Source organism: Gluconobacter sp. P1C6_b (genome assembly GCF_018811945.1).
In the GTDB taxonomy this organism is placed as follows: domain Bacteria; phylum Pseudomonadota; class Alphaproteobacteria; order Acetobacterales; family Acetobacteraceae; genus Gluconobacter.
Genome location: NZ_JACRVU010000011.1, coordinates 1 through 57,671, shown reverse-complemented (window position 1 = coordinate 57,671; position 57,671 = coordinate 1). Strand labels below are relative to the sequence as shown.

46 protein-coding genes and 1 pseudogene (1 of these 47 running past the window's edge) are annotated in these 57,671 nt (G+C 58.7%); 28 read left to right on the top strand and 19 right to left on the bottom strand.

Features of this window, described 5'->3' with window-relative positions:
* The 3 genes from hydA to nagA form a co-directional block, all read left to right on the top strand.
* Nucleotides 1–45, top strand: partial view of a dihydropyrimidinase gene (gene hydA / locus KP701_RS09380; protein WP_215746958.1) — the end only. 1,344 nt of this gene lie to the left of the window's left edge; 45 of the gene's 1,389 nt are visible here — the last part of the coding sequence; its start codon lies beyond the left edge, outside the window; the stop codon is at nt 43–45.
* A 469-nt stretch (nt 46–514) separates the two neighbouring features.
* Complete coding sequence (locus tag KP701_RS16275; protein WP_252345515.1) at nt 515–706, top strand: hypothetical protein; 192 nt, start codon at nt 515–517, stop codon at nt 704–706.
* Nucleotides 703–1,812 carry an N-acetylglucosamine-6-phosphate deacetylase gene (nagA, locus tag KP701_RS09370; protein WP_215746957.1) on the top strand — a complete coding sequence of 370 codons (1,110 nt, stop codon included), beginning with the start codon at nt 703–705 and terminating at the stop codon, nt 1,810–1,812. Before KP701_RS16275 ends, nagA begins: the two co-directional genes overlap by 4 nt.
* 151 nt (nt 1,813–1,963) lie before the next feature.
* On the opposite strand, the gene KP701_RS09365 is transcribed toward nagA, so the two are convergent.
* Complete coding sequence (locus tag KP701_RS09365; RefSeq protein ID WP_215746956.1) at nt 1,964–3,115, bottom strand: ROK family transcriptional regulator; 1,152 nt, start codon at nt 3,113–3,115, stop codon at nt 1,964–1,966.
* Nucleotides 3,116–3,461: 346 nt separating this feature from the next.
* On the opposite strand from KP701_RS09365, the gene KP701_RS09360 reads away from it, so the two are divergent.
* The 6 genes from KP701_RS09360 to nagB all read left to right on the top strand — a co-directional run bounded on the left by KP701_RS09360 (nt 3,462) and on the right by nagB (nt 11,769).
* On the top strand, nt 3,462–5,684 hold the full coding sequence (locus KP701_RS09360; protein ID WP_215746955.1) for a TonB-dependent receptor: 2,223 nt from the start codon (nt 3,462–3,464) through the stop codon (nt 5,682–5,684).
* Between the two features lie 61 nt (nt 5,685–5,745).
* Nucleotides 5,746–6,951 (top strand): acyltransferase family protein, encoded by a 1,206-nt coding sequence (locus KP701_RS09355; RefSeq protein ID WP_215746954.1) that lies wholly within the window; start codon nt 5,746–5,748, stop codon nt 6,949–6,951.
* Nucleotides 6,952–6,980: 29 nt separating this feature from the next.
* Nucleotides 6,981–8,528 (top strand): hypothetical protein, encoded by a 1,548-nt coding sequence (locus KP701_RS09350; protein ID WP_215746953.1) that lies wholly within the window; start codon nt 6,981–6,983, stop codon nt 8,526–8,528.
* 76 nt (nt 8,529–8,604) lie between these two features.
* Nucleotides 8,605–9,621 carry an N-acetylglucosamine kinase gene (locus KP701_RS09345; protein ID WP_215746952.1) on the top strand — a complete coding sequence of 339 codons (1,017 nt, stop codon included), beginning with the start codon at nt 8,605–8,607 and terminating at the stop codon, nt 9,619–9,621.
* Entirely contained in the window at nt 9,618–10,907 is a 1,290-nt protein-coding gene (gene gluP / locus KP701_RS09340) for a glucose/galactose MFS transporter (protein ID WP_215746951.1), read from the top strand. The genes KP701_RS09345 and gluP overlap by 4 nt, the downstream gene beginning before the upstream one ends.
* A gap of 118 nt (nt 10,908–11,025) precedes the next feature.
* Nucleotides 11,026–11,769: a glucosamine-6-phosphate deaminase gene (gene nagB, locus KP701_RS09335; protein ID WP_215746950.1), complete on the top strand. Its 744-nt coding sequence runs from the start codon at nt 11,026–11,028 to the stop codon at nt 11,767–11,769.
* Nucleotides 11,770–11,851: 82 nt separating this feature from the next.
* Here the strand turns inward: nagB and KP701_RS16270 are convergent, their stop codons facing one another.
* Nucleotides 11,852–12,115, bottom strand: a complete 264-nt coding sequence (locus KP701_RS16270; RefSeq protein ID WP_371818940.1) for a transposase — start codon at nt 12,113–12,115, stop codon at nt 11,852–11,854.
* On the opposite strand from KP701_RS16270, the gene KP701_RS09325 reads away from it, so the two are divergent.
* Entirely contained in the window at nt 12,114–12,410 is a 297-nt protein-coding gene (locus tag KP701_RS09325; protein WP_252345514.1) for a CapA family protein, read from the top strand. The genes KP701_RS16270 and KP701_RS09325 overlap by 2 nt on opposite strands.
* A gap of 92 nt (nt 12,411–12,502) precedes the next feature.
* On the opposite strand, the gene KP701_RS09320 is transcribed toward KP701_RS09325, so the two are convergent.
* On the bottom strand, nt 12,503–13,393 hold the full coding sequence (locus KP701_RS09320) for a LysR family transcriptional regulator (protein WP_215746949.1): 891 nt from the start codon (nt 13,391–13,393) through the stop codon (nt 12,503–12,505).
* 296 nt (nt 13,394–13,689) lie between these two features.
* On the opposite strand from KP701_RS09320, the gene KP701_RS09315 reads away from it, so the two are divergent.
* From KP701_RS09315 to KP701_RS09280, 8 genes are read left to right on the top strand one after another with little or no spacing between them, the layout of a single operon-like run.
* Nucleotides 13,690–16,158, top strand: a complete 2,469-nt coding sequence (locus KP701_RS09315) for a TonB-dependent receptor plug domain-containing protein (RefSeq protein WP_408874238.1) — start codon at nt 13,690–13,692, stop codon at nt 16,156–16,158.
* 53 nt (nt 16,159–16,211) lie between these two features.
* Complete coding sequence (locus tag KP701_RS09310) at nt 16,212–17,453, top strand: MFS transporter (protein WP_215746947.1); 1,242 nt, start codon at nt 16,212–16,214, stop codon at nt 17,451–17,453.
* Nucleotides 17,450–18,091 (top strand): 5-oxoprolinase subunit PxpB, encoded by a 642-nt coding sequence (gene pxpB / locus KP701_RS09305; protein WP_215746946.1) that lies wholly within the window; start codon nt 17,450–17,452, stop codon nt 18,089–18,091. The genes KP701_RS09310 and pxpB overlap by 4 nt, the downstream gene beginning before the upstream one ends.
* Nucleotides 18,088–19,059 carry a biotin-dependent carboxyltransferase family protein gene (locus KP701_RS09300; protein WP_215746945.1) on the top strand — a complete coding sequence of 324 codons (972 nt, stop codon included), beginning with the start codon at nt 18,088–18,090 and terminating at the stop codon, nt 19,057–19,059. Before pxpB ends, KP701_RS09300 begins: the two co-directional genes overlap by 4 nt.
* A 35-nt stretch (nt 19,060–19,094) precedes the next feature.
* Nucleotides 19,095–19,859, top strand: a complete 765-nt coding sequence (locus tag KP701_RS09295; RefSeq protein ID WP_215746944.1) for a LamB/YcsF family protein — start codon at nt 19,095–19,097, stop codon at nt 19,857–19,859.
* A gap of 25 nt (nt 19,860–19,884) precedes the next feature.
* On the top strand, nt 19,885–20,337 hold the full coding sequence (locus tag KP701_RS09290; RefSeq protein ID WP_215746943.1) for a biotin/lipoyl-containing protein: 453 nt from the start codon (nt 19,885–19,887) through the stop codon (nt 20,335–20,337).
* Entirely contained in the window at nt 20,330–21,700 is a 1,371-nt protein-coding gene (gene accC, locus KP701_RS09285; RefSeq protein WP_215746942.1) for an acetyl-CoA carboxylase biotin carboxylase subunit, read from the top strand. Before KP701_RS09290 ends, accC begins: the two co-directional genes overlap by 8 nt.
* The gene (locus KP701_RS09280) at nt 21,697–22,095 is read left to right on the top strand and encodes a hypothetical protein (RefSeq protein ID WP_215746941.1); all 399 of its coding nucleotides are present in this window, start codon (nt 21,697–21,699) and stop codon (nt 22,093–22,095) included. The genes accC and KP701_RS09280 overlap by 4 nt, the downstream gene beginning before the upstream one ends.
* A gap of 10 nt (nt 22,096–22,105) precedes the next feature.
* On the opposite strand, the gene KP701_RS09275 is transcribed toward KP701_RS09280, so the two are convergent.
* Complete coding sequence (locus tag KP701_RS09275; protein WP_215746940.1) at nt 22,106–22,669, bottom strand: winged helix DNA-binding protein; 564 nt, start codon at nt 22,667–22,669, stop codon at nt 22,106–22,108.
* A 75-nt stretch (nt 22,670–22,744) separates the two neighbouring features.
* On the opposite strand from KP701_RS09275, the gene KP701_RS09270 reads away from it, so the two are divergent.
* Together KP701_RS09270 and KP701_RS09265 are read left to right on the top strand one after the other, a co-directional pair.
* On the top strand, nt 22,745–24,835 hold the full coding sequence (locus KP701_RS09270) for a hydantoinase/oxoprolinase family protein (RefSeq protein ID WP_215746939.1): 2,091 nt from the start codon (nt 22,745–22,747) through the stop codon (nt 24,833–24,835).
* The gene (locus tag KP701_RS09265) at nt 24,835–26,403 is read left to right on the top strand and encodes a hydantoinase B/oxoprolinase family protein (protein WP_215746938.1); all 1,569 of its coding nucleotides are present in this window, start codon (nt 24,835–24,837) and stop codon (nt 26,401–26,403) included. The genes KP701_RS09270 and KP701_RS09265 overlap by 1 nt, the downstream gene beginning before the upstream one ends.
* 49 nt (nt 26,404–26,452) lie before the next feature.
* On the opposite strand, the gene KP701_RS09260 is transcribed toward KP701_RS09265, so the two are convergent.
* From KP701_RS09260 to KP701_RS09250, 3 genes are all read right to left on the bottom strand, one after another.
* Complete coding sequence (locus KP701_RS09260; RefSeq protein WP_215746937.1) at nt 26,453–27,397, bottom strand: hydroxyacid dehydrogenase; 945 nt, start codon at nt 27,395–27,397, stop codon at nt 26,453–26,455.
* Nucleotides 27,398–27,479: 82 nt separating this feature from the next.
* Nucleotides 27,480–28,133: a DUF2848 domain-containing protein gene (locus KP701_RS09255; RefSeq protein WP_215746936.1), complete on the bottom strand. Its 654-nt coding sequence runs from the start codon at nt 28,131–28,133 to the stop codon at nt 27,480–27,482.
* A gap of 35 nt (nt 28,134–28,168) precedes the next feature.
* Entirely contained in the window at nt 28,169–29,425 is a 1,257-nt protein-coding gene (locus KP701_RS09250) for an MFS transporter (protein WP_215746935.1), read from the bottom strand.
* A gap of 289 nt (nt 29,426–29,714) precedes the next feature.
* Here KP701_RS09250 and KP701_RS09245 point away from each other — a divergent pair, with 289 nt between their 5' ends.
* Together KP701_RS09245 and KP701_RS09240 are read left to right on the top strand one after the other, a co-directional pair.
* On the top strand, nt 29,715–30,554 hold the full coding sequence (locus KP701_RS09245) for a putative hydro-lyase (protein ID WP_215746934.1): 840 nt from the start codon (nt 29,715–29,717) through the stop codon (nt 30,552–30,554).
* Between the two features lie 36 nt (nt 30,555–30,590).
* Nucleotides 30,591–31,868, top strand: a complete 1,278-nt coding sequence (locus KP701_RS09240) for an MFS transporter (RefSeq protein ID WP_371818939.1) — start codon at nt 30,591–30,593, stop codon at nt 31,866–31,868.
* 3 nt (nt 31,869–31,871) lie between these two features.
* Here the strand turns inward: KP701_RS09240 and KP701_RS09235 are convergent, their stop codons facing one another.
* The 5 genes from KP701_RS09235 to KP701_RS09215 all read right to left on the bottom strand — a co-directional run bounded on the left by KP701_RS09235 (nt 31,872) and on the right by KP701_RS09215 (nt 38,172).
* On the bottom strand, nt 31,872–32,762 hold the full coding sequence (locus KP701_RS09235) for a LysR family transcriptional regulator (protein WP_225198947.1): 891 nt from the start codon (nt 32,760–32,762) through the stop codon (nt 31,872–31,874).
* 157 nt (nt 32,763–32,919) lie between these two features.
* A complete protein-coding gene (locus KP701_RS09230) occupies nt 32,920–35,292 on the bottom strand; it encodes a TonB-dependent receptor plug domain-containing protein (RefSeq protein WP_371818938.1) in 2,373 nt (790 codons plus the stop codon).
* Nucleotides 35,293–35,718: 426 nt separating this feature from the next.
* Nucleotides 35,719–36,180: a RidA family protein gene (locus KP701_RS09225; RefSeq protein ID WP_215746931.1), complete on the bottom strand. Its 462-nt coding sequence runs from the start codon at nt 36,178–36,180 to the stop codon at nt 35,719–35,721.
* Complete coding sequence (locus KP701_RS09220) at nt 36,173–37,243, bottom strand: DUF4392 domain-containing protein (RefSeq protein WP_215746930.1); 1,071 nt, start codon at nt 37,241–37,243, stop codon at nt 36,173–36,175. The genes KP701_RS09225 and KP701_RS09220 overlap by 8 nt, the downstream gene beginning before the upstream one ends.
* 17 nt (nt 37,244–37,260) lie before the next feature.
* A complete protein-coding gene (locus tag KP701_RS09215; RefSeq protein WP_371818937.1) occupies nt 37,261–38,172 on the bottom strand; it encodes a threonine/serine dehydratase in 912 nt (303 codons plus the stop codon).
* Nucleotides 38,173–38,588: 416 nt separating this feature from the next.
* Between KP701_RS09215 and KP701_RS09210 the strand changes: the two are divergent.
* Nucleotides 38,589–38,759 (top strand): annotated as a pseudogene (locus KP701_RS09210) (transposase); the annotation flags it as partial.
* 70 nt (nt 38,760–38,829) lie between these two features.
* Here KP701_RS09210 and KP701_RS09205 read toward each other — a convergent pair.
* From KP701_RS09205 to KP701_RS09190, 4 genes are all read right to left on the bottom strand, one after another.
* A complete protein-coding gene (locus tag KP701_RS09205; RefSeq protein ID WP_215746929.1) occupies nt 38,830–40,263 on the bottom strand; it encodes an arylsulfatase in 1,434 nt (477 codons plus the stop codon).
* Nucleotides 40,264–40,292: 29 nt separating this feature from the next.
* Nucleotides 40,293–42,641 carry an arylsulfatase gene (locus tag KP701_RS09200; protein ID WP_215746928.1) on the bottom strand — a complete coding sequence of 783 codons (2,349 nt, stop codon included), beginning with the start codon at nt 42,639–42,641 and terminating at the stop codon, nt 40,293–40,295.
* Between the two features lie 58 nt (nt 42,642–42,699).
* Nucleotides 42,700–45,219, bottom strand: coding sequence for a TonB-dependent receptor (locus KP701_RS09195; protein WP_215746927.1), 2,520 nt, complete (start codon nt 45,217–45,219; stop codon nt 42,700–42,702).
* A gap of 274 nt (nt 45,220–45,493) precedes the next feature.
* Nucleotides 45,494–46,936 carry a sulfatase gene (locus KP701_RS09190; protein ID WP_215746926.1) on the bottom strand — a complete coding sequence of 481 codons (1,443 nt, stop codon included), beginning with the start codon at nt 46,934–46,936 and terminating at the stop codon, nt 45,494–45,496.
* A 176-nt stretch (nt 46,937–47,112) separates the two neighbouring features.
* Here KP701_RS09190 and KP701_RS09185 point away from each other — a divergent pair, with 176 nt between their 5' ends.
* On the top strand, nt 47,113–48,477 hold the full coding sequence (locus KP701_RS09185; RefSeq protein WP_215746925.1) for an aryl-sulfate sulfotransferase: 1,365 nt from the start codon (nt 47,113–47,115) through the stop codon (nt 48,475–48,477).
* Between the two features lie 48 nt (nt 48,478–48,525).
* Here the strand turns inward: KP701_RS09185 and KP701_RS09180 are convergent, their stop codons facing one another.
* From KP701_RS09180 to KP701_RS09170, 3 genes are all read right to left on the bottom strand, one after another.
* On the bottom strand, nt 48,526–49,923 hold the full coding sequence (locus tag KP701_RS09180) for a sulfatase (protein ID WP_215746924.1): 1,398 nt from the start codon (nt 49,921–49,923) through the stop codon (nt 48,526–48,528).
* Nucleotides 49,924–50,010: 87 nt separating this feature from the next.
* Nucleotides 50,011–52,029, bottom strand: coding sequence for a sulfatase (locus tag KP701_RS09175; RefSeq protein WP_215746923.1), 2,019 nt, complete (start codon nt 52,027–52,029; stop codon nt 50,011–50,013).
* 2 nt (nt 52,030–52,031) lie between these two features.
* Nucleotides 52,032–53,036 carry a formylglycine-generating enzyme family protein gene (locus tag KP701_RS09170; protein ID WP_215746922.1) on the bottom strand — a complete coding sequence of 335 codons (1,005 nt, stop codon included), beginning with the start codon at nt 53,034–53,036 and terminating at the stop codon, nt 52,032–52,034.
* A gap of 273 nt (nt 53,037–53,309) precedes the next feature.
* On the opposite strand from KP701_RS09170, the gene KP701_RS09165 reads away from it, so the two are divergent.
* The 4 genes from KP701_RS09165 to KP701_RS09150 are packed head-to-tail and all read left to right on the top strand — an operon-like array spanning nt 53,310 to nt 57,062.
* Nucleotides 53,310–54,341, top strand: a complete 1,032-nt coding sequence (locus KP701_RS09165; RefSeq protein WP_215746921.1) for a sulfate ABC transporter substrate-binding protein — start codon at nt 53,310–53,312, stop codon at nt 54,339–54,341.
* A 2-nt stretch (nt 54,342–54,343) separates the two neighbouring features.
* Nucleotides 54,344–55,213: a sulfate ABC transporter permease subunit CysT gene (gene cysT, locus KP701_RS09160; RefSeq protein ID WP_215746920.1), complete on the top strand. Its 870-nt coding sequence runs from the start codon at nt 54,344–54,346 to the stop codon at nt 55,211–55,213.
* A complete protein-coding gene (locus KP701_RS09155; RefSeq protein WP_215746919.1) occupies nt 55,210–56,025 on the top strand; it encodes a sulfate ABC transporter permease in 816 nt (271 codons plus the stop codon). The genes cysT and KP701_RS09155 overlap by 4 nt, the downstream gene beginning before the upstream one ends.
* Nucleotides 56,022–57,062: a sulfate/molybdate ABC transporter ATP-binding protein gene (locus tag KP701_RS09150; RefSeq protein WP_215746918.1), complete on the top strand. Its 1,041-nt coding sequence runs from the start codon at nt 56,022–56,024 to the stop codon at nt 57,060–57,062. Before KP701_RS09155 ends, KP701_RS09150 begins: the two co-directional genes overlap by 4 nt.
* Nucleotides 57,063–57,671: the final 609 nt, after the last annotated feature.

Here is a 57,671-nt window from a genome sequence, read left to right as displayed (position 1 = left end):
GCACAGCCGGGCACGGGTCAGTTCCTCAAGGCACAAAAGAAATAAACAGACTCTTTTCTACCAGTAAATATCTTCACATCCTGCCTCATCCGCTGACTGCGATGAGACAGGATGTGAAGATGAAAGATCAGCTCTGGTATAAATTCCGAACCTAAAGTCCGATCAGGGACTTATAACCCGTGATGCTGGCAGGGTTTTCCTGATGAAGAGCTCTCTCAATCGAAACCGGGTTGCCGCAGACCACTGCTATACACCGGCCTTCCCACAAGGATCCGACATGATGCACCTTTACAGGCTTGAATTCTGTTACGGGAGGAAGTTCAGGAACTGTCAGATCTACGCAGAAACGCTTTCTTGAACTGTCCTGCATCTGCGGCCTTATTCTTACCCTCATGGCTTTCCTCACAACCGGTTATGTCTCGATCGGATGCATTGCCCTTCCAGGCGCGGCAAATGCCATGATACTGCCAACGATCTCTCCCATTACGATCCCCGTGCCGCCCCCTGGACACCGTTGGCTTCAGCCCTCATCGTCACAGCTTATAGCGGAGGGGCCATCATGCCGCAGGTCTATGTAACCCTGAAACCGTTCATCGGTTTCCAGAGCAGTTTCGCGCTATTTGTCATCCCTTCCTGTCTTGCAGTCTTCTTCTATGCCCGACATTACGGACAGACCGGCCTTCTCCCTCTGGATCAGACCCAATGACACTTCACCTCGATGGCAATCTCGTCCTCGCAGATCGCATTCTTCCCGGACGTATCACCTTCGACAGCCACATCCGCACCATCCATCCCGTCGCCAGTCCCCCCAACCGTTATATTCTGCCTGGTTTCGTGGATGGACATGTCCACGGAGGCGATGGGGCGGACACGATGGACGGAGCAGATGCCATCCGAAAGCTCTCGCGCTTTCACATGATGCACGGCACGACCACAATCCTTCCCACCACCATTACGGCGCCCTGGCAGGACGTGATGAGTGCCCTGCATGCCGTGTCTGACGTTCGCAAGAGTGGCATAGACAAGGGCCCCCGTATCCATGGAGCCCATCTGGAAGGACCTTTCGTCAGTCCACATAAACTCGGCGCACAACCCCCTTTTGCCATTGCTCCCAGTCCTGACAGGGTGGCCGAGGCCATCAGTACGGGATGCGTCCGTGTGGTGACGCTTGCTCCGGAACTGGATCACGCTGACACCGCAATGCGTCAGTTTGCAGAAGCTGGCGTGCGCGTCAGTCTGGGTCACACCACAACTGATTATGAGGGTACACAGCGTGCCATCTGCCTCGTTTGCGCAGCGGGGGGAACGATTGGCGCAACCCATCTTTTCAATGCCATGTCTCCGATTGAGGGGCGCAAACCTGGTCCCGTCACGGCTCTGATGTGCAGCGATGTTGCATACGCCGAAATGATTTTCGACACGCATCATGTCCACCCGGCCAGTTTTCGTCTGGCATCACGCCTGATGGACAGCCGTTTGCTCTTCGTGACGGACGCCATGCGAGGAACCGGTGGGGCCGACGGTCCCAGCCAGCTCGGCGGACAGGACGTCACAATCAGCAACGGCACGGTCCGCCTGCCCGACGGCTCCCTTGCCGGAAGCATCCTTACTCTGGATCAGGCTCTGAGAAATGCCGTCCAGGCCGGAACATCCCTTCCGGATGCCGCCAAGCTCGTCAGCACCAATGCCGCACGCTATCTCGGCCTCCATGACCGCGGTGCTCTCGTTCCGGAACTTCTGGCAGATTTTACCGTCCTTGATGACTCCCTGGCCGTAAAAGAAGTCTGGGTAAATGGACAGCGAACCGTCTGACATACACGCATGGGCCGGACATCCCCATATACGGCTCCAAAACGTTTTCTCCCATCAATTCAAGGCAAGCCTCCCCGCCCTCCTGAAACACCGGCAGCATCAGGTAGGCGGAGGAATAACGCACTGAAATTGGATGTTATCATGCTTGTTTCTAGCATGCTCCGAACAGGTGTTTCCTTGAAGCCAACCCCGCGGCGCCTGTAGCCCACACAAGCGTGTCATGACAGATCAGCTGAAGACGTTCCGGCCGATTAAAACTTGGCATGAGGTTTTGCTCCACAAATTGACGCAGAGCTGCAGCAAAAACCCCATGCAGAAGGTCGTCCTCGATCGCAATGATGATATGGCTCGGATCCAGAATCTGTATGAGGCTGGCAGCAGCGTAACCCAGACTATTGGCAGCAGTGTGCAGGATACGGAGGGCTTCAGGATCTCCTTCACGCGCCTTTGCGGAAATCAGATGAATATTCGGGGGCAAACCAACTTCCCGCGCGCGGGTTCTGATCGCCTGCGAGGAGGAGACCGTCTCGAGACAGCCCCTGTTTCCACATCGACATGGACGAGGCGGCTCCTGCGAAAGGCTCTGCGCCACGGGAAGATGCGCAAGTTCTCCTGCCCCCCCATATTCTCCATGATGTACCGAACCATTGACCGTATAGGCCACGCCAATTCCATCTCCCACGGCCATAACCACGAATGCTGGAATGTGGCGCATTCTCCCAAACATGCTCTCGTAAACGGCCAGGGCATTCGTGTCATTTTCGACAAAGACCGGAAGTCCGATTTCCCGGGAAATGGCCGCACTGACGTCAAGATTGTCCCATCCCAGAACCGATGACGTAACGCAGACCTGCTTATCCATCGAGACATAGGCAGGCAGAGCTACCCCAACCGCCTGAAAATTGGTTCCCGGCGGGCACTCATTTCTGAGCATCATCACGGCAGCGCTAATGCGACGAATGCTTGTTTCATAATCATCACCACGTTCGAAGAAGGTCTTGGCAAGCACGGTACCGTTAGGATCGATAACGACGGCAGATGCTTCCCGGTTATGAAGACTAACCCCGATGAAAGATGCATATTTCGGATGTAGGCGCAGCAGCGAAGATGGACGGCGGCTGCTGGGAACATACGCGTATTCCTCAATGACCCCTTGAGACAAAAGCTGGCCGGTGATGACGGACACCCTTCCTTTACTCAGATTGAGAGCAGAGGCGATATCCGATCGTGTCATGCCGCCCTGACGCGCGAGAAGCGCCACGATGTTCCTTGCGATACCGTCAAGAAAAGCCGTTTCATTCATGACTTATAACCCGCCAATAAGTTCTCCAGGAAATTTATTTACTGGATATAATATCTTATGGGAAATTAATTCGATATCGAATATGTGTTGAATCCGGAACAATCATCTCCGCAAATGAGGTCTTGTTATGTGGCCTACAAAACGACGCATACTCATAGCGACAAGCTGTATTTCAGCGATGAACGCCACCGCATCCTTCGCGGCAACGGACACCAAACATTCGCACAGAGCGCCTGTTTCCAAGCTTGTCAGTCAGGACAAGAGAAACGCCCCGCCGTCTGGACGCTCCAAAGCGCCAGACCAAAAGCCCGCACCCCGGTCGCTTGAAGCAAGATCCGAAGAAGCCATGACCATTCACGCCGGCATTGCTGCGGCTAACGGCGTGACGAATACGACGCCAGGCGGCGGCATGATGGGCGTGCAGCGGGTTCCACGCTCACAAAGCACGGTAACCCGAGACTATCTGGCGAAACAGTCTCCCACTGCCAACATGAACGAACTCATCTCCGCGATGCCGGGCGTTGCCTACCAGAGTCAGGATATCATGGGGGCGACGGGAGACGCACTTTCCATGCGCGGGATGAATGAGACGGAAGTAGGGTATCTGTTCGAAGGTGCCCCGGTGGCTGACGCCTTCAATTACGAGCCCTTTACTTCGACTTATGTTGATAACGAAAATATCGGCAGTATTACCGTTGCGCAGGGTTCACCTGACCTGACAGCCCCGCTGTATAATACCGTTGGCGGACAGATTTCCGCAAAAATGATCGATCCCTCCCACAAGATGGGCGGATATCTTGACCTGATGGGCGGAAATTATTCCGTTAATAAGGAGTTCATCCGCTTCGATACCGGTGACATCGGACATTCGGGTATTCGCGGTTTTCTGTCATTTTCCAATACCCATGGACACATGGATCGTGGCTTTGGCGTATTGCAGCGCTACCATACTGATGCAAAATTCATCAAGGAATGGGGCAAATCGAACTCCTTCGGGGTCGTTTTCAGTTACACGCGCCTTTTCTGGAATGCCGTCCGACGCCCAACCATGAGCCAGTGGAACGAGTACGGACGCAGCTTCAATTTCAATGAAGAATATACGCCCGGCGATACAGCCTATTACAAATTCCAGACCAAGAACCGGAACGGCATCACGATCGTTGCACCGCTTCATCTCGACCTGGGAAGTGGACTTTCTTTCAACGCGACACCTTATTTCGTTCTTCAGTATTCCCCCGCTACAGGGGCCTCAAATCTTTCCGCGGATGGAAGTTATTACGGCACTGAGCCTGCAGGCCCCCTCAACCAGCCCTATACGGTAAATGGCAAAGTTACGGCCATGGGAATTGGTTATTATAACGCAAAGAACAGTGGTCTGACGACTTCACTGGACTGGAAACGGGGCAACAACACGTTGTCTTTCGGATACTGGTATTCCTACGCCACCCACTGGGAAGAAAACTCCTACTCTACAGTGGATCTGAACGGCAATGTCGCGAACATGGACGGAAAATACCCCATTATCCTGCAGAATGGCAAAGTCCTGCGGGGCTATAACCTTAATCTGATGCAGCAGACAAATGCTCTATTCCTGTCGGATCGACTGGATCTTCTGAAGAACAGACTGCATCTTGAAGCGGGCATCAAGGCGGCCATGGTCTCGCGCCAGGCCACGGAAGACATGCCTGGGGCCGATCCTTACAAAAGTGTCCGGAATTATTTCGAGCCGCTTCCGCAACTGGCAGCCAGTTTTGACGTCACGCACCACGATCAGGTCTATTTCAATGCGACGACAGCTTTCCGCGTTCCGGGGAGCAGTGAGACTCAGGTGCAGGACTTTGATCCATCATCCCCCACTGCCGTTTCGCAACCGGGATCACTCAAACCCGAATATACAATTGGTGAAGAAATCGGGTTCCGCCATCACGGCCTCTATAATGTGTCCGCGTCTTTGTTCAACCTGAACCTGACGAACCATCAAGTTACATCCAGCGGCTATATTGCAGGTACGACCACACTGATCGACCAGACCATGAATGTAGGTGGTGAAACCGTGCGTGGCGCGCAGGTGGAATTTGGTCTTCAGCCCTGGCACCACTTCAGCCCTTACCTCTCCGGCCAGTATCTGGATGCACGGATCGACAACAACTATCAGGTCGGCAGCGACTACCTCCCCACGAAAGGCAAGACCGCCGTACAGAGCCCGCATTTCACGGCCTCTCTGGGGCTGTCCTATGATGACGGACGCTTCTTCGGGAATTTCCAGCTCCGGTATCTGTCCTCCCAGTACGCGACGTTCATGAACGATGAAAAAATGCCGGGTTACGTGGTGGCCAATACGACGCTGGGATACAGGATCGCACCCAAGCTCGGTATTTTCAAACACCCCCAGATCCAGTTGAACGTGCAGAATATAGGCGGCAACAACTACCTGTCAGGTATTGCCGGGGTCACTGCCAATGCCCGTTCGTACAAAGGTATTTATGGAACAACCATTTCCGGAAATTCGCCCAATTACAATGTCGGTTCGAATTTCGGCATCATGGCTTCCATTTCGACCGGCCTGTGAGTGTGATCATACGGTGCTTCCGGCAGTTACAGGCAGCCGGAATGAACGGAGCTGTCCATCCATGACTCTGATCGATACAGCGCAGGATATTTCTGTCGTTGAGGCCCGATCCGATCGTTCGCTCGCGATCGATGTGGACCGGGGACTAACGATAGCTTTTATGATTTTGGTCAATGACGGCATGGATGCGGCCCATACGTTCTCGCAGCTTCAGCATAGCCCTTGGAACGGCATGACCCTGACAGACATGGTCTTTCCAAATTTCCTTTTCCTGATGGGAAGCGCCGTAATCTTCGCAATGCGACGGCCTTTTCGCGAGCAGACATCGCATGCGGCAATCCTGCGTCGGGCAGCACGCAGGGCCTGTATCCTTTTTGCAATCGGCCTCCTGATCAGTGTGTTTCCAACATTCGGCTGGACAACGATGCGGTATTTCGGTGTCCTCCAACGTATTGCCATCTGCTATTTTGTCGCAGTCCTGTTTTACCTCTACGTCAGATCCTTCCGATCCATCGCTCTCACGGCCGCAGGACTGCTTGCGGTATACTGGATCCTGCTCTGCAGAACGCCGCTGCCGGGGCTGGGATGGCCGGGGTCGGATGTTCCACTTCTCGACATTCATGATAATCTCGCCAACTGGCTGGATCAGGCCTGTGTTTCCCTGACGCAGACCCTGTTTCATACCGGACGTCTCCATCATGGCTTTCGTGATCCGGAAGGGCTTCTGAGCACAATTCCAAGCTTGGCCACGACGCTGTTCGGCCTGCTGGGCGGCCTCGTGATGCAGGACAGAGACAACAGGCGGAAGGTCCGCCACCTTCTCTGGCTGGGCAGTGCGACGTTTATCGCCGGGGCAAGCTGGTCTTTCCTGTTTCCCCTGAACAAAAACCTCTGGACCAGTTCCTATGCACTCGTGTGTGCCGGCGCATCATTCCTGTTTCTTGCAGCCTGCGTTGAACTGTTTGACATCCGCCGGATCCAGGAGCGCTTTCGACTGGCGCAGACTGTCTGCACAGGTGCTGTCATTTTCGGTGCAAATGCCATTGTCGCCTATGTTTTTTCGGAACTTGGACATGGTCTGATGACGACACTGACCGTGCGTGAGGGGGAAGTTCCCGTCACCTTATGGCAGTGGAGCTATGAGCACAGTTTCGGAGTGTTCGGTGCGGGAAAAACGGCCACACTGGCATGGGCGCTCATCTATGTGGGACTGTGCTTCATACTGAACATGCTGCTCTGGCGGCGACGCATTTTTCTAAAAATTTGAAGACAGTCCTGACTGGAGATATTGCGTCCATGTTCTCATCACGCTTTCGCCGCTCCCTGTCGCTCTCTGTGTGCCTTGGCGCCAGTGCAATGATTCCGCTTCCGGCATGGGGCACCTCTGAACCCCCGGCTTCCCGCGATGTTCGTCAGAGCTGGATTTTTCGCGAGGCCATGGCCTCCATGGACAGCCTTTATGATCCTGCTGTCGGTCTGCTGCGCGGTACGGTGCTGAGTTCCTCGCATCCAGTATCGCATCCGATCCGGGAAAGCAGTTGGTATGCGTTTGCGCTCATGATGCGCCACGGCCCTACTGACCAGCAGCGCGCAGCGCATATTGTGAACGTCATTCTCGACAATCAGTATCCGGCGTCTGAGGAAATGAAAGATGAGGCTGCGTGGGCCGGAAGTTTCCGCCGTTCTCCCGACGAACCTCTTCCAACGGAAAAAGCTGTTGCCTGGAATGAATATGATCCCAACTGGCGGGAATTCATCGGTTCAGAGTTTGCCCTGATGCTGCATGTCTTTGGGAGCCGCCTTTCGCCAGCTCTGCGCAACCGGCTTCATGAGTCCATTCATCAGGCTGTGCAGGGCGAGTTACACAACAAACGTCTTGCCCCGTCCTATACGAATATTGCGATCATGTTCGGACAACTCCTCGACGAGGATGCAGTCTACAGACACGACAGAGCGCTGGCAGATGTCCGGGACCGGTGGATTCAGGACACGGTGGCCATCTTCCACCAGAACCAGTCTTTCATGGAATATAACTCGCCAACCTATTATGGCGTGGATCTGTTCGGGCTGGGTCTATGGCGGCGCTATGGATCGACCGCGATGATACGATCAGAGGGAGAAGACATTTCCCGACATCTGTGGACGGACATCGCCGCATTCTACAGCGCGCCCATGAAAAACCTTTCAGGTCCTTATGACCGTGCCTATGGCATGGATATGGAAAGCTACGTCGCGTTACTGGGGGACTGGATCGGGACGTTCGTGCCACGTGCGAGCGCCCCGCTCCCCGCGACAATAACAGTTGAAACGCCCCATCTGGCAGATCTGTGGTTTGCGCCAACATTCGTCTTTCTCAAGGCCACACTGCCTGCCGGTCTCAGGAATGACTTTCTGACACTCCGACAGCCACATGATGTGGCACGCCGGATCGACAGCCGCCGGAGCGTCAGCGCCAAAGTGGACCGTGACATGCTGCTCGGCGGGGAAGCGGCAAATCTGCAGCGCGGCGTGGATACCAAATCGCAGTATCATCCCCTGGCCATGCAGTGGCGAGCATCCTGCGGGCATATTGGCACCCTTCGGATCTCGGATACACCAGCAGCAGATGTCAGGATCGAACAGGGAGTCGCTCTGGTGTCCTGGAAAGATCATGTGGCGTTCTCACTGCATGACCCCTGTCAGGACACGCTGAAAATCAATAACAATCTCTGGATCGTCGGCAACATGCGGCTTCAGGTCCAGACCGATGCGAGGAGCGCAGAAAGTCTTATCAGCCGGAAAGACGTTGTGATCCGTTATGATGGAGGTCATTTTTCCAAAATCGTGTTCACTCTTGCCCGATAGCATCATGCGCCCTGCGTGGATTTCCACGCACTGCTTCCCGTAACTGCTTCCTCCGCTTCGAACGAAACGCCCCGATATGACAGTCACTCACCCGATCCTGCAGTCCCCGCCCCCGGTTTCACGGACACCCGCGTCTGCCCCTGTTTCCAGCATCGCAGCAATAGATGGCGGGGGGACAAAAACACTTCTGGTGGTGCTTGGCAGGGACGGAACACTGGGACCGGTGATGCGGGAAGCGGGTTCCAATCCTTTCGACCAGAGCGACTGGCAGACGGTTCTACAGTCCCTGCTCGCCCGGATCCCCTCCACAACGGAGACCCTCTCGCTGGGGATTGCGGGGTATGGCGAAACCCGCGTTCTGGGCCGCAAACAGGAGGAAGTCGTCAGGAACGCTTTTGCGCGACCTTTCAGCTTTACCGGTGATGTGGAAATGGCGTGTACAGGAGCTTTCGGTGGGCGCGCAGGTGTTCTCCTCCTGTCCGGCACGGGCTCCGTTGCATGGGCGACAGATGGCAGAGGCAACCAGATCAAGGTTGGCGGCTGGGGCGGGCTGTTCGGTGACGAGGGCAGTGCTTTCTGGATCGGTCGTCAGGCACTGTCTCTTCTCACCATGCTTCTGGACGGTCGCAATCAGGAGGATCAGGCCTTTCTCGAACCCTTTGCAGGCGCCATGGGGCTGCCAATCAAGAGAGAGGCATGTGGGACGGCGCTCCTGGCATGGTATGGAGCGCTCGAACACCCGCGGGCCAGTGTTGCAGCGCTTGCCCGGCATGTGTCGGATCTGGCCGAGCAGGGGCTTGAACCGGCTAGACGGCTGATGCGTGACGCTGCGGATCATCTAGGTGCCCATATCGATGCCGCACAGCGCCAGTTTTCCGGGACCCTGCTGCCATGGAGTTATGCTGGCGGAACCTTCCAGAGCCAGTTCCTCCGCGACATCATCACGGCCCGGCATGGCGCGCCCGTCCAGCCCCGTCTTCCTCCGGTCGGAGGAGGGCTGCTCAATGCCGCACGTATGGCTGGCTGGCACCCCGATGACGACTGGATCGACCGGACCTCCCGGACCCTCCGTGCTGCGGGGCTGACATCATGACAGAAACCACACAGATCAACGAAGGCCTTACCGGCCGTTATGGCCCAGGGCCTCTGGCTGTTGCGGCGGCAATCTTCTTCATCATGGGTTTCGTGACCTGGATGAATGGACCACTGATTTCGTTTGTGCGTGTGGCGTTCGATCTCAGTGATACAAGTGCCTTTCTTGTCCCGATGGTGTTCTATTTCTCCTATTTCCTGTTTTCCCTGCCTGCGTCTTTTCTGGCCCGGAAACTGGGCTTGCGCAGAGGGCTTTCGGTATCACTTCTGCTCTGTGCCGCTGGCGTGGCGCTGTTTGGACAGTTCATTGCGATGCACCTTTATGAAGGAGCGCTGAGCGGTCTTCTGGTCATGGGGGCTGGCCTCTCGCTGATGCAGGTAGTCATCAATCCTCTCGTCAGCCTGCTCGGACCGCCGGAGCGGGCCGCACAGCGTATCGCCATCATGGGTGTATGCAACAAATGCGCCGGGATCCTTGCGCCGATTGTTCTTGCGACGCTGGTTATGGGGGATATCGGCAGCATTTCCCAACGCGTACAGGACGCGACAGATCCTGCAGCGCGCAACGCGATCCTCACAAGTTTTGTCCGGGCCATTTATGCCCCTTACATGACGATGGCCGTCATTCTGCTTGTAACGGCAATCGGTGTGGCGATTTGTCGCCTCCCCGATCTTCAGGCGCCGGCCCTGCCGGGCCCACGGGAAAGGAGTGGGCGTATTTTCCGGCCACATCTGATCTTCGGAATTGCCGCCATGTTCCTGTATGTCGGCATTGAAGTCATGGCGGGGGATGCCATCGGCACTTATGGACAGGGCTTTGGTCTGCCGCTCAGCCAGACCCGATTCTTCACCTCTCTGACCCTCACTGCAATGCTGGGGGGATACGTGGCCGGCTTTGTGATTGTTCCACGCGTCCTGACACAGGAACGGCTCATGGAACTGGCCTGCATTCTGGGAGGGATGCTCACAGTCATAGCCTTCCTGACGCATGGCTATGTTTCTGTACTCTGCGTGGCACTTCTCGGGGTTGCCAACGCCATGCTGATGCCCACAATCTTCCCGATTGCAATCCGTGGCGCAGGTTCATGGACGCCGCTGGCGTCCGCACTGCTTGTCATGGCGTATAGCGGGGGTGCCGTCATTCCGCAGATTTATGTCGTCATGAAACCCGTGATCGGGTTTCAGGCGATGTTCGCCCTGCTTGTTCTACCATCCTATCTTGCCATTCTGATCTATGCGCGACGTTATGGTCAGACTGGCCTCCTGCCTCTGGATCAGAAACCATGATGTCACATCCTGATAGCAGGCACGTCCTGCGTAACCACAGCATCATTGCGCCAGTTCTGCTGACAGATTTCAACGCAGAGCGCCAAACGTGATACATCATACAGGATTGATGCACCCCATGAATGTCATTGTCACCGACAGCCCCGAGCAGGCCTTCCTGTGCGCCGCCGACATGATCACGGATGAGATCTGCAGATCTTCCACACCTGTTCTCGGTTTGGCGACGGGCCGTACAATGGAAAATATCTATCGGCTTCTGGTGCAGCAGCATGAGGCAGGCGCACTGGATTTTTCCGGTACGACCTCTTTCAATCTGGACGAATATGTTGGCCTGGCGCCTACGGATCCGAATTCATACCATCACTACATGCAGGATCATCTGTTCGCTCATGTGAACATGCCCGCAAATCGGGCGCATGTTCCAAACGGCATTGCACCGGATCTGGAGGTGGAATGTGCGCGTTATGAAGCGGCTATCCATGCGGCAGGTGGCATTGACCTGCAACTTCTGGGCATTGGCGAGACCGGTCATATTGGTTTCAACGAGCCCCCGTCCGCGTTCGACAGCCGAACACGGGTTGTACATCTCGATGAAGTCACACGACGCCAGAACAGCGGCATGTTCGGCAATGATCCGGAGCGTGTCCCCCCCCGCGCCCTGACCATGGGAGTGGGCACGATCCTTGATGCGAGGCGCCTTGTGCTGGTAGCTGTCGGGGAAGGAAAGGCGGCAATTGTCAATGAAGCTCTGAACGGCCCTATAAGCCAGACCGTAAGTGCCTCCGCGATCCGTCTTCATGACAACACCACGATCATTCTGGACACAGCCGCAGCCAGAGACTGGAAGCGGAGAACGAGATGACACTGTCCGTTTTTTTTGAATGCCAAAACGTAGAAAACCCGCTCGGAGAGCAGACTAAGTGCTTGGGCGCAAGGCTCAGGCCTCATAGCCAGAACATGACGGTTGTGGCGAGGCAGATGGCTGAGAAGAAAACAGTCGGGCATCTGTCATAGCGAGTGGCGACCCGCCTCCAGTCCTTGAGCCTTCCGAACATGATCTCGATGCGGTTGCGGCGTTTATGACGGCCCCTGTGTAATCGCGGATCTGACCTGCGGTTATGAAGAAGCTCAGAGATCTCCCATTGCAGTCGGTCACGGCATGCAGCTTTGTATTCATGCCGCCTTTGGTGCGAGCAGTCAGGCGGCATGAATCCTTTTTTTACCCGCACGCTCGATGCCGGTGCGGATATCGTTGCCTGTCACGGACCGCATCTGTTACGGGGCCTCGAAATCCATAATGGCAAGCCGATCTTCTACAGTCTGGGCAATTTCATCGGACAGAATGAACTCGTGGAGCACCTCCCGGTCGAATCCTATATGGCCAACCGCATCAGCCCTGACCTGACGCACCATCAGTTCTACAAGACCCGCTGCAACAACGACGTGAAAGGTTTTCCCGCCGAGATACGCTTCTGGGAAACCATCATGCCGATCGGCACCTAATCAGAACGGAAAGCTCGAAAGTCTGGAGATCCATCCAGTCACGCTCGGCCTGGGTCAGGCAGCCCACAAGGGCGGAACAGCCTGAAGGTTTTTCACGATATCAGTGCCTGAGGGGGAGTATTGCTTCGGGCCGCTTCATCCAGATGCCTGATCAAAACTTTGCACCCTTCCGTCATTCGGCCGCGCAAGGTCATAACCCCCACTTCCCGCCCGACCTTCTGGTCTCCCAGCCGCAGGATACGGATATTCGGCACGACGCTGACCGCAAAGATATAAGGTACAATCGAGCACCCCATATTGTTGGCGACCATCTGCAGGATCGTGTGAAGTTCTTCAGTCTCGATAACCTCATGGGGAGCAATTCCCTGCATTCTGAGGAACCGATCGAGCGTACGTCCTCCGAAGGACCGGCTGTCATAACGAATGAAAGGCTCCTCTTCGAGGACCTGCCGCCAGTCCGTGCCTTGGATATGTGCTGGAACGATCATGACATAATCCTGCTGCACGACAGGATGCCACTGCATGTACGGCATCAACCCGAAAGGCGGTCGAACGATCAGCGCGGCATCCAGTTCACCCGCATCCAGACGATCCAGCAAACCCATGGAAATCCCCGGAACAATCCGTACTTTCAGGTCAGGAAGTTCAAGATGCAATCCTGCAATGGCAGGAGCGAGCAGGCTGGTCTGAACAGTGGAAATGGCGCCCACCCGCAGCAGTTCGCTCTCTGGCCTAAGCCGCGCTGCCCCCCGGAGCGCCTCGAAAGATGAGAGGATATCCTCCACCTGACACAGGATGAGGCTCCCGGTTGCCGTCAGCGTTACGGACCTGCCCGTACGGTCGAAAAGCTCGTAGCCAAGTTCTTCTTCAAGCCGGCGGATCTGGGCGCTGATCGCCGACTGCGTCACCCCGATCGCCTTGGCTGTCGCGGCGAAACTCTCCGTCCGGGCCGCAACGACGAATGTTCTGAGTTCGGAAATCATAGATCGACAGACACAAAAATTTTCTCTCGACGCAACTTTCACTCATTTTTTTTGTCCGTTCAAGCGCTACCCTCTTTCCGGAAATCAGACTCCAGCGAGCGAGCACACGATCGAAACAATCTGTTTTCCGCACAAATCGGCAGAAAAGCGAATCTGTTTCTCAAGGAGAACATTTTAGTTGTTGTTCCGTTATATGTGTGATTTGCTCATGAAAAGCATATATTCGGATTACCACCCGCTACAGGCCGGAAAAGGGGATGCCCATGAGCAAGTGTTTCGGACCCAAGGCTTTCCTGATGTGTGGCGCTGCCCTGAGCTCGCTCGTTTCGCTCTGTCCGCCCGCACAGGCCGCGTCCACCAAAGCAACGACGCAGACACATTCCACGCACAAAACGCAGCGGCGGGCCGCGAGCACCCTGGTTACCGCAACTCCTGCCAGACCCTCCCCTCGCAGGACATCCATCATTTCGAGATCCGATCCGGAAGAGATGCGCGTCACTGGGACCGCCTCCACCGGTCAATCCGTAATGAATCCCTCCACCCCGGTTCACGGCACCACACAGGTTACGGTCGTCTCCGGCAGCCAGCTTCTGGCCACAGGACAGACGAATGTCATGCAGGCCCTCGCTCAGGCCTCGGCATCCATTACGTCCCCGCCACAATCCGGTGTCGGAAATAGCGGCTTTATCCAGACCATGCAGCTTCGCGGCCAGTCCGCTGATGACACGCTGATCCTCGTCAACGGACATCGCCGCCATATCGGTGCGAATTTCAACGCCAATGCCGGCCCGAACTGGGGCACCGAACCCACCGACATCTCGCTGATCCCGATTTCGGCGATCGATCATATCGAAGTCATTACCGAGGGTGCCTCGGCACTTTACGGTCAGGATGCACTGGCAGGTGCCGTCAATATCGTGCTCAAACAGCGCACCCATGGCGGCTCCATCAACTTCCAGAACAGCGGCTTTTATGCCGGTGACGGGCAGGCGCTGAACGGTTATGCGGATTGGGCCACAGCACTTGGCAAAAGCGGCGGCTATCTCGATCTTGCGGCCCAGGTTACTCACCAGCTTCCCACCAACCGCAGCGGCCTCTTCGTAGGGCAGCTCTATCCTGTCGGTGATTCCCGCAACGAAACGGCCAGCCGGGATGTTCAGCGCGGCTTGGGCATTCCAAAATCGACACTGGAAACCCTCAGCGAGAACATGTCTGTCCCGCTGAACGAAAACCTCAGCCTCTACAGCACCTCGACATTCAGCCACCGCAAGGCCCATGTGGCCGAGACCTATCGCAGTGCCGGAAACAGCCTGACCAACATCAATCTCTGGCCGAATGGCGCTCAGCCTTACATCGGCATGGACCAGTACGATTTCGAAACTGATAATGGTATCAAGGCGCATAAATTCGGTTTCGCGTGGGATGCGTATGTCAATTACGGCCGCGATGATCAGGCCTATTCGACCCTCGACAGCAACAACATGTCTCTCGGGGATGCCAGCCCGCGCGATTTCTATGACGGCAAGACAATCACGTCCGAGCTTTCCACAGGCCTGCGCGGGTCACGCTTTTTCCACACCTCATGGCTTCCCAAGCCGATCGCCCTGCGTTTTGGCGGAGAATACCGGCGTGACACCTTCCAGATGACGGAAGGCGAGGAAGCTTCCTGGATCGGCCTCGGCGCCACCGATCATGCCGGTAACGTCCCGCTGGCCGTGACCAATCGCGGGCGCGACATCTATGACGGCAACGTCAATCTCGATTTCTATGTCACCAAAAAATGGGAATGGTCTCTGGGTGGCCGTGCAACGAGCTACAGCCATCTCGCCACCGTCACCACCGGCTCGATCGGAACCCGCTACAACTTCAACAAACATTGGGCCATCCGCGCCAGCATCAACACCGGCTATCGGCCACCCACCCTGGGCCAGACTTATTATTTCTATAATGCGCCCTTCGCCAACTATGCCGTGGACCAGCTTCCCAACAGCAGCGCCGCCGCAAAGGCGCTTGGTGCGGGTCATATCAAGGGTGAATATTCCCGCAACTACACCATCGGCATCGATGCCAGCCCCCTCAAGGACTGGAACGTAACGGGCAATCTTTACTACATCGCGATCAATGACCGTCTGGCCAGCACAACAACCCTCGGCGGGTCAGGTGTTGCTGACATTCTTGCCGCGTCCGGCCTGAATAACGTGACCTACGCCTCGTATTATACCAACCCCGTCAATACCGAGACCTTCGGCGGAGACATCGACACCAACTACACCCTGCACACCAAACGCGCTGGCACCTTCCGCTTCGACTTCACGTTCAACTACTCCGACAACGAAATCCGCAGCCGCAACAAGACACCTGCCGTTCTGGCGAACATGGGCCTGTCCACGTTCAACACCTATGCCGAGGAGATGCTTCTGCACTCCGCACCGAAGAACCGCGAAAACCTCACGGTCAACTGGAATTACGGCAAGTGGAACGTCATGGTGCAGGAACAGCGCTACGGCTCCATCATCTTCCTCGCCAGCCCAACCGCCGCTCCCATGGAGCAGCGCCCGGCCTTCCTGACCAACATGTCCGTCAGCTACAAGATCCTGCCGAAATGGAGCGTCACGGTGGGCGCGAACAATCTGGGCAACAAATATCCGACCCGCGTTCCCAAGGCGACCGCAGCGCCGCTCTTCAACGAATACAAATACGCCTACTACTCGCCGTACGGCTTCAATGGCGGCATGTATTACATCCAGACCGGCCTGACTTTCTAAGACCGGTTTCTGAAGACAGACCGACTGAGATCCACCGGAAAGAGGCGCATTTCTTGCAGACAGTTCCAGAAGATCGCCGGCCTTTCCGGTTCGTCATATACGCCCTCACCATCGCCATGTGCGTGATCTGCTACGGAGACCGGGCCGCCCTTTCCGTAGGCATGCCCCAGATCGCCCATGAATTCGCACTCACACCAGGGGAGACGGGCTGGGTCCTCTCCAGCTTCCTCTGGTCCTATTTCATCCTCAACCTGCCCAGCGCGATCCTTCTGGACCGCTTTGGCGTGCGGATCATCGGCGCGGCGGCCGTCGCCCTGTGGTCGCTCGCCATGATCCTCGGCAGCCTGACCGCCACCGTCCCCGCCTTCATCGCCACGCGCATTCTGCTGGGCGTCGGGGAGGCCCCCACCTTCGCACTCGGCAACAAGGTCGTCCGGGCCTGGGCACCGTTGCACGAACGTGGCCTGATGATGACCGCCTTCATCTGCGGCATCCCCATCGGGCTGGCCTGCGGTGCCGCCTCTGGCGGGTGGCTGATCGCCCATTACGGCTGGCGCCCGGCGTTTTCGCTGCTCGGCGCGCTGGGGCTGGTCTGGTCGGCGGTCTGGCTCCTGACCCACCCGCGCCCCGCACGCGGCACACAGGCCACGTCCTTTTCCCTGATCTCGGTGCCGACCCTGTTCCGCTCCTCGGCTTTCTGGGGCATCGTGATCGCGCAGTGCTGCGCCAATTACGCCAACTTCCTCTTGATGTCCTGGCTGCCGATCATCATGCGCCAGACCCTGCATCTCGGCACCGAACAGTCCGGAGCCTATACGGCCTACTGCTATGTCGGCGCGGCCATCCTGTCGATCACGGCAGGAAAAATTGGCGAAACGCTCGTTCGCGGATCAGACCTTTCTCTGGGAGGACGCCGCAAGGTCGTCTGCCTGTATCTCGTTCTGGCCTCCTCCATGGGATTTCTGCCGCTCTGCGGAACGGCCACGACCATCATTCCGCTCCTCGCCGTTTCCATGGCCTTCATGGCAGGCGGAACGGGGGCCAACATGGCCCTTCTGGCGGACCTGCTGGTGGAAGACGAAATCCTCGGCTCCGTAACCGGCCTGACCCTGACCTTCTCCAACGGCCTTGGCATTCTGGCCCCGGTCATGACGGGGTATCTGCTACAGGCCACCGGCAATTTCCACGGCGTTTTCTATATCACGGGCATCATCATCCTGTGCGGCGCGCTGGCCGCTGCCCTCCTTCCCCGGCGGCCGTTCCATGGCCGCTCCCAGCCGGACCAGACCGCATGACCCGTATTCACATGGCAGGCGCGGGCGGCCTCCTGCTGGACGCCGCCGATGGCCCGTTCAGCGACACGACACAGCGCCGCATCTGGGCCACCAGCCGCGCGCTCAACACCCGACCGGACGTCCTCCAGACCATCCCAGGCGTCAACAACCTTCTCGTCACGTTCGACGCCGCACAGACTGACCCTTCCGCCATGGAGGAGCTTCTCCGGACCGTCTGGACACACGCCTCCGCCGAAGAGGTGCCGTCCCGCGAGATCGTGGTGCCGGTGGTCTATGGCGGGGCATTCGGCGAAGATCTGGCGCTCATCGCCCGCTTCGCCAACCTGACGGAAGAGGAAACCATCGAAGCCCATACATCCGGGCGCTACAGCGTAGCCGCCATCGGCGCCATGGCGGGTTTCGTGTACCTGACCGGACTGGACCCGCGACTGGCCATCCCGCGCCGCGACTCTCCGCGCCTGCGGGTCGAAGAGGGGGCAGTCGTCATCGGCGGCGGCCACGCAGGCGTGATGCCCTGCACCTCGCCATCCGGCTGGCATATCCTCGGCCGGACGGATCTGTGCCTGTTCGACGCCTTCCGTCCCGAGCCCGGCCTGCTGCGACTGGGCGACACTGTCCGTTTCGTGAGGGCCTCATGATCGAAATCCTCACCGGCTCCTCCCTCAACACCATTCAGGATTTCGGCCGCCCTCACGCCATGGCCATGGGCGTGGCGCAGGGCGGCGCCATGGACCGTCTGGCCCTGAGCTACGGTAACCTGCTTCTCGACAATCCGGTGGACGCTGCCGGGATTGAGATCGTGTTCTTCCCCTTCCGCGTGCGCTTTCACGCCGAGACGTCCTTTGCCGTCACCGGCGCCGCCTGCCCCGCCATGCTGGACGACCTGAAACTCCCGCGCGACTGGGCCATCACCGCAAGACCCGGCCAGACCCTCACGCTCCGCGCGCCGGAACGGGGTGCCCGCGCCTATCTGACGCTCCGTGGCGGCCTGGATGTGCCGTCGGTTCTGGGCGCACGTTCGACGGATCTTAAAGGCGGCTTCGGCGGCCTTGAGGGCCGTGCTCTCCAGAAAGGCGACCGCCTGTCCTGCCTCGCAGCCTCCACGCTGCGCCTGCCCGCCGCAGGCTACGGCCTCGCACGCCCCTGCCCGCTTCCGCCCGCGGACGGCACCCGGATCCGCGTCCTGCCCGCCGCCGAACACGACGTCTTCACGCCCGAAAGCCTGAAAACCTTCCATTCCGCTGCCTGGACCCTGACGCCCAGCGCCAACCGGATGGGATACCGTCTGGAAGGACAGGACGCACTGGTACTGACGCAGCCGCTCAGCCTGTTTTCCCACGGCATCCTACCCGGAACCGTTCAGGTGCCGCCTGCGGGACAGCCGATCATCCAGATGATGGATGCCAATACCTGCGGCGGCTATCCCAAGATCGCCACCGTGATTGCGCCGGACCTGCGCCTGCTGTCCCAGACGGTCGTCGGCGCGCCCGTCCATTTCGAAACCATCACGCGCGATGAAGCGGTGCAGATCATCCGGCGGGAGGCTACGGATCTGGAGCGTCTTGCCGCCGAAATCGCCACACTCCGCACACAGCTCGTTTTCTGATGCCCTGTTATTTCATGTCCGGGAGTTCTGACACCATGACCGCCAAAACCATCGACCTGAACGCCGATCTGGGCGAGAGCTTCGGCCATTACACAATGGGCAATGACAGCGCGATGCTGGACATCGTGACCTCCGCCAACGTCGCCTGCGGCTTTCACGGCGGCGACCCGGAAGTCATGGCCGAGACCTTCCGCATCGCACGCGAAAAAGGCGTCTCCGTCGGCTCCCATCCCGGCTTCCCGGACCTGTGGGGCTTCGGACGCCGCGTCATGCCCTTCACACCCGCCCAGATCGAACGGATCGTGGCCTACCAGATGGGCGCGGCCCAGGCCCTCGCCACCTATTCCGGCCACCGCATGACCTACATGAAAACCCATGGCGCGCTGGGTAACCTGACCGAACGCGATCCCGCCGTTGCCGAAGCCATCGTCAATGCGGTCAAGGCGGTTGATCCGAACCTCCCCATCATGGCCATCGCCCTGAGCCATCTGGACCGCATCGGACGCGAGCGGGGCCTGACCGTGTTCTCGGAAATCTTCGCGGACCGCGCCTATACGGAAGACGGGCATCTCGTCTCGCGCAAGGAGCCGGGAGCGGTCCTGCATGATGCCGAATTCGCGGCCGCCCGCGCCGTGCGCATGGTGCAGGCCGGCGCCATCGAAACCATCTCCGGAAAAATGCTGCCGACCCGCATTGATACGATCTGCGTGCATGGGGACAACGCGGAATCCGTGGAGGTCGCCCGCAAGGTCCGCGCGGGCTTCGAAGCCGCGGGCATCACTTTGCGCGCCCTGACCTGAAGCAGACCGGAAAGCCAACCGCCCCATGATCCCCGATCTCAAGATCCTCGACGCCCTGATGGCCCGGATGCAGGCGCTGGGCATTACCGAACTCGACTATTCCCGTGACGGCGAGCACATCCGTCTGGTGCGCGGCGCACAGGACAGTAGCCCCCAGCCGACCAGCCCGGCCCCGGCGGCCGCAGCCTCCACGCTTTCTGTCCTCGAAAAAGCCTCCGCTCCGGCCAAAACCGAAACCACGATCGACGCCCCCATGCACGGCCAGTTCTACGCCTCCCCGGCCCCGGATGCGCCGCCTTTCGTCAAGCCGGGCGACATCGTGGCGGAAGGACAGCCGCTCTATATTCTCGAAGTCATGAAAACGCTCTCGCGCATCGAGGCCGAATTCCCCTGCCGGATCGTCGCCGTGCTGGCCGCGAATGCAGATGCCGTCTCCCCAGGAACGCCGCTCTTCACCGTGGAGCCACTCGATGCGTGAGCCCGCAGTATCCGTCCCCGCCCGTGTCCTGATCGCCAATCGCGGTGAAATCGCCCTGCGCATCACGCGGGCCTGCCGCCTGCTGGGCCTGCACAGCATCGGCATCCATTCCGAAGCCGATGCCAGCCTCGCCCATCTGCGCCTCGTGGACGAAACGCTCTGCATCGGCCCGGCAGCAGCATCCGGCAGCTATCTGGACGCCGCCCGCGTCCTGCGCGCCGCCGAACTCACGAACGCCGACATCATCCATCCCGGCTACGGCTTCCTGTCCGAAAATGCTGATTTCGCCGAGGCTGTGGAACAGTCCGGCCGCACGCTGGCAGGCCCAACCGCCGCCATCATGCGCCTGATGGGCGACAAGATCAGCGCCAAACAGCAGATGCGCCGCTCCGGCGTCCCCTGCCTGCCCGGTACGGAAGACGCCCTGCCGACCGACCTGTCCGAAGCCCAGACGATCTGCGACGCCATCGGCTATCCGCTGATCGTCAAGGCGGCAGGCGGCGGCGGCGGGCGCGGTATGCGCGTGGTCATGACCGCAGCAGACCTCCGCGACGCCATCGAAACGGCTCGCGAAGAAGCCGGACGCGCCTTCGGCAATCCGTCCGTCTATGCCGAACGCTTCCTCCAGCATCCCCGCCACATCGAAATTCAGGTTCTCGCCGACCGGCAGGGCAATGCCGTCTGGCTCGGCGCCCGGGACTGCTCCATCCAGCGCCGCCACCAGAAACTGGTCGAGGAAGCTCCGGCCACCGGCATCGACCCGCAGGCCATTGCCGAACTGGGCGAGCGCTGTGCAAACGCCTGCACCCTGATGGGCTATACCGGCGCGGGCACGTTCGAGTTCCTGTACGAAGACGGCGCGTTTTCCTTCATCGAGATGAACACCCGCCTTCAGGTCGAACACCCCGTCACGGAAATGACGACCGGCATCGACATCGTCCGCGAGCAACTCCTGATCGCAATGGGACAGCCCCTCTCCTTCACCCAGGCCGACATCAGCACGCAAGGCCACGCTATCGAGTGCCGCATCAACGCCGAAGACCCCGAGAGCTTCCGCCCGGCCCCCGGAAAAGTGGTGAGCTGGCGCGCGCCCGGCGGCCCCGGCGTCCGTATCGATACGCATCTCTATGACGGCTATGTCGTGCCCCCGAATTACGACTCCCTGATCGCCAAGCTGATCGTCCACGGCACGGACCGCACGGATGCCCTCAACCGCATGCATGCCGCCCTTTCGGAAATGCAAATCACCGGCATCGCCACCACCACGCCCCTGCATCTGCGCCTGATGAACGAGCCCGGCGTGCGCGAAGGCAGCGTCAGCGTGCACTATCTCGAAGCCCTCATGCGAAAGTCCGGATCATGACTTTTCTTGAAGACCTTCTGAACGCCCTGCCCGGACTGGTTGGCCGGATGAGGCATCACGATGTCCGTCATGTTTCTCTGAAAAACGGGACGGGCACGCTTGCCCTGACACTGTCGGCGAACCCGGGTCAGACGTTTCACGCACACCCTGTTTCTGCTCCTGCAAAAGTGGAAGACACGCGCGTTCCAAGCCCTGAAATGGGTGTGTTCCGCTCAAACGGCCTGAGCGAAGGTCAGGCAGTCCGAACCGGGGAAATTGTAGGATTTGTAGAGACGGGCGCCCTCCGCCTTCCCGTTACGACCACGGCGGACGGCACACTCGGCCCGGCGCTGGTCGGGGATGGCAGCGTTGTGGGCTATCACGACGTGCTCTTCCGGATTCATCCGGATGGCTGAGACGCCGCGCTCAGAGGGATGCGGCGGACCGCGACGCCTGCTCGTAAAATCCCGTCAGGACACGCAACGCCTTGGCGACCTCTGCAATCGTGACGTCCCCGACTTCCCGGTTCTGGGGAATATGCTCCAGCAGGCAGATCCGACGCAGACGCGCATATTCGAGACAGACGTCGCGCCCTTTCTGTGTCGTGCTGACAAAAACCTCCTTGCCCCGGCGTTCGCGCTGGATCAGCGCGAGCTCGTCGAGCTTCTTCATGGCGTAGTTCAGGTAATGCCGCTCGGACAGGTTCAGGGTGAACATCAGGTCCGAGATACTCTTCTCCCGGTTCCGGTGATTGACGCTGTGCAGAATGAGCGTGTCGAGCGCCGAGAGATCCGGCAGACCCGCCGCCGCCATCCCACGCGACATCCAGCGATGAAACGCATGGTTCACGACGGTCAGGGCAAATTCGAATTCGCTCAGATCCTCGTTGCCCGGCAGCGCCAGATGCGACGACGACACGATGAAGGCCCGTTCCATATCAGCAACATCCGGCATTGCCGGCGTACGGCTCCCGGTTTTCCCGTCCTTCATGGTTCATCCTCTCCGTCAGCCAACATCTCTTCCCGATATCCTATTGCACTCTAACCCGATACGGAAAACACAGGCATGGTCGACAGTACACAAATCCGTCTCGCCGCTGATATCGGTGGCACATTCACGGACGTGGTTCTCCAGACACCGCAGGGACGTCTGACCCGCAAGGTCCTCACCACGCCCGCCGCGCCCGAAGAAGGGGTCATGAGCGGCATCAGCCTTGTGATCGAAGACGCCGGACTGCGCTTTCCGGACGTGACAGTCTTCGTGCATGGCACGACGCTTGCGACCAATGCGATCATCGAACGCCGGGGCGCCCGCACAGCTCTCATCGGAACGCAGGGCTTCCGCGACATTCTGGAAATCGGCACCGAAAGCCGCTTCAACCAGTATGACCTGATGCTGCAAAAGCCCAGCCCGCTCGTCCCCCGCGACCTGCGCTTCACCGTCCCCGAGCGCATGGACGCCCGCGGCACCGTCCAGCTTCCGCTGGATGAAGCCGCCGTTCTGGCGCTCGTGCCGCAATTGCGCGATGCCGGTGTCGAAAGCATCGCGGTGGCGTTCCTCCATGCCTATGCCAATCCGGCCCATGAACGCCGCGTGCAGGCGCTCCTTCAGGAGGGTATGCCGGACATCACCATTTCCATTTCAAGTGAGGTCTGCCCAGAAATCCGGGAATATGAACGCACCTCCACCACCGTCGCGAATGCTTACGTCCAACCCCTGATGGCGGGCTATCTGGGACGCCTGCGCCAATCCCTTGATGCAAAAGGCTTTCAGGGTGCGCTCTATCTCGTCACCTCCGGCGGAGGCCTCACCGCGTTGGAGACGGCCCGGCAGTTCCCCGTGCGTCTTGTGGAATCCGGCCCGGCGGGTGGTGCGATCTTTGCCGCACAATGCGCCGAGCGGCTGGCCGAAAACCGCGTCCTGTCCTTCGATATGGGCGGCACGACCGCCAAGGTCTGCCTGATCGAAGACGGGGAACCCGCATCGTCCCGTTTCTTCGAAGTGGACCGCACGGCCCGCTTCATGAAAGGCTCCGGCCTGCCCCTGCGCATTCCCGTAATCGAAATGGTCGAGATCGGCGCGGGCGGCGGCTCCATCGCCCATCTGGATGCGATGAAGCGCGTTGTCGTCGGGCCGGAGAGCGCATCTTCCGTTCCCGGCCCCGCCTGTTACGGACTGGGGGGCAAGCGCCCGGCAGTCACGGATGCAGACGTCATGCTCGGCCTGATCCGCCCGGAAAACTTCGCGGGCGGCAGCATCCAGCTCCAGCCGGCTCGCTCGGCCGAAGCGCTTCTGACCGATATCGGAACACCGCTGGGTCTGTCGGCGGAAATGTCCGCCCATGCGGTCTATGAAATCGTGTGCGAAAACATGGCCAGTGCGGCGCGCGTCCATGCGGCCGAACGTGGCGCCGTCATTGGCGACCATACGATGATCGCCTTCGGCGGCGCGGCCCCGCTCCATGCCGCCCGTGTTGCGGAAAAGCTCGGAATCCGGCGTCTCGTCATTCCCTCGAACGCAGGCGTCGGCTCGGCCGTAGGCTTCCTCGCCGCCCCCGTTTCGTTCGAACTCGTGCGCTCCTTCCCGATGCGTCTGGACGACAGCTTCAGTTCGCCAGAAGTTTCGGCCCTGCTCGACGACATGACGCAGGCTGCCCACGGCATGGTGCAGGACGACGCCCGGACGGAAACGCTTCACACAAGGCGCGCGGCCTTCATGCGCTATGTCGGACAGGGACACGAAATCATCGTCACGCTGCCCGACGGCGCCATCAGCAGCGACCATCTTTCGGCCCTGCGGGACGCCTTCGAAGCGGAATATGCCCGTCAGTTCGCCCGCGTCATCCCCCATGCCGCCGTCGAAATCCTGAACTGGTCCGTCAGCGTTTCCACCACCCCGCGAAAATATCCGCCCTTCGAGGCCGCCCCGGCCTTGCATGACGCCGTCTCCGCCGACATCCGGAAACTTTTCGACGGCGCAACCGGCACGCATGTCGCCCTCCCGGTCTACGAACGTACGGACATGGGACCAGGCAGCCGCGTTCCCGGCCCCGCCCTGATCGCCGAAAAAGAAACCACGACCTACGTTTCCTCCCGCTACACCGCCCATCTGGACGGCAGCGGCAACATCATTCTGGACATGAAGGACGCCGTCTGATGAGCGCGCACTCCCATAAGGAAATCGACTTCCAGATCATGTGGAACCGCCTGATTGCCGTGGTCGGCGAACAGGCGCAGGTCCTGATCCGCACGGCCTTCAGCCCCATCGTCCGCGAATGCGAAGACATCTCGGCCGGCATTTTCGACCTGCAAGGGCGGATGATCGCGCAGGCCGTGACGGGCACACCCGGCCACGTCAATTCCATGGCGGAATCCGTCGGCCATTTTCTGCGTCACTTCCCCGTTTCGACCATGAAAGAGGGCGACGCCTACATCACGAACGATCCGTGGATGGGAACGGGGCATCTCAACGACTTCGTCATCACGACCCCGGCGTTCCACAAAGGCCGTCTGGTCGGACTGTTCTCCTGCACCAGCCATCTGATGGATATCGGCGGCCTGGGCAACGGGCCGGAAGCAACGGACGTCTTCATGGAAGGCCTCTCGATCCCGATGCTCAAGCTGATTGATCAGGGACAGGTCAACGAGACGTTGATGGCCATGATCCGCGCCAATACGCGCCTGCCGGTGGATACGGAAGGCGATACCTACTCTCTGGCAGCCTGCAATGATGTGGGCGTCCGCGCCCTGTGCGACATGATGGACGAGTTCCACCTCGACAGTCTCGAACCGCTGGCCGATTTCATCATCGAACGTTCCCGCCAAGCCGTCCTCGACAAGATCGCAGCCCTCCCGCAGGGCACGTGGTGCCACGAGATGACGATCGACGGCTACAATGCGCCACTCACGCTCAAGGCAAAGCTCACGGTTGGCGAAAACCGCGTCAGCGTCAGCTATGACGGCTCACCGCCTGCTGTCGGACGCGGGATCAACGTCCCGATGGCCTATACCCGCGCCTATACGGTCTTCGGGCTGGCTTGCGCGATCTCGCCAGACGTCCCCAACAACGCAGGCTCACTGGCTCCCTATCACGTCGAGGCACCAGAAGGTTCCGTCCTGAACGCAATGCGTCCCGCCCCCGTCTCCTCCCGCCACGTCATCGGACAGATGCTGCCGGACATGGTGTTCGGATGTCTGCGCACGCCCCTGCCCGAGCGCGTTCCAGCAGAGGGCACATCCTGCCTGTGGAACATTGCCGTGCGCGGACAGTGGTTCCCGAAGGGAGCAACCACGCCCCAGACCTACGCGCTCGCCATCACGACCAATGGCGGCACCGGGGCCCGCCCAGGCCTGAACGGCCTGTCCGCCACGGCCTTTCCATCGGGCGTGCATGGAACCCCGGTTGAAATCGCGGAAATCCAGTGCCCGCTCATTTTCTGGGAAAAGGAATTGCGTGAAAACAGCGGCGGTCTGGGGCAGACAAAGGGCGGCGACGGACAGATCATGAAAATCGGCACCACCCAGAAACAGCCCTTCGAGCTGCTGGCCGCCTTTGACCGCGTCGATCATCCGGCCCGTGGCGCACTCGGCGGACAGGACGGCGCGGCAGGCCGGGTCGAAACCGCCTCAGGCCGCAAGCTCGCGGGCAAGGGTCTTCAGGTTCTGGAAGCGGACGAGCTTCTCGTCCTCCTGACACCGGGCGGCGGCGGCCTCGGCGCCCCCTGATTATCTCCCGCGCCCTCTCCGAAAACGGAAGGGCGCGGAACTCAGCCGTTCAGAGACAGTGCGGCGGCACACGTCCCGCAAGCGCGTCCTGAACCTGCGACGCACACAGCATCGCCATACGGCGCAGTGCCTGTTCCGTCGTCGCACCGATATGCGGCGTCAAAACCACATTCGGCGCCCGCAGCAATGGATCATCCGCCAGCGGAGGTTCGGGCGACATCACGTCCAGTCCTGCCCCGCCGACATGCCCCGTCTCCAACGCCTTAGCCAGCGCAGGACCATCCACTTCCCCGCCACGGCTGGTATTGATCAGAACCGAACCTTTTTTCAGACGGGACAGCGCCTGAGCGTCAATCGTGGGCTGACCGCTCCCCTGCGCCGGACGATGCAAGGACAGCACATCCGAGACGCCCAGAAGGGCCTCAAGGCTCTCCGCCCGCTCCACGCCCGCGGCCTCGAACACCTCCGCCGGAACGCTCGGAGACCACGCCACAACGCGCATCCCCAACCCCTGTCCTGCAATCTGCGCGACACGCCGGGCAATGGCGCCGAACCCGACAAGCCCGATCGTCCGCCCATGCAGTTCCGTGCCGTTATTTGTATAGCGGAATGCCCAGTTCCCCTCCCGCACGGCACGATCCGCCTCGCACAGACGCCGCATGACCGCCAGCAGAAGCCCGATCGTCATTTCCGCAACGGACCGGCTGTTGGTATTGGGTGCATTCGTCACCAGAACGCCCCGTTCCGCCGCAGCCGCCTTGGCGATCCGGTTCGTGCCCGAACCGTGACAGGAAATGATTTTCAGCTTTGGCGCGACCCGCAGCGCCTCTTCGCTCAGTCCCAGATCGCGTGTAATCACCGCATCCGCGTCGCCGATTTCGCGAATCACGGCCTCCATCGAGGGTTCCGTAGCATAACGGGTCGTTATTCCGGCCTCGTTCAGACAGGTTACGGCATCGGGATGGATCTGTTGTGTAATGAAACACAGACTCATGGTGCTGATTTTCCACAGTAAAGAAGCGCAAGGAGCGGAATGATGGCATACCGCTCCCGCTTGTCCATGCCCAAAAGTCCCTTCATGCAACCACGGGAAGTTCCCGGATGGCGTAATGGTGCGACAAAGCACTCCCGGTCTGTGGATCATACAGTTCGACGGTAAGGCTCTCCGTCTGGAAAATACCATTGAGCGTAGGAACGGTTCCACAGAACATCAGGCTCCCTGGCCCGAAGACCCGGCCTTCCCGCTGCTCCCAGCGCGTCACTAGATCTAAAGGATTGAGCAGGGACGCCGCAAGGCCTTCCTGATAGGGCATTCTTTCAGCCGTAAAAGACCGCAGCACCATCTCGTCCCACCGATCCGCCATATCCGCAAACCGCCAGAAAGCCCGACCGCTGACCTTGGGACAGACCTGCTTGGACAACGCCACACTATAGGCTTCGCTTTCGCGATCCGTATGGTCGGACCCCACCCCCACCAGCAGATCGCTCTGCGTCCGCAACAGAACCGGCTCGACTTCGCCCGAAGTCTGGCTGCCCAGAACATCAATCACAGGCGCCGTGCTCAGGGTTTCATACCCGACCCTGTAAAACAGCGGCACGTCCGAAGGTGGCGCCACCCCAAGAGCCGCCAGCTCGTCGATATGATGCTGCACATCCACCGCATCCCGCCCTGCCCAGCCAGCGACAATGACCTCCCTGACCGCAGTCAGATCGGGATAGAAAATTTCCATGTTTCAGCGTTCCTGTTGGAGTCAGTCAGACACACTCAGCGCATCCCGCGGGCCAGCATCGCGCCCGCGCCGGAAACCAGAAGTGCCACGACCACATAAAGAGAAATGGACAGTTCGAGATGCGTTGTCCGGAACAGCGTCACCATGATGAGCGGCGCAAAAGCCCCGCCCCCCGCAAGACTGCCGCAGGTATAGGCGATCGAAGAGCCGGAGTAGCGAACCTCGACCGGAAACTGCTGGCTGATCAACGCGCCCTGAACCGCATACATAATGGCGTGAACCGAAAGGCCAAGACAGATCCCTAACCCCAGCAGGAGCGCCTGATGGGAAGCCGCACACCAGAAAAACACAAACGCGGCAGGCAGGGCACAAACCGTCCCAACCAGGAAAATCCGTTTCGCCCCCCAGCGGTTGCTGAAGCGCCCTGCCAGCAGCGTAATAATCACCCCCCAGACCGATCCCGCAAACACGGCCATCAGCGCCGCAGACCGCGTGTGCTCCCCCGTCTGGGTCACATAGCTCAGGCTGAAAACCGTCAGCAGCGCATACAGAACATCCGGCCCGATCCGGGTGCTGGCGGCGATCAGCAGGGAGCGCCCATGGTGACGCAGGACCGCTCCCACAGGGTTGGCCAGAACCGCACCCCGTGCTTTGCGTTCGGCGAACTGCGGTGGTTCGGACAGGGAAGACCTGACCACCCATCCCGCCGCCAGAAGCAGCAGGCTCAGAAACAGCGGAAGACGCCATCCCCACTCCTGAAAAGACGCTGCATCCATGGAGCGCGTCACCCCCCAGATCACTCCTGCGGACAGGACCGTTCCAAGCCCCGGCCCAAGCTGGGACCATGTCGCCCCCATGCCCATCGCCGTCTCCGAATCCTGTTCCGCCGTCAGAAGGAGCGCACCGGCCCACTCTCCGCCCAATGCGATCCCCTGCAAAAACCGCAGCAGAACAAGCAGAACCGGACTAATCGCCCCAAGCCGCGCATAACCGGGCAGAAGCGCAATCAGGCCCGTCGTCAGACCCATAAGCGCCAGGGTCAGCATGAGAACATGCCTGCGCCCGGTCCGGTCCCCGAGCCAGCCGAAAATTACACTACCCAGAGGGCGTGACACATATCCAACGGCATAGGTCGAGAACGCCAGAAGGGTTCCCATCCACGGCAGCGCCTCAGGAAAAAAGACATGGTTGAACACGAGCGCCGCAAGCGTGTTGTAAACCATGAAATCATACCACTCGAACGTGGTCCCGATCGCGCTCCCCAGAGCAAGACGCACAGGCGACGTCGTCATGCGACAGAGCGTCCGCTCACGGAAGATCCAGACTGCCGGGCGCCTGAGAGCCGGTTCGTTTCATGATGCATACAATATCCAAAAACGTCGGATTTTTATTCCGGATCATTCATTCTGAACATTCCAATGCAATGCCGTCAAAAGATTTAAGCACAAAAAAGACCCATAACGGATATTTATACCTCAACATTTATTTTGATGATTTGAATCCCAAACGCAACGACTGTTAGCCTTCCGGAACCATCACTGTCATCGCCCGGCCTGTCTGCCGCGAACAAGGACGCAAACGATGTCTCAATCTGCTTTGCCGATCCCACCTCTTTTTTACACATCGCCCGAAGACGTCCGCGCGCTGTGCCGGTCCAACACGGCCGGAACTGTCACCGCAGGGATGGCGGCGGGTTTCATCCAAGCCAATCTGGTCATTCTCCCCAAAGCGTATGCCGAAGACTTCGCGAAATTCTGCCGCCTGAACCCCAAGCCATGCCCCATCGTCGGCATATCCCAGCCCGGCGAATATGATACCCCGGCGCTGGGACGCAACCTCGACATCCGGACCGACCTGCCGCTTTACCGCGTCTGGCGGGATGGAATTCTGACAGACGAAGTGACGGATATTCTCCCGCTCTGGCAGGACGATTTCGTCGTTTTTGCCTTGGGATGTTCCTTTTCCTTCGAAAACGCCTTTATGGCCTGCAACGTCCCCATGCGGCATTTCGAAACGGGCCTGGGTGTGTCCATGTACCGCACGAATATTGTCTGCACACCCGTCGGACCATTTTCTGGCCCCGTCGTCGTCTCGATGCGTCCTTTCCGCTCGTCAGACCTGATCAAGGCCACGGAAATCAGTTCCCGCATTCCCCTCGCTCATGGCGGACCGGTCCAGATCGGCTTTCCCGAAGAAATCGGCATTACCGACATCGACAAACCGGATTACGGCGCCCGTACCGATATCCGCTCCCATGAACTCCCCGCCTTCTGGGCGTGTGGAGTAACGCCTCAGGCCGTTCTGGCCGAAAGCCGCCTTCCCTTTGCCATCACACACGCTCCTGGCGCCATGCTCGTGACGGATATTCCCATCCCCGATTATGAAAATCTTGTCTCGGAACATTCCGAAAAAATAATATAAATCAGCATCATGCCTCCACACGCTCAGGATGATTCCGTGCCCTCTGATCACACGCTCTTCCGGGTGGCCGTCCGGCGCATCATCCCGCTGCTGGTTGTCTGCTACATGTTTTCCTATCTGGATCGCATCAATCTCAGCTTCGCCCGTGCGACGATGGAACAGGACCTCCACTTCTCGGATGCGACCTTCGGACTGGGCGCCGGGCTGTTCTTCGTAGGCTACATCGTCTTTCAGGTCCCCTCCGCGCTCCTGCTCGAAAAATTCGGCCCCCGCCGGACGATCGCCGCGATCATGATCGCATGGAGCCTGATCTCTTTCCTGTTCGTCATCATCAGTACAGCCTGGGAATTCTGCGCCCTGCGTGTCCTGCTCGGCGCCGCGGAAGCAGGCTTTTATCCGACCGTTCTGTACTATCTGGCCCTCTGGTTCCCGGACTCGATCCGCGCCCGCGTCACCACGGGCTTCCTGATCGCCATACCGCTCTCAGGCGCCATCGGCGGCCCGGTTTCTACCTATCTTCTGGGCGCCTTCGATCACATCCTGTCAGTGCCCGCATGGAAATGGATGATCCTGATCGAGGCAATCCCGCCCCTGCTGCTCGGACTGACCGTTCTGAAACGCCTCGACGACGGACCGGCCTCCGCCTCATGGCTGGATGCCCCCACGAAACAGGCCATCCTGACGCGCCTTCCGGCCCAGAACACATCCACAAACAACACGACATCCGTATTCGCCGCGCTGAAACAGCCTGAGGTCCTGCTCCTCGTCGTCATCTGTTTCTGTCAGGCCGTGTGCAATTATGGGATCGTCTTCTGGGTCCCGACCTTCATTGAACAGGTCATCGCCCCCGCTCCCGGACAGATCGGTTTCTACACGGCCATTCCCTTCGCCGTGGCTGCCGTGACAATGGTGCTCAACGCCCGCAGTTCCGACAGACATAACGAACGCTGCTGGCATCTGGCCGGCCCTTTCCTGACAGTCGCCTTCTGTCTGGTCCTGACTTTTCTGCTGCAGTCCCACGGCGCCATCGCACTGGTTTTCCTGACCATCGCACTCGCAGCAGCCCTCTGCGTCACGGCCATGATCTTCACCGTAACGCCCCACGTGCTCGAAAAACGCACACTGGCGACGGGGCTTGCATGGATCAACAGCCTTGGCGCGATCGGTGGCCTCGTCGGCCCCTACGGCATCGGCTGGATGCGCGAGCATCTGCATTCCCCGCTCTCGGGCGTTTTTCTGGTCGCAGCCTGTGCAACCCTGGGCGCCATAACGACGGTCTATACGCTCTCCTCCCCCCTCCGGCGGACAGCCTGACCCTCAGGTCACATTGGCCGACACACGTTCGGCAATGGAGATGACGTCCTCGACAATCGCCGAACCATGACTGATCAGCCGCCCTGCCACACATCGCAGCAAAGGCAGCTTCATACCCGTCTCGAACACCCGGAGCTTCCCGCTGGCCAGATAATCCCGCATGACCGCATAGGGCAGCAGGGCCAGCCCTTCTCCCCCCAGCGTGAGCGCCAGAATGGACGGCAGGGAACTCATGGTGTCCACCCGATGATGGACGATCCCCTCCCGCGCCAGAAAATTGCGGATCGCCGAATGGGGAATGGTGTTACGCGACAGGGTCATGATGGAAATGGATGGCACCTGCCCCAGATCCAGCTTGCCATTACTAGGCAACGCGAAATGCTCCCTGCCAACCATCGCGGTCTCGTAATTGCACAACTCGCTTTCGATCAGACGCGGTGAATTGACCGGCCCCAGAAAGAAACCCACATCCAGCATCCCCTTGGTGATTTTCCGGGAAATTTCATCCGAAACCGAGATCTCCAGATCCACCGTCAGATTCGGATATTTGTGACGGATCTCGATCAGAAGGTCCGAAATCCAGGTCTGGGAAATGGTTTCGATCGCTCCGATACGCAGGATTCCGGTTGCGTCCTGATGCCCCTTGACCGTCTGGATCATTTCATCCCGCAGATCGAGGATCTGACGGGCATACTGCACCACCGTCATCCCGACCGGCGTCAGCGTGATGGATTTGGGTGCACGATGAAAAATGCTGGCCCCCAGAAGCGCCTCAAGATGCGAAATCCGGACGGACACCGCTGGCTGCGTCATCCGCAGGGCATCGGCCGCCGCCCGGAAACTTCCCAGCCGCTCGATCCACAGAACCGTCTCAAGAGACTTGAAATCCATCATGAACGTCTCTGTCCTTTCCTATGCTCCGACAATGACGCCGATCTTTTTACGATACCGGAACAGGATAGTCGCCACCAACCGTAGCGACAAAAAAATATCCTGCCCCACAGGGCAGGATATTGCAGAACCGGCAGGACAATATTTCAGGAACAGCCCCTCAGAACTGGAAGGCCGTCTTGACGTAATACATGCCGCCACTGAAGCCGTAAGGCGAGTTGTTGGGATAGATAAACGCATTCTGAAGTGCCGCGCGCGAGGCCGCGTTCGCCTTGCCCGGATAATGATTTCCGAGGTTGAAAGCCCCCCCTGCAATATGCCAGCGCCTGGTGATGTCATATCCCAGTTCAAGATTGGTGATGTAGGACGGCTTGGCATAGGTCCACTGGGCCTGCGTCAGGGACGGTGCCGCAACCCATGTGTAAGACCCGAAACGCTGCTCCTGCACACGGGCGGAGAACGGTCCGCGATGCCAGACAACCGTCAGGTTTTCGATATTCTTGGGCGAGGAATGCAGCAGATATTCCGCATTCGTCCGGTTGAAGGATGACAGGCCAAGCTGCTGAAGGGTCGCAGGGGTCGCGTTATGATGCGAAATTTCACTGTCCGCGATATTGAGCGAGAACCGGAAGTCGAAATCGCCAAGATGCCCCGTCTTCAGATGATAGGCCGTCGTGACGTCCCCACCATTCGTAACCGTATTGACCGGATTTCCGTAATAGGCCGCATACAGCACATTGGGCAGCCCCGCCGCAGAGAGCAGGCTTTCCACTTCGGTTCCGCCGAACTGGGTGCTGTTATACAGACGGTCGTTGATGGAAATCCGATAGAGATTGGCCGTCAGCGTCCAGTTCGGCAACAACGTGGCATCAACACCGATGCTGTAGCTCCGGGACTGCTCACCCCGCAGCTTCGTTGCGCCCAGAACCTTGGCCCAGTTCGAATTCACAGGCAGCTGTGCCGTCCGGTAGGTCGGGAATGTCGTCTCGGCGAAGAACCCTTCTTCCGCAAGCGTCGGCGCACGGTATCCCGTATTGACGTTCCCACGGAATGCCAGATTCTTGCTCACATTATAGCGCGTGCCGACGGAACCCGTGGGATGAACGCCAAGATCGTCATAGCTCACCGCATGACCACCGAGCGTCCATTCCCATTTGGGTGTGACGTAGAAATCCAGATTGACGTGTCCGTCGAAAATACCACGGTTCAGAATGCTCCCAGCCGCTGCCGGAATCCCGAATTTGTCCACCGCACCCGCAGAAGCCATTGTCCCGGCATTCGGCCCATCGAGAATGGGAACCCCGCCATTCTCTACAGAGGCCTCATCCCCCTTGCCAACCTGATAGGTATCGAAACGATAATCAAAACCATAACTCAGATTGACCGGACGCGGCAGAAAGGACGTCTTGATGATCTTCGTGCTGTTAAACCCGGCATCCAGCTCGGTAGAGACGAACTGTCCCGTATAAAAACTCGTCGGGCTGTCCAGTCCCATCGTGGGGTTATCTGTATCGACAATATGGTTTATCTGCTGATTACGGCCGTAATTGACGAAGAAATCCCACTGCATGCCCAGAAAACTATGTGTACGGATGCCGTTATTGACCTGAAAGTCCCATTCCTCGGCATGCCACATCGGCTCCATGCCATTCGGATGGAGCGCACGCACCACGTTGTCGTTTGACGGCGCACGATAGGTTTCAGGCGCAATGATGTTTTTATGGGCGAATGTCGAGGTGTTGTAGACTTCCCAGTTATCCGTCACCGGATAGGCCATGTTCACGCTGGCCGTTTCAAGCAGCATGCGGATATTGCCGGCCAGACGCTGCACATCCTTGCTGGCAGTCTCGTTACGCGAATCACCCTCAAAATAGAGGTTGCCCGGATACTCGCCCGACCGGTTGGTGGAAAGCTGGTTGTTGATCTGGGCCGCCACATTCAGATAGCCGCCACGATGCCCCAGAGCGAAACCGTAATCGGCATTACCGTCAAAAGACTGCCCGTCCCCCGCGTAAAAACCGCTGTTCTGCAGATTGATCGACCCGCCCTTGCTGTCGGTCTTCAGCACGATATTGACCGCACCGGCCTCAGCATCCTGACCATACAGCGCACTCGCGCCTTCAGTGATGATTTCGACATGGTCAATAGCGCTGACCGGGATCAGGGACAGATCCGCCGGGTCCGTTCCGTAGTTCGGACCGGCCTGATAGTAATTGAAATTGGCATCCACATGCCGACGCTTGCCGTTGACCAGCATCAGCGTCTGATCCGCACCAAGGTTTCGTAACTGCATCGTCTTGTTGAAGCCGTTGCTCCCCATCCCGCCGAAGGGAGACGACGTCACCGCTGCGGAAAGCTGGGACAGGGCCGCGAGTATATTGGTCTGGCCGGTTTCCTTGAGCTGCTGTGAGGAATACCGGAAAACCTGTACGGTGCTGTGCTCACGTGTCGATGGGGAAAAAACGCTGGTTCCGGGTACGGACCTGCCACGAACGGCAATACTTTCCGTGTCCCTCGCACTGATCTGCGTCACCCGCTTCCTCTCTGTCTTTTTTACAGACCGTGGCACTACAGGAGTGGCATGAGCGGCTTTTTTCGCAGGTGGAGCAATCAATTCCGTATTTTTGGCAAGAGCGGCATGACAAAGAGACGTCGTCAACAGACAGATCGTGCTCACGGAGAGAGAGCGGGACAGGGACTTCCGAACAAACATTTTCACTCACTCCTGGAATTGGGAAAAACAACTGACAGAAGGCGTCAGGATTTCTTCTAATTCTCTGCGATTACCTTGTCCGGGGGCGTTCTGCGCTCCGCCCGATCAGCATTTTCGCTTCAACTTCGTCACACAATAATAAGCATTGGTACGATGTTGGAACGTTTATCTTGTTATCCGGGCCAATAAATTTTTCTTATCCCGGACACGAGACGGACCACACGCGTGATCCATCCCGCAGACCTGTCAGTCGATCCTGAACATGGCTTCCACTTCCACCGCCATTCCGGAGGGCAGGGAAGATGTACCTGTGGCGATGCGCACATGGCGCCCCGCATCCCCCAGCAGTTCACCGAACAGATCGGATGCGCCGTTCAGGACTTTCGCCTGCTGTTCGAACTCTTCCGTACAGCGGACCACCCCCGCGACCCGCACGAGCTGCCTGATCCGGGAGAGGTCTCCCTCAAGAAAATTCCGAACCTGGGCAATGATATTCAGCGCACAGAGCCTTGCGGCGTGCTGACCTTCCTCAACGGAGAAATCCTTTCCGACAACACCCTTGTAACGGAGATCGTCTCCCCAGCGGGGCCCCTGGCCGGCAACGAACAGAAAGCCATCACAAGCCAGCACAGGTGTATAATTGCCGCGGGGAACGCTGACAGGCGGGAGGGGAATGCCTCCCTCACAGACGGGAGTATCGTCACGCACGAATCTGCCTCCAGTCCCCTGACTGCCCCTGCCAGTTGATGACCATCCCGAGATGGCGTTGCAGTGTTTTGCGGAACATCTGAATCAAACCACGCCATTCCTCCGCCGCAATGCCGTCGGTTGCGGGTTCCGGCCCCATGAACATCCCGTCCACGCCACCACTGGCCACACAGGCCTCGATACACCGGACCTCAAGCTCTGCTTCATGAAAGACGGCCTGATTTTCCAGAAGGCATGCCAAAGCCGCCACCAGACCGGTCGCCCCCCAGTTCGAAACATTCGCGACGATCAGAAGGTCGGTCGCCGTTTCGGCTGCAACACCTCCCCGCCCCTTGATGCCGCAGTCCCGGGCCTTGGCGATCTTCTGTTTCAGTTCCGCGGCAATCACCCCCATACCCAGTTCGTTGCCACCATCCCCGATCCCAATGGACAGCAGCCCCTGTTTGCGGGCCTGCGCGAACAGATAGTCCAGATCGGCCACCATTCCGTCCAGCGGTCGGCCGCCCAGACCATGATACAGACCACGATCATTGGCACCCGGCCGTTCGATCGACACCAGAAGGCTCGGCTGGACCTGAGCCAGAAGGACATCGCAGACCCTGCGGCTGCCCGCTTCGTCCTTGGGCACGGTCGCGACATAGACCGGTCGCAGATAGGGAACGGGGACGATCTTTCCATCTTCCGGCAGATCGAAGGGTGCGAGACCCGCGCCACGACAGGTCGCGAACATCATGTCCCGCCAGTCCTCGTCCACGACAATGACCGTTTCGCGCGACAGACCCAGAAAAACCGCGCGCGCGATGAACGCGGCCCCGACCGGCCCATCAGTCTCCGGCACTCCGCCGCCTTCGGGAAAGCCAGTCGCGATCAAAACCGGCCCGGGACGTCTGGCCACCTGTTCCACGAACATTTCAGCGGCGGCCATGCACATGTGTCCCGGCTGACGCTTCTGCAGGGCCTCGTAAATCAGAGCAATACTGCCGACACCCGTATAATCCAGAACCATGAAGTCATCGATGGTTCCGGCAATTCGGTCGTAAAGGAGTGTTCCATTCTTCAGCATGACGACACGCCTCCTTTTTACAGTATTTCGGAATAAACAGCCGGATCGACATTTCCGCCACTCAGGACGGCCACCGTCACCTTGCCCTGCACATCCAGCTTTCCGGACAGGATCGCGGCAAGAGGTGCCGCCCCTCCCGGTTCCGCAACCAGCTTGAAATGCTCGAAACAGTTGACCATGCCAACACGGACCTCGACGTCATTCACCACCAGACCGTCCGCAAGAAGGGCATGGTTCGTGGGGAAGGTCAGAGCGCCGGGTGTCGGTACCATGAGGGAGTCACACAGGGTCATCGCGCCAGTCGCGTTTTCAAGACGCTGTCCAGAGGCCAGCGAACGGGCGAGATCGTCAAAACCGGCGGGTTCTACCGAATAGACCGATGTTTCAGGCCGCAGCGTGCGAACCGCCGTGGCAATTCCTGCCACCAGTCCTCCGCCACTTGCGCTGGAAAGGACGTTATCGGGCATGATCCCCAGCTCCCGGCACTGCTCCATGATCTCCAGGCCGACCGTTCCCTGACCCGCCATGACATTATAATCGTCATAAGGCGGCACAATGATCGCCCCTTCAGCTTGCGCGATGCGGGCACCGATTTCTTCGCGGTTTTCCGTTGCGCGGTCATAAAGCCTGACCTGGGCTCCATACCGACGTGCGCCTTCGATTTTCATCCTGGGGGCACTCTCCGGCATGATGATATGGGCCGGGATTTCCAGAAGGGCACAGACGGCGGCGATGGCCAGGGCATGATTCCCGGATGACCACGCCACGACACCTCCGCACCGTTCTGCCGGCGTCAGCTGAAGGATACGGTTGCAGGCACCACGGAATTTGAAAGAGCCGGTTTTCTGGAGCATTTCGGGTTTGATCAGAACCCGTCCCCCCAGCCTGTCATTCAGAACCGGGCTCTCGAGAAGAGGCGTACGGACCACATGCTTTCGGATCCTGCACGACGCCGCAAATATTTCGGAAAAACCCAGTGTCCTGTTCTCGGATATCGTCACAAATACTTACCCCTCTTCTGATAGAGGTATCATTCTTTCCGAACGTTTCTTAAATCAAATATTATGTTTGTATAATATCCCATAAATAAGACTTATCAGCTTGGGTTTTCATGGATCCCCAGTCGCCGGGCGATGGAGGAACGCAGCCACTTCATGGGAGATAGTGTCTTTATCTTACCGAAAATCTGGCCAGTCTGGATGCTGATGAATGTATCGCGCCATATTCCCCGCACTCCTCGCGGAGAATGTGATGCTTAATCGCCGCAGCCTGCGAGACTATATCCATTATTCCCACACATGGTGGTCAGGTAGACAGAGGAGCAGTCACCGCGCTCTCCTTCCCTATCCTGAAAAGCCGTATCAACGACCGGCTCTCCGTCATGCGTTTCCTGGGTCTGGGTCCCTCAGACCGCGTGCCGGATGCCAAAACGGTCAAGCTGTTTCGCGAGCGTCTAACCCAGACTGGTGCGATTGAAAGACTGTTTGTCCGGTTTGACGCGACCCTACGCAATGCCTGTTATCAGTCAGTCCTTTTGCGACAGAAACCAATCCTGCGCAGTTTTCCCCGCTCCTGCCCCCGAACGCTCAGAGAGCGATCGGGTATTCGCGCGAAGGTCTGTGTTCCGTCACAAGCATCGCGGAGAGTTTGCTGACAATGTCCGGATATTTTGCCGCAACATCGCGTTTTTCGCTGGGGTCTGCCGCCAGATCGTAAAGCTCCAGCCGAGATGATCCGACGGGCCGTACGATTTTCCACTTTCCCTGCCGGGCAGCCTGCCAGAAGGCCGGTTCATATGTTTCCCAGTAAAGCAGGCGCTCAAAGGGTCCCCGCTCCCCCAAAAGGATGGGAGTCAGATCATGGCCATCCGTGACCACGGAAATGCTTTTACCCGCCAGTCCAATAGCGGTCGGCAGAAAATCCGGATGATAGACGGGCGTATCTTCTTTTACCCCGGCGGCAATGTGACCGGGCCAGCGGGCAATGAGCGGAACGCGGATCCCGCCTTCATAAAGCTCGCGTTTATATCCCCGCAAGGGACCATGGGAGTTGAAAAACGTGACAACATCCGTCTGCTCCGCCGTCGGCTCGGATCGCGGACCATGATCGGACGAGAAAAATACGACCGTATCCTCGTCCAGCCCGAGCTCTTCAAGAGTCCGCAGGATACTGCCCACCCCCGCATCCAGAAACTCGATCATGGCCGCGTAGGTTTTCTCCGACCTTCCCCACGGCTCCCCGCCATAATCGCCTTCGGCTGGCGTAACATACGGACTATGTGGCGCATTATAGGCGACGGTCAGGAAAAAGGGTTTCTGACGGTGCCGCCTGATGAAATCACAGCTCTGATCCGTTACGATGTCCGTTTCGTAAACGGCGCGCCCTTCCCCGACATTTCCCGGAACATCCAGCAGAGTGGTGCCCTCGTACCACTTCTCGGGGAAATACCCTTGAGTCTTTTCCGTCTGCGTCAGCCACCCATGAAACTCGTCAAACCCGTGTCGGGTCGGCACTGCGGCCGGGGCATATCCGTCCAGATGCCATTTTCCCACCAGGCCCGTCACATATCCCTGGTCCTTCAGGAGGGATGCGACGGTCGGCTCCTGATCGGGCAGGTTGGCCCTGCGGATCTTTTCCTGCCCCTTGTACCCGACAACTCCTCCAGCAAGAGCAAAATTGTCGCGAATGGACGCATGACCCATATGGCGGCCTGTCATAAGCGCACACCGGGACGGAGAACAGATCGGCGCCCCGCCATAAGCCTGTGTGAACTGCATGCCCTGCGAGGCCATCCGATCGATATTGGGCGTCCGGATTTTCGTCTGACCATAACAGCCCAGATCATAGACACCCAGATCATCTGCAATGATGTAGATGATATTGGGCGAGCGTGACGCTGCCGTGGAGGCAGCCTGTGCAACGCCTCCAGCCAGACCAAGAGCTACCGTTCCCGCCAGAAGGGTCCGGCGCGCAACCATGTTTCCCAGCGCGGTTTCGCTGGCGTCGGTCGGATTGGACAAGGCACGTGCCTCCTTTGAGAAAACAGGCTTCACTGATCGGACAGTTTCGGTGTGACAAGCGTGACCTTGTCGATGCGTCCCGTAAATGCTGCGGGGACCGTGTAGGCCGGACTGACGGCAGACCCCAGATCACGGCCGATATCGAGTGTCTCCCGCGATGACAGGGCGATGTTGCTGAAATGCGCCTGTCCCGCCGAAGCCCCGTCGACCGATAAGGTGACTGCTGCGGGAACAGGTTTTCCGCCCACCCAGCGACGGATCATCTCCGCTGCAGCATCCGTTTTTCCGGTTTTACGCTCCTGCTCCGGCGTAACCGTCACAACGATATGCCGCTGCCCGACGGGAAGAGGCGCAGACGTCACGATCTGGCCTGTACGCACACCATGCGCATTCGCTTCATAAACCAGGCGTCCGTTCGAGACATAGAGCGCAACTCCGCCATACCGTCCGCCCTCGGCGAAAATAACCCCCTGTGCGCCACCGGCAGGAATATCGATGTCCGCACTCAGCGTATAAGGATCGTTCCCCAGATCAGGCGCAAACCTCGTGCTGACGCGGTCCACACCAGAGCGATACGTAAAAACCGTCTGGCCCGTTGCCGTCCCCAGCGGATACGCATCTATTCCGGGCCGGATCGGGTCTGCGTGATTGCGGATAGCTTCCTTCTGGAACAGAGCCTGAAGCTCTTTCAGTTTTTCAGGATATTTCGCGGCCAGATCATGCGCCTGACTGTAATCATCGCTCAGTCTGTAAAGCTCCCACGGATGTGTCCTGGGCTGCACGCCTCGGGCGAGATACACCCGGTTATCACCAACCTCCCAGGTCTCCTGCGCCAGTTGTCCAGCCCACCAGCCATCGGAATAGATCCCCAGATTTCCACTCGTGGTGAAATACTGAACCCTGTGGCGGGAGGGAGCATCAGGGTGATCGAACGTATAGAGCAGACTTTTACCTTCGAGCGGGATCTGTTCAATGCCCGCCGTGCGGGATGGGGGCGTGATGCCAGCGGCTTCGTAAAGCGTCGGGGCAATATCATTCAGATGACTGAACTGCCCCCTCAGCCCATTGGCATCATGGATGCGTGCGGGCCATGAGATCACCAGCGGATCCGTCGTCCCTCCCAAATGGGCGGCATCCTGTTTCGTGCCCTGAAAAGGAGAGGTCAGCGCCCACGCCCAGGCCGCAGCATAGTGATTGAAGTAGAGCTCACTTCCCAGTGCATCGCTGTCAGCAAGGCGTGTCCTGACATCGGGTGTGCTTCCATCAGCATTCTTGACGTCCTTGCCCAGGAAGCCGCCTTCGGCACTCCCGCCATTATCCCCGAAGACTTCGAGAACGAGCGTATTGTCAGAAATCCCCTCCTCCCGAAGTGTTGCCAGAAGCCGCCCGACTTCCTGATCCGTTTCTTCCGCAAAGGCCGCATATACCTCCGCCTGATGCGCAAGGAGCTTCTTTTCGTCAGGCGACAGACTGTTCCACGCCGGCAGCGTGGAAGGCCGTGGCGTCAGTTCCGCATTTGCGGGGATGACGCCCAGCGCCTTCTGCCGATCAAAGCTCTGCTGTCGGATAACGTCCCAGCCCTGATCGAACTTTCCTTTGTATTTCGCAATCCATGCCTTTGGAACATGATGCGGCTCATGTGTGGCACCCGTCGCGTAATAGATGAAGAAAGGCTTGTCATGCGCAACGGCATCATGCTGGTGCAGCCAGCGAATTGCTTCGTTGGTGATGTCTGTCGTGAAATAATACCCCTGCTCCGGCGTGGATGACGGCTCTACAGGGGTCTGATCACGGTAAAGGCGGGGATAATACTGGTTATCCGCCGCGGCGAGAAAGCCGTAGAAGTGCTCAAACCCCCACCGACCAGTCGGCCACAGGTCAAATGGACCCGCGGCGCTAATCTGCCAGTAAGGCGTGTTGTGCCATTTCCCGAACGCCGCCGTATTATACCCGTGTTCCTTGAGAACTTCGGCAATCGGCGTCACATTCGTCGGCAAAACGGTATTATATCCCGGATGCTTTGACGCAGCTTCTTCGATATTGCCGAACCCCACCTGCCGGTCATTATATCCCGTCAGCAGTGAGGCCCGGGAAGGCGAGCACAGGGCATTGACATGGAAATTGTTATATCTGAGCCCATTGCTGGCCAAACGTGAGAAAACCGGCGTTGAAATCGGACCACCAAAAACATTTGTCGCACCAAATCCGACATCATCGATCAGGATCACGACGATATTGGGTGCATTTTTAGGTGCCTGCGGCAATTGGGGCCAGCCCTGCGTTCCTTCGGGAGGTTCCGCAGCCCGGACACTCTGCTGAGCAGCCCCGAACAGAAGCGTGCTGCCAAGAAGAAGACCCAGATATGTGCGTATTTTCATGACATCTTTCCCATGACTGTTCCCTAAGTACGGGAACAGCAGCAGTCGTCCTGCGGGTTCAGTAATTGACGCGGGCAATAAAACCGAAATTGCGCGGCTGACTGACATACGCATACCAGCTTCCATTGCCGGAGGCCGCACTCCCCTGAGAGATCTGCGTTACGCGCCGCTCGTCCGTCGCATTATTGATAAAGCCGGCAAGCTCCCAGCGCCCCTGATGGTCACGCAGCCCGAAATTCAGGTTCAGCGTTCCGTAAGCCGGCACCCAGCCATAAGCAGAGTTGTTGCTGGAGGTGTTCATGCGCGTATTGTAATTATAGCTGCCGCCAGCATAGGCATCGAGGCGACGGGAAAAGACTTTTCCGATCCCGTGCGAATACTGCACCGCAGCGGAAAGCGCCCATCTCGGAACAAACGGAATCTGTGTGTGCGCCAGACTGTAAGCCCCCGTCCATGCCACTTCCGGCGGGGCGCTTGTGGAATACTGCAGGAACTGTGCGTCGTTATAAGAGGCCGAAAGGGACGTCACGAGATTGACGATCGGGCTGTAGTGGATATCCATTTCCGCACCACGGACGCGGACTTTCGGAGCACTGCTCAGATAGGACACCAGCGCGCCCTGATATTCGCGAACGGCCGTTACCTGATAATTGTGGTCGTTGGTCTGATACAGCGCACCACTGACCAGAAGGCGATTTTGCAGGAACTGCGCTTTCGCCCCGACTTCGAACGCATCGTCCGTCTCTTTCCCGACATTCGGAGACACCGCCCCCTGAGAGAGCTGATTTGCCGAAAATGATACCAGGTTAAGACCACCGGATTTTCCGCCGCGCCCATAACGGCCATAGATCATGGCGTTATCCGTCAGGTGGTATTTCGCAACAAACTGTCCGGTTACGAAACCGTTATCGAGATGCGCGCCATATCCCGTATTGGTCCCGTACAGAGCCCAGATTTTCTGCGCCGTCGCTAGAGGCGTAAGAGCCGAATTATAGCTGTCGGGTGTGACCTGCCACTGGGAATAGCTACCCGTTTTTGCGTCGTAATTATATCTGACGCCGGTCACGAAATCCAGTTTCCGGGTAACGTGCCAGGTTCCGTCCGCGTACAGGCCATAATAATTGGTCGTCGGCTGTCCATAACTGCGGACGTCATAATTATTCAGAACATTGGAAGCCTGCGCGGTCGAAACACCGGCAACAGGTGAACTCCCCGTACCATAACCATACCATGCCCCGGCATCAGGCCCATATCGGGTATCACCGTAAACGCGGTTTTCCTGCCACATGTAGAAGGCTCCGACCCGATAATCGAGCAGATGCCCCCAGGAACTCGAAAAGCGCAGCTCCTGCGTGAACTGATTCTGATCGACCTTGGCGTTGGAGTTCATGATGGCGTCGGCCGGCCCCAGATCCCCGTCATTATGCGGCGCCCAGTTCCACCAGCGAAAAGCCGTGATGGACGACAGTGTGAAATTGGCATGATGCCAGTCCACATGTCCCGAAAGTCCCATATCTTCCTGTTCGGCATCCGAAAGGGAGCTTCGGTTGATGGTATAGGGCGCATTGGACGGCGCCGTCGGGGCGTAGCCGGTCCAGCCCAGACGCTGGGCAAGCGTCCCTGCCACGGCACTTCCATCCGTTTTGGTTGCAACAACCTTGTACAGGCCCCCGGAGCAGCAGTTTTCGCGCAGATGGGCATAATCTCCCGTCAGCCGGATGCTCAGTTCGTCCGTGGGGTGATACAGGACCTGAGCCCGGAAAGAGCGGCTTGTCTGTCCGTTGACGTCCCCCCCGCCCGCAAGATTCTTGACCCAGCCGCTGTTTCCATAACCCAGCGCACTCAGGCGGATGGCAAGCTTGTCCTTGATCAGCGGTGTCGTAAGCCCAAGGCTCCAGCGGTTATAGTCATAATTCCCTACCCCGGCTTCGCCATAGATATGCCGCGTATGCAGGTCCGGAGCCGCAGTGGTGAGCTGAATGGCGCCTGCCGTCGCCGTCATGCCGCCTTCCGTCCCGGCCGGACCACGCAGGACGGTTATCCCGTTCAGATCCACCAGATCGCTGAGTGCCGTGGCCGGGCGCGAACGATACACCCCGTCAACATACACCGACACACCGCCTTCGATGCCATCCGTTGGAGCGGTCCCCGCGGCTCCAAGACCACGGATATTGATAGTCGTATTACGCGGATTGGAGATGTTGAGCTGGACAGTGGGAAGCAGGCGGGCTGCCTGCGGCAGCGCCGTAATATGCTCCGCCTTCAGTTCCTGTGCACTGATCCGCGTCGCCGCCTGCGGAACATTCTGAAGATCGTGCGTCTCTTTGTCGATCGTCTGGGCCGCACGCTGGGCCTGCGATGCGACCACATGGATTTCTTCGGGATGTGCAGCCAGCACTTTCGCAGATTTTCCGCCCGGCGAAACAGCCGGAACCGGCCTGGCAGGGTGATGGCCGTGCGCGACATGGGTGGCGCCATTGCGTTCATCCGGACCGGGACCTTTCGCCTGTGCGCTTTCCCAGGCTGTTGCATCGACGGTGGCCACGATGGCGGTGAGCAGAACATATCTTTTCTTCATGGCCAGAGTGCTCCCGGAGCCGCTTTAACACTATATGTTATGGTTCTTATATTTAAAAACGATACATATTAGTCGTAGGGTCGTCCATACAGCCGTTATGGATTCGGGAAATGTTTTTATATAGCTTTTTTATATAGTTCATTTATGCCGTAACGTCTGAACGGCAGGCTGATCCTGCAAGGCCGCGCGCCTACTCAGCGTCAGTAACCTGATCGATCCGCAGCAGAATGCCCTGCTTGCCGGCAAGCAGGGCAGTGTCAGACCTCTTCTTCCCCTAATCTGCCGGGGAGACGCCGTAGTGATCCGCAAAATGCGGACCATCCGCCCCCCAGCTATAACTCCCTTGCGGGAAAGGCAGCATGGTGGCGTTCCACTCCGCCCATTCCTTCTTCAGACGCGCAAACAGTTCCGGTTTGCGATCCTTCAGATTGGCCCTTTCACGGGGATCATTGACAACATCAAAGAGGAATTCGTTGTCTGCGATTTTCAGATATTTGTAGTTGCCATCGAGATGCGCATGCTGGTCATGAATCTTGTAACGCCAGAACAGCGACCGCGCCTGCCGCTTTGACGGATCGAGGAGGAAGGGCAGAAGGCTCGTTCCATCGGAGGGGAACGTAGCGTCCGGCGCAGCCCCGGCTGCAGCAAGAAAACTGGGGAGCCAGTCCATCGTGACAATGGTCTGATCGCTTTCAGACCCAGGCTTGACCCGGGCAGGCCATCTGAGGACCGCCGGCACTCTCAGACCGCCTTCCAACAGCTCCCCCTTCATACCCGTAAACGGCCAGATATCGGAGAATCGCTCGCCTCCGTTATCGCTGGTGAACACGACGATCGTATTTTCCGTCAGGTGATGACTGTCGAGCGCGGCCAGCACACGTCCGATCTGATCATCCATGGCCCTGACCATGCGGCCGTAAGTCTCCTGCGTTCCACCATCGTAATCGAAGATCCTGCCTTTCAGCCGCTTTGACTCGCCCTCGTCCTCCGGCCCCTCCCAGGGCCAGTGCGGAGCATTGAAATGCAGGCTGAGGAAAAATGGCGATGTCCCTCCGGCAAAAGTCTCCACCAGACGAACGGCCTCATCCCCCAGAAGCCCTGTGAGATAACCATGATCATGGATCAGATGATCATCGCGGTAGAACTGATCTTCACCGGGCTTTGCCTGATGGGTGAAATAATCGGCAGCCCCGCCCGAAATACCGTAAAAATGGTCATACCCGCTTTTCAGAGGCCCGAATTGCGGAGGGCTGCCAAGATGCCATTTCCCTACCAGAGCCGTCTTGTACCCTGCCCTGTGAAGCTGTTCCGGCAAGGTCGGCAGTCCCGGAGGAAGACCGACTTTCCCGCTGGATGAGGCGATGGGTTCTTCAAGACCACAGGCAATGCGATCCTGATAACGCCCGGTAATCAGCGCAGTCCGTGTCGCGGAGCAGACGGCAGAATTCGCATAGGCACGTGTCAGTTTGATCCCCTCATGGGCAATGCGATCAATGGACGGCGTTGTGAAGCCCGGCGTCCCGAAACAACTGACATCTGCATATCCGAGATCATCCGCCAGAATGAAAATGATGTTGGGCGGCGTGGCTCCGTTACCGGAACGAGTCGGAGAACGGGGCTGGCCCATCGCCTGCGAGTCCAGCCCTGTAAGTCCTCCAAGGCCAATCCCGGCAACAGTCGTGAGAAAGGCACGACGCCTCTGAACAAATCGGCTCATCTGCAAGGCTTTCGATGGAAGTTAATAACTATATTGTTAAGTTATATATTTTATAGACTGAAAAATATGATGTAAATTAATAAAAACCATATAGGTTGGTTGAAATGACCCGTGGAAGCGGCTTCAGTCCCCAGGGCACCGACAGGCCCTGAAACCCAGAAGACAAGGTAAGTGATATGGCTTCGCTTCGACTCAGGCTCTCCACCGCCACGGCGGGAGCGCTGGCGATATGCACTGTGGCAGCGTTCCACCCGACACCGGCAAACGCCGTTCCGAGCGTAGTGCCAACCGGCGTGACCCGCTACGCTCCAGAAAAGGCCTACAACAGCTTTATTCTGTTCTCGGGCAGCGACAATCATACCCATCTCATCGACATGAATGGCCACGAAGTCCGGCAATGGGCACAGTCGGGCTTTCCCGCCAGATATGTCGATCCTGCACTGGTTCAGGGCCAGAAAGGCGTGATCGGTCTTCAGCTCTCCGAAATCCGGGGAGACGGAACACACAAGATCCCCGGGGCCACGGCCGGTTTCCGCAACAGAACTTTCGGCTATGTGGACTGGTCAGACAAAACGCTCTGGGAATGGGGGCTGCAATCGCCTGAAGGCAATGCCCGCCAGCACCATGACTGGGCCCGTCTGCCCGATGGCGGCACACTCCTGCTGGCCAACCAGAACCGCTCCGTACCCGGTGGGGCAAAACCGGTGCTTGATGACGTGATTTACGATATCGGTCCGACCGGAAAAATTCGCTGGACCTGGAAAGCTGGCGATCACCTCCAGGAGTTCGGATTTACCGACAGCCAGCTCCAGCTTGTTCTCCATGCCGAAAATCCCGATTACTTGCATATCAACAACATGCAGCTTGTGGGCGACAACCACTGGTACCGGGCAGGCGACAAGCGTTTCGATCCCGACAACATCATGATCGACTCACGGGAGGCGAACTTCATCGCAATTCTGGATCGCCACTCTGGCAAGGTCGTCTGGCGTCTGGGGCCCAACCTTCCCCAGCGCCGCCGGACGGAACCTGCGGTTCCCTTCGCCGTAGACCAGTTCGTCGGCCAGCATGACGCGCATCTCATCCCTCAAGGGCTGCCCGGTGCAGGCAATCTGATCGTTTTCGACAACCAGGGCGAAGCAGGCTATCCGGCACGTCCTCTTCAGGTCACCAGTGGCTCCCGGATCCTGGAAATCAATCCCGTAACAGCTCAGGTCGTTTGGCAATATACAGGCGAGAACTCGGGAGGGCCGCCATGGTCCTTTTACAGCAGCTTCATCAGCTCCGCAGACCGGCTGCCCAATGGCAACACCCTCATCGACGAAGGCATGAACGGCCGCTTTTTCCAGGTCACCCCCAAGGGCGAGATCGTGTGGGAATATGTCTCTCCCTATTCCGGCGAAACACCCGGTACTTCCCCTGACAGACCGACCCGCTCCAACTGGGTCTATCGTATCCAGCCAGTTCCTTATGACTGGACTCCCTCAGGCGTACCCCATACCGAGACGGCCGTTGCCCCCGCCTTTGCCCAGAAGAAATAAAAAGGCACAAAGCTCCGGCTTCTCAGGCATGAGAGGCCGGAGCCTCCCTCAGGCCGGCACGGTCGGCTCCGAAGGCGACTGACCATCAACCGGATTCACGACAGCCCCTGCCGGAGCCGCCACACGCCCCTTGAGAAGCGGGTCCTGCGTTTTCTGCATCCAGCGTCTCAACCGCTTTCGCATCTCCTTGAGGGCGTCATGAAAACGGGGATCAGCATAAAGATTGCAATGCTCCGTAGGATCGAACGTCAGATCATACAGTTCTTCCTCGGGCAGAACCTGATCCTGCCACCCGGCCCTGACCCAGACGGATTTGCTCGGACTGTCATCACAGTTGGGCAGGACAGGCTGCCGACGGTTCCCAAACCTGCGGATATATTTCCACCGGCGGGTTCGCACCGCACGCATCGGCTCATAGGCCGCATGATACGTCATCTCGGAAAACACGGCATCCCGGATTTCCTCCTGCCCGCCCCGCAATACGGACAGAAATGACGTACCCGTCAGCCAGGACGGGCGCGGAATGCCCAGATAATCATAAACGGTCGGAAAGATATCAATCTGGGAAACCATCACGTCCGACTGATGCCCCACAGCCAGACCCGGGCCCCGCATGACAAGCGCCGTTCCGATCCCGTCATCCGTCAGGGTGCATTTCATGCGGGGGAAGGCGACACCGTGATCCGTTACGAAAATGACCAGTGTGTTCCCGGCGTAACCATTTCGGGACAACGCCCGCAGAACACACCCCACACCTGCATCCAGTTGTCGTGCGCTGGCCCCGAAAGCCGCAAAATCGCGTCGGGTTTCGGGCGTGTCAGGCAGCGGCCGGGGAATATCCCGCACACGCTCCAGATCGGCCGCTGTCGGATCAGGATAGTCTCGATGCGTTTCGAAAAATCCGACATCCAGGAAGAAGGGCTGTTTTGGCCGGCTGTCCAGAAACCGCTCGGCAATAGGCGCAACAATCGCCGCCTCGGCCCGCCACTTTCCGTTTTCGTCGCGGTATCCGAGATTTCTGTCATATCCCAGCGCCTCCGGATCTGCGGCGACGTGCTGCATCCCGGTCAGGACGGCCTGATATCCGAATTTCTGCAGATCCCGGAAAAGAAGCTGCCGCGGATCGTGCAGGCTGAACCCCCGATGCGCCAGCCCGAGCATTCCCGAGCGATGCGGAGACTGACCGGTCAGCAGGGCCGCACGACTGGGAGAACAGACCGGTGCCGCACTGAAAGCCTGCCGGAACAGCACACCATCGCGGGCAAGAGAGGCTATTTCCGGCGTGGAGACAGCGCTGTCATAAGGCTCGAGTGACCGCCCGCTGTCATGGGAATGAATATAGAGAATATTCGTCCACCGGCGCGCCGGGAGAGCATGCCCGTATCCTGTCGCAGCGAAGGCTCCTCCACCCGCGGCAAGAAGGTTGCGACGTCTGACCTGTACCATTCCGATCCTCCGGATATTCGGCCCGGAGCGGGACCGCACGCCCTGTGGGCGCAGAAGAAAGCTGAAATCCGATGCCCGGAGCAGCCCCTAGATCTGCGGATCGCCGATCCTGCCCCCCATGGCAGCCACCAGCATCTTTCCGGCCGGACTCTGCATGCTGCCTGCATCAAAATTCGAAGGCTGTTTCGCGCGCGGCGTATAGGTTCCACTGAGTTTTTCGCTGAGATAACGCGCAGCAGCCCGCACTGCGAAAACACCCAGCACACCCTGTATGTCGGGCGGCGAAACACGGGCCGTCAGAGCCGTCTGAACGGCTGATCTCACATCGGGAGAGCGCGCATTCTTTCCATAGGTCGCTGCCAGAACGGCTGCCAGGGAGCCCTCCGGCTGCCCCGGCTTCGCAATCGTGGCGGCCATCCATCCAAGCGCCTGAGCCGCATGAGGGCCATTCAGCAGGATTTCGCCCTGCACCGCTTTGATCACGGGAGACGTTTCCTTCCCGAATGCCATCGCCACGTCATGGGTCGTCCGGGCATCCAGCGGCGTCTGCACAGCCAGAATCCCAGTCGCGGCCCAGTACCGCAGGACCTCGTTTTTATCCTGAAGATATGTTCTGAACGCCGGAAGATTCTCTGCCCTGCGCTGGATCACCTTCGCCCCGAGGGCCATCAGCGCAGGCAGTGGATAGGCGCCGGGCTGACGACTCTCCTGATATCCCTGCTGCGGCAGTCCTTCGGCAATGAAGGCATTGTCGTGGATCGCAATCATCTGCGCATCCAGAACGCCACGCAGATCCCGCAATACCCCCTGATGCGCAGGATCGTCCACGAGATTGCTGATCTGGTGCGGATCAGCCTCGATGTCATAAAGCTCCTCGCCCGGCTTGGCCTGCCAGAACGCGGCCTGAGTGGCATTCAGACGCCCTGCCAGCCATTCCTCTTCCCAGGACTGGTAGCCACGCCCTTTCCATTCATACGCATTATGCTGCCCGTAAATGCGATGGGGCATGTAATTGCGGATATAGCGGTAGCGCCTGTTCCGGACCGTTCGCATCAGATCCAGCCGCTCATCCATCCGATTGCGACCGCTGAACACATGATCGCGCGCCGCCCCAATACGTCGCCCCAGAAACGGCTGCCCCTGCATGTGTGGCGGAATGGCTACCCCGGCCAGCGACAGCGTCGTTGGAGCCATGTCCACCAGACTGACAAGATCAGGGCTGGGACGCCCAGCCTCCCGATGGGCAAGATGTCGGTATTTCTCCGGAAACCGCACGATCAGGGGAACATGCAGTCCCCCTTCATAGCAATACCGCTTTGTTCGGGGCTGTACGCCGCCATGATCGGCGAAGAACATGACAATCGTGTCCTTCACCAGATCATCCTGATGAAGTTCATCCAGAATATGGGCAACAGCCCTGTCCTGCCGGTTCACCATATCAATGTTCCGCGCAATCGAAGCCCGGATGTCCGGCGTATCCGGCAGATAAGGCGGGATACTGACCCGCGCAGGATCAGTCATGGTCGCCCCCGTCTCGAACAGATGGGATTCATGCGTGATCAGATAGTTGTAAACCGCAAAAAAGGGCTTCCCCTCTGGACGGTTGCGCCAGTGCGCCGTGAGTGAACACTCATCCCAGATGGCTTTGGGATCCAGATCACAGTTGTAATCGGTAAAGACGTTATTGGTGCAGTAATACCCCGCTTCCCGCATCTGTTCGGGCACATTCTGAAACTGGCCTGCAACCCGCGCCACAGCACGCATGTTTTCCGCAGGGCCACAACTCTGCGGATACAGACCCGTCACCAGCGAAAAACGCGACGGGGAGCAGACCGGTGCGGCAGCGTAAGCATGCTCAAAGCGGATGCCCTCCCGTGCCAGGGCATCAATCGTCGGCGTTGCGGCAAGCGGATTTCCGTAACAGCCCAGAAGGGGCGCATGAATATCGTGACATACGATCCAGATGATATTCGGCTTCCGGTCGGTCGAAGGAACAGCCGGTGCGGGACGAGCTTTGGCCCCTCCTCCTGCCGAAAACGCCGCACTGGCTCCAGCCGTCGCTGCGAGAACACGACGCCGGCTGACCATTTTCACGGGGCGGTCCATTCTCATAATTCCGCCACAGCGGAGGAGGCACATCTGAAACCGATATGGCCCAGCGAACTGTCAGGCGTCGTATGGGTCCGGGCCGAATTGCGATACCGGTTGCAGTAGGAATGATGGCACATATGCGAGCCGCCCCGGATCACCCGGCCCGTTCCCTCAGGAGGGCCGGCGGGATTATGCCGCGTCAGGGCATTCTCATCCTGATGCCAGTCCGGACTCCAGAAATCAGCGCACCATTCCCACGTATTCCCGACCATATTGTACAGGCCATACCCATTGGGCGGAAATGCCGTAACGGGCGCTGTGGTCACATACCCGTCTTCCCTGGTATTCTCTTCGGGGAACCTTCCCTGCCAGATGTTGCACTGATGCTCACCATCAGGAAGAAGCTCGTTACCCCAGGGATAGCGGAAGTTCTCCATCCGCCCCCGCGCCGCTATTTCCCATTCCGCTTCCGTCGGCAGGCGCTTGCCGACCCAGTTCGCGTACGCAACCGCATCATGCCACGAGACATGCACGACCGGATGATCCTGCCGGGACGAAATATGGGATCCCGGCCCCTCCGGATGCCGCCACTGCGCGCCCCGAACGGGCAGCCACCACGGCGTCTGCGGGACCGATCCCCGAAGACGCCGTTTCTTTCCCGTCGCCGTGGCCACGCCTTCAAACACGAAGGACCAGCCTTCGCTTTCAGCCTCCGTGACATAGCCCGTAGCCGCAACAAAGGCCGCAAACTGCCGGTTGGTCACGGCATATCTGTCGATCCAGAAGGCATCCATGTCAACGGACCGGACCGGACCTTCCCCGTCCGCAACGTGAACCTCGGAATCATCAGCGCCAATCCGGTAAGCTCCAGGCCCGATCAGCACCATGTCCACATAACTGACAGCACGGGACGGAATATTGTCCTGAAGGGCAGAAGTGCAGACCGCGCGGGGGGCTGATCGTACTGTCTCAGGAACGCAGCACGCTTTTTTTCCAGAGGCGGGAGCGGAACCAAGGGCCATTTGACTGTTCCTGATCGTTTTATGATTTAAAAACCCTATATCATAGTTATTAGAATCACAAATCCTGATAGAGCCTCATCTCACAATGCCAAAAGCCATAAATTTTCTTCAGAAAACCGGGATTTTCTGGTCCATCCACAAGAATCCCGCACAGGCCCGCTTGACGAAATGATTCGGACGTACAATCAGTTTCCATCGTTGTTTATAAAAACAACTATATTATTTGGTTGTAAATGTCATCTGTCATTCCCCTGCTCCCAGAGGTTCGTGGTCATGAAAAACGTGTCGTCCCGCCGTTACGTCCTCAAAGGTACACTGGCTTTGGGCGCAGCCTTCCTCGCAGGGATAGCGGGCCTTTCTTCCGCGCATGCCGCAGACTACAGGCTGCTGAACGTGTCCTATGACCCCACCCGCGAACTTTACAGTGATATCAACCGCGCCTTCCCGGCTGTCTGGTCGAAAACCCACAGCGGAGACAGTGTCGTTGTCACATCCTCCCATGGAGGCTCCGGCGCGCAGGCACGCTCGGTTCTCGAAGGCGCGCCTGCCGATATCGTCACGCTGGGTCTCGCATACGATATAGACATTCTTGCCCAGAACGGCCTTCTGGCTTCTGACTGGCAGAAGCGCCTGCCCCATAATTCAACGCCCTATACCAGCACGATCGTGTTTCTGGTGCGGAAGGGTAATCCTAAAAACATTCACGACTGGCCGGATCTCATTCGCGACGGCATTCAGGTTATCACCCCCAACCCCAAGACATCCGGCGGCGCACGCTGGAATTATCTGGCGGCATGGGGCTGGGCGCTCCACCAGCCAGGCGGCACGGAACAGTCCGCAACGACCTATCTCAAGGCCCTTTTCGCCCATGTTCCCGCCCTCGATACAGGCGCCCGTGGGGCAACGAACAGTTTTGTTCAGCGTGGACTGGGTGATGTCCTGATCGCATGGGAAGATGAAGCCCTTCTGGCGGCGCGCGATCTGGGTCCTGACAAATTCGACATCATCGTACCCCCACTTACCATTCTCGCTGAACCTCCCGTCGCAACGGTAGACCGGAATGTTCAGGAACACGGGACGGAAGCCCTCTCCCGGGCCTATCTGGAGTTCCTGTTCTCTCCCGAAGGCCAGCGGATTGGAGCCAGACATTATTTCCGCCCTGTGGATCCCGCCATCCAGGCCGAGACAGCCTCGGTTTTCCCGAAAACCACGACATTTGACGTGGCCAGTCTGGGAGGCTGGAGCCGTCTTCAGAAAACGCATTTTTCGGATGGTGGCATTTTTGATCAGATTTACAGCCACTGACCATGAAAGTGCCGAGTGTAACGGCCCTGCGCAGCTCCCAAAACCGGCGCCATGCCCTGCCGGGATTTTCCCTGTCGCTTGGACTGACACTGCTCTGGACCGGGCTGCTCGTCGTCCTTCCCCTGACGGCCCTGCTGCTCCGGCCCTGGCAACACGGCATCAGCCCGATGATCCATGCGCTGTACGACGCACGCCTGTACGCCGCCCTGCGGATCAGTTTCACATGCGCCCTGCTGGCCGTACTCATTGACCTGCCCATCGGCCTGCTGCTGGCCTGGACCCTCGTCCGCTATCGCCCCCCCGGCCATCGCGTGCTGGACGCCATGATTGACCTGCCTTTCGCCATTCCCACAGCCGTTACAGGCATCGCCCTGGCCACACTTTACGGCCCCGGCGGATGGATCGGGTCCCTTTCCAATCCCTGGGGCCTGAAGCTCGCCTTTACGCCTGCTGGAATCGTGATCGCACTGACCTTCATCGGACTGCCCTTCATCGTGCGGTCCATCGAGCCCGTCCTGCGCAGCTTTCCCAAAGATGTCGAGGAAGCGGCCTTTCTGCTGGGGGCCTCAGCATGGCAGCGCTTCCATCGCATTCTCCTTCCCACACTGACGCCTCCTCTGCTGAGCGGCGCCGGCCTCGCCTTCGCCCGTGGCATCGGAGAATACGGCTCGGTAATCTTCATTGCCGGAAACCAACCCTTCCACACCGAGGTCGCTCCGTTGCTGATTGTCATGCGACTTCAGGAGTACAATTATGACGGCGCAACCTCGATCGCCCTGATCCTGCTCGTGACCGCCCTGCTCTGCCTCGTTGCCGTCAGCCGTCTGCGCCGCTCCGTATCCTCGGGGCTGGTCCGCGAGGACGGTGCATGAACGACTCCTCAAAAACGATCCCTGTCCTCCTGACCCTCCTCACCTATGGCGCAGTCGGGCTTATCATCGTCCTGCCTGTTCTCCTGATCCTTCATGAAGCGCTGCGTCAGGGCCTTCACGCAGCCTTTGAAACCCTGAAAGACCCGGAAGCCCGCTCCGCCATCCGCCTGACGGCCATCGTCACGGCACTGGTGACCGTCATCAACACGGCGGGCGGGATTGCTGCCGCCTGGACGCTGACGAAATACGATTTCCGCGGGAGCCGCCTTCTGGTCAGCCTGATAGAACTGCCCATCAGCGTTTCACCTGTCATTGCAGGCCTTGTCTGGCTTCTGCTGTTCGGACGGCAGGGCTGGTGGGGAACCTGGCTCGCCCAGCACGGCATCCATGTGGCCTTCGCCGTCCCCGGCATCGTTCTCGCAACACTCTTCGTAACCTTCCCGTATGTAACCCGCACCCTCATGCCCTATATGGAACAGCAGGGCCGTGCCGCCGAGGAGGCCGCATTCCTGCTCGGCGCAGGCTTCTGGAAAACCCTGATCCACGTCACCCTGCCTGATGCAGGCTGGGCCCTTCTTTCAGGAATTCTCCTCACAACAGCGCGCGCCATGGGTGAATTTGGTGCAGTCGCCGTCATTTCCGGCCATATCCCCGGCGTTACCGAGACAATGCCGCTCCATATCGAAACCCTCTATAACGGATACCAGTCCGTGGCCGCCTTCGCGATGGCAGCCCTTCTGGTCCTTTTCGCAATGACAACGGTCCTGATCCGCATGTTTCTCGAGCGTTCTTTCAGAAAACAGCATCTATGAGCATCACCCTCGAAGCCTTTACGCAATATGCTCCCCGCTCTTCGCGCAGGCTGCTTGACGATATTACCCTGACTGTCAAAGACCGTTCGTTCGTTGCCCTGGTCGGTCCGTCAGGTGCAGGGAAAAGCACTCTGCTCAGAGCCATCGCCGGTCTTTCCTCCCATTCCGAAGGCAGACTCCTGATCGACGGCGTGCCCATCCATGACCGCCCCGTACAGGAGCGCGGCATCGGGTTCGTCTTTCAGAACTACGCGCTGTTCCGACACATGACCGTAGCCCGCAACATCGCCTTCGGCCTCGACGTCCTGCCGCGCCCACGCCGCCCCGATCCCTCATCCATACAACGCCGCGTCACCGAACTGCTGGAGCTGATCCAGCTCCCCCATCTTGCAAAAGCCTATCCGGACCAGCTTTCCGGCGGCCAGAGACAGCGTGTTGCCCTCGCCCGCGCCCTGGCAACCTCCCCCCGGCTTCTCCTGCTGGACGAGCCTTTCGGTGCGCTCGATCCCATCGTGCGCCGCGACATCCGCCGGTGGCTCCGCGATCTGCATGACCGGATGAATCTGACAACCATTCTTGTCACGCATGACCACGAAGAAGCGGTGGATGTCGCAGACTCTCTGGTCGTCATGCAGGACGGCCGCATCATACAGGCCGCCGACGCCTCCACCCTGAACGCAGCGCCCGCAACCCCCTTCGTCATGGAATTTCTGGGCGAAACACTCAAATTCCCCGGAACCATTCAGGCAGGTCAGTTCATCCCAGACAACCGTGACATCGCTCCTTTTGCCTTTCAGGGTGAAGACGGACGCGCCACAGCCTTGATCCGCCCCCATGAAGTGACCCTCACCGGCTCATCAGGAAACGCAATCGTAGAAAAGCTTCCGGATTTTTCCAATGGTCTTTTCCGCTATCGTGTCATCACCTCTGCGGGTTCATTCGAAGCCACGACGTCAACGCCTCATCCCGCAGAGTCATTCCGGAATATTCGCATCGACATCAGTCGGGGAAAGATCTTTTACAATATCCCGAAGTGACCGGAGTAGGGTGAAGCACTGCTTTTCATAAGGATACCCTCCTGCCAGAAATCAGCCTCCCCCACGATCCGTGTGCAGAGTGCCAGCCGCAACAAGGGCACTTGCGAGAACCGTCTGACGATCCGACGGGACGTTCTGGAAAAATCGGTTCTGAATGGCTTACGGATCCAGATACCGGATCCAGCCCTCTTCAGGGAATTCTGTGACGAGTTCATTCGCGTCGCTTTGAAATCCGAACTTCCCACGATCGAGCGCGAACTGGACAAGGCTATTCTGGATGGGGTTCCGGGATCACGCCTCAAAGATCGCATCGGTCAACTTGAAACCCACACGGCGGAGATTGAGGGACGACTGGCGGAAACCCTTGCCCCGCCTCCTCTGCTCCATCCGAATAATGATCCCCCCGTAGCGCCTGTTCCCATAGTGGCATGTCGCCTGCGCGCGCGGCCTCGATCACATATTCACGCACACGTGGAATCAGCCTAAACTACGCTGGATTTTCACTCCCATTTGCATCCTGCGGGGAATTTCAGACAACAAAAAACCCGCCGTGTAAGGACGGGTTTGTCGTGTTCTATGAAGGACTTGCGCTTGGTTGCGGGGGGGGGG

Excerpts from the sequence above, each read along its gene's own strand:
- nagA (WP_215746957.1), top strand. The coding sequence starts at position 703 with ATGACACTTCACCTCGATGGCAATCTCGTCCTCGCAGATCGCATTCTT.
- KP701_RS09365 (WP_215746956.1), bottom strand. The coding sequence starts at position 3,115 with ATGAATGAAACGGCTTTTCTTGACGGTATCGCAAGGAACATCGTGGCG.
- KP701_RS09360 (WP_215746955.1), top strand. The coding sequence starts at position 3,462 with ATGACCATTCACGCCGGCATTGCTGCGGCTAACGGCGTGACGAATACG.
- KP701_RS09355 (WP_215746954.1), top strand. The coding sequence starts at position 5,746 with ATGACTCTGATCGATACAGCGCAGGATATTTCTGTCGTTGAGGCCCGA.
- KP701_RS09350 (WP_215746953.1), top strand. The coding sequence starts at position 6,981 with ATGTTCTCATCACGCTTTCGCCGCTCCCTGTCGCTCTCTGTGTGCCTT.
- KP701_RS09345 (WP_215746952.1), top strand. The coding sequence starts at position 8,605 with ATGACAGTCACTCACCCGATCCTGCAGTCCCCGCCCCCGGTTTCACGG.
- gluP (WP_215746951.1), top strand. The coding sequence starts at position 9,618 with ATGACAGAAACCACACAGATCAACGAAGGCCTTACCGGCCGTTATGGC.
- nagB (WP_215746950.1), top strand. The coding sequence starts at position 11,026 with ATGAATGTCATTGTCACCGACAGCCCCGAGCAGGCCTTCCTGTGCGCC.
- KP701_RS09325 (WP_252345514.1), top strand. The coding sequence starts at position 12,114 with ATGAATCCTTTTTTTACCCGCACGCTCGATGCCGGTGCGGATATCGTT.
- KP701_RS16270 (WP_371818940.1), bottom strand. The coding sequence starts at position 12,115 with ATGCCGCCTGACTGCTCGCACCAAAGGCGGCATGAATACAAAGCTGCA.
- KP701_RS09320 (WP_215746949.1), bottom strand. The coding sequence starts at position 13,393 with ATGATTTCCGAACTCAGAACATTCGTCGTTGCGGCCCGGACGGAGAGT.
- KP701_RS09315 (WP_408874238.1), top strand. The coding sequence starts at position 13,690 with ATGTGTGGCGCTGCCCTGAGCTCGCTCGTTTCGCTCTGTCCGCCCGCA.
- pxpB (WP_215746946.1), top strand. The coding sequence starts at position 17,450 with ATGACCCGTATTCACATGGCAGGCGCGGGCGGCCTCCTGCTGGACGCC.
- KP701_RS09300 (WP_215746945.1), top strand. The coding sequence starts at position 18,088 with ATGATCGAAATCCTCACCGGCTCCTCCCTCAACACCATTCAGGATTTC.
- KP701_RS09295 (WP_215746944.1), top strand. The coding sequence starts at position 19,095 with ATGACCGCCAAAACCATCGACCTGAACGCCGATCTGGGCGAGAGCTTC.
- KP701_RS09290 (WP_215746943.1), top strand. The coding sequence starts at position 19,885 with ATGATCCCCGATCTCAAGATCCTCGACGCCCTGATGGCCCGGATGCAG.
- accC (WP_215746942.1), top strand. The coding sequence starts at position 20,330 with ATGCGTGAGCCCGCAGTATCCGTCCCCGCCCGTGTCCTGATCGCCAAT.
- KP701_RS09280 (WP_215746941.1), top strand. The coding sequence starts at position 21,697 with ATGACTTTTCTTGAAGACCTTCTGAACGCCCTGCCCGGACTGGTTGGC.
- KP701_RS09275 (WP_215746940.1), bottom strand. The coding sequence starts at position 22,669 with ATGAAGGACGGGAAAACCGGGAGCCGTACGCCGGCAATGCCGGATGTT.
- KP701_RS09270 (WP_215746939.1), top strand. The coding sequence starts at position 22,745 with ATGGTCGACAGTACACAAATCCGTCTCGCCGCTGATATCGGTGGCACA.
- KP701_RS09265 (WP_215746938.1), top strand. The coding sequence starts at position 24,835 with ATGAGCGCGCACTCCCATAAGGAAATCGACTTCCAGATCATGTGGAAC.
- KP701_RS09260 (WP_215746937.1), bottom strand. The coding sequence starts at position 27,397 with ATGAGTCTGTGTTTCATTACACAACAGATCCATCCCGATGCCGTAACC.
- KP701_RS09255 (WP_215746936.1), bottom strand. The coding sequence starts at position 28,133 with ATGGAAATTTTCTATCCCGATCTGACTGCGGTCAGGGAGGTCATTGTC.
- KP701_RS09250 (WP_215746935.1), bottom strand. The coding sequence starts at position 29,425 with ATGACGACGTCGCCTGTGCGTCTTGCTCTGGGGAGCGCGATCGGGACC.
- KP701_RS09245 (WP_215746934.1), top strand. The coding sequence starts at position 29,715 with ATGTCTCAATCTGCTTTGCCGATCCCACCTCTTTTTTACACATCGCCC.
- KP701_RS09235 (WP_225198947.1), bottom strand. The coding sequence starts at position 32,762 with ATGATGGATTTCAAGTCTCTTGAGACGGTTCTGTGGATCGAGCGGCTG.
- KP701_RS09220 (WP_215746930.1), bottom strand. The coding sequence starts at position 37,243 with ATGCTGAAGAATGGAACACTCCTTTACGACCGAATTGCCGGAACCATC.
- KP701_RS09200 (WP_215746928.1), bottom strand. The coding sequence starts at position 42,641 with ATGAAAATACGCACATATCTGGGTCTTCTTCTTGGCAGCACGCTTCTG.
- KP701_RS09195 (WP_215746927.1), bottom strand. The coding sequence starts at position 45,219 with ATGAAGAAAAGATATGTTCTGCTCACCGCCATCGTGGCCACCGTCGAT.
- KP701_RS09190 (WP_215746926.1), bottom strand. The coding sequence starts at position 46,936 with ATGAGCCGATTTGTTCAGAGGCGTCGTGCCTTTCTCACGACTGTTGCC.
- KP701_RS09185 (WP_215746925.1), top strand. The coding sequence starts at position 47,113 with ATGGCTTCGCTTCGACTCAGGCTCTCCACCGCCACGGCGGGAGCGCTG.
- KP701_RS09180 (WP_215746924.1), bottom strand. The coding sequence starts at position 49,923 with ATGGTACAGGTCAGACGTCGCAACCTTCTTGCCGCGGGTGGAGGAGCC.
- KP701_RS09175 (WP_215746923.1), bottom strand. The coding sequence starts at position 52,029 with ATGGACCGCCCCGTGAAAATGGTCAGCCGGCGTCGTGTTCTCGCAGCG.
- KP701_RS09170 (WP_215746922.1), bottom strand. The coding sequence starts at position 53,036 with ATGGCCCTTGGTTCCGCTCCCGCCTCTGGAAAAAAAGCGTGCTGCGTT.
- KP701_RS09165 (WP_215746921.1), top strand. The coding sequence starts at position 53,310 with ATGAAAAACGTGTCGTCCCGCCGTTACGTCCTCAAAGGTACACTGGCT.
- cysT (WP_215746920.1), top strand. The coding sequence starts at position 54,344 with ATGAAAGTGCCGAGTGTAACGGCCCTGCGCAGCTCCCAAAACCGGCGC.
- KP701_RS09155 (WP_215746919.1), top strand. The coding sequence starts at position 55,210 with ATGAACGACTCCTCAAAAACGATCCCTGTCCTCCTGACCCTCCTCACC.
- KP701_RS09150 (WP_215746918.1), top strand. The coding sequence starts at position 56,022 with ATGAGCATCACCCTCGAAGCCTTTACGCAATATGCTCCCCGCTCTTCG.